At 64.4% G+C, this 55344-nt stretch carries 55 protein-coding genes, 4 tRNA genes and 2 pseudogenes (1 of these 61 only partly in view); 37 read left to right on the top strand and 24 right to left on the bottom strand.

Annotated elements, in window-relative coordinates; all coding sequences use genetic code 11:
* The 4 genes from AC1DGP_RS15675 to AC1DGP_RS15660 form a co-directional block, all read left to right on the top strand.
* Positions 1–242 carry the end of a hypothetical protein gene (locus AC1DGP_RS15675; RefSeq protein WP_476832283.1) on the top strand. 1084 nt of this gene lie to the left of the window's left edge, so only the last 242 of its 1326 coding nucleotides appear in the window; its start codon lies off the left edge, out of view; the stop codon is at positions 240–242.
* A 236-nt stretch (positions 243–478) separates the two neighbouring features.
* On the top strand, positions 479–2092 hold the full coding sequence (locus AC1DGP_RS15670; protein ID WP_441506169.1) for an AMP-binding protein: 1614 nt from the start codon (positions 479–481) through the stop codon (positions 2090–2092).
* A 36-nt stretch (positions 2093–2128) separates the two neighbouring features.
* Positions 2129–2785, top strand: coding sequence for a DUF1190 domain-containing protein (locus AC1DGP_RS15665; RefSeq protein ID WP_476832282.1), 657 nt, complete (start codon positions 2129–2131; stop codon positions 2783–2785).
* A 43-nt stretch (positions 2786–2828) separates the two neighbouring features.
* Positions 2829–2914 (top strand) — tRNA-Leu (locus tag AC1DGP_RS15660).
* Positions 2915–2937: 23 nt separating this feature from the next.
* Here AC1DGP_RS15660 and AC1DGP_RS15655 read toward each other — a convergent pair.
* Positions 2938–3549, bottom strand: a complete 612-nt coding sequence (locus tag AC1DGP_RS15655) for a DUF938 domain-containing protein (RefSeq protein WP_441506167.1) — start codon at positions 3547–3549, stop codon at positions 2938–2940.
* 239 nt (positions 3550–3788) lie between these two features.
* Between AC1DGP_RS15655 and AC1DGP_RS15650 the strand changes: the two genes are divergently transcribed.
* Positions 3789–5051 carry a hemolysin family protein gene (locus AC1DGP_RS15650; protein WP_441491564.1) on the top strand — a complete coding sequence of 421 codons (1263 nt, stop codon included), beginning with the start codon at positions 3789–3791 and terminating at the stop codon, positions 5049–5051.
* A 270-nt stretch (positions 5052–5321) separates the two neighbouring features.
* A pseudogene (locus AC1DGP_RS15645) lies at positions 5322–5760 on the top strand (chromate resistance protein ChrB domain-containing protein); the annotation flags it as partial.
* 300 nt (positions 5761–6060) lie between these two features.
* Here the strand turns inward: AC1DGP_RS15645 and AC1DGP_RS15640 are convergent.
* From AC1DGP_RS15640 to AC1DGP_RS15625, 4 genes are all read right to left on the bottom strand, one after another.
* Positions 6061–6378, bottom strand: a complete 318-nt coding sequence (locus AC1DGP_RS15640; RefSeq protein WP_441506166.1) for a hypothetical protein — start codon at positions 6376–6378, stop codon at positions 6061–6063.
* Between the two features lie 63 nt (positions 6379–6441).
* Complete coding sequence (locus AC1DGP_RS15635) at positions 6442–7629, bottom strand: FAD-dependent monooxygenase (RefSeq protein WP_476832281.1); 1188 nt, start codon at positions 7627–7629, stop codon at positions 6442–6444.
* Positions 7630–7714: 85 nt separating this feature from the next.
* Positions 7715–7966 carry a zinc-finger domain-containing protein gene (locus AC1DGP_RS15630; protein WP_069880056.1) on the bottom strand — a complete coding sequence of 84 codons (252 nt, stop codon included), beginning with the start codon at positions 7964–7966 and terminating at the stop codon, positions 7715–7717.
* Between the two features lie 73 nt (positions 7967–8039).
* A complete protein-coding gene (locus AC1DGP_RS15625) occupies positions 8040–9005 on the bottom strand; it encodes a heparan-alpha-glucosaminide N-acetyltransferase (RefSeq protein WP_476832280.1) in 966 nt (321 codons plus the stop codon).
* Positions 9006–9097: 92 nt separating this feature from the next.
* Between AC1DGP_RS15625 and AC1DGP_RS15620 the strand changes: the two genes are divergently transcribed.
* Complete coding sequence (locus AC1DGP_RS15620) at positions 9098–9865, top strand: alpha/beta fold hydrolase (RefSeq protein WP_069880057.1); 768 nt, start codon at positions 9098–9100, stop codon at positions 9863–9865.
* Positions 9866–10049: 184 nt separating this feature from the next.
* Positions 10050–10898, top strand: coding sequence for a serine O-acetyltransferase (gene cysE, locus AC1DGP_RS15615; protein WP_441491411.1), 849 nt, complete (start codon positions 10050–10052; stop codon positions 10896–10898).
* On the opposite strand, the gene AC1DGP_RS15610 is transcribed toward cysE, so the two are convergent.
* Positions 10889–11791 (bottom strand): LysR family transcriptional regulator, encoded by a 903-nt coding sequence (locus AC1DGP_RS15610; protein WP_476832279.1) that lies wholly within the window; start codon positions 11789–11791, stop codon positions 10889–10891. The two genes, cysE and AC1DGP_RS15610, sit on opposite strands and share 10 nt — an antisense overlap.
* 127 nt (positions 11792–11918) lie before the next feature.
* Between AC1DGP_RS15610 and AC1DGP_RS15605 the strand changes: the two genes are divergently transcribed.
* A complete protein-coding gene (locus AC1DGP_RS15605; RefSeq protein ID WP_441491409.1) occupies positions 11919–13241 on the top strand; it encodes a serine hydroxymethyltransferase in 1323 nt (440 codons plus the stop codon).
* Positions 13242–13378: 137 nt separating this feature from the next.
* On the opposite strand, the gene AC1DGP_RS15600 is transcribed toward AC1DGP_RS15605, so the two are convergent.
* Positions 13379–14755 (bottom strand): serine hydrolase domain-containing protein, encoded by a 1377-nt coding sequence (locus AC1DGP_RS15600; RefSeq protein ID WP_476832278.1) that lies wholly within the window; start codon positions 14753–14755, stop codon positions 13379–13381.
* Positions 14756–14959: 204 nt separating this feature from the next.
* Between AC1DGP_RS15600 and AC1DGP_RS15595 the strand changes: the two genes are divergently transcribed.
* The gene (locus AC1DGP_RS15595) at positions 14960–15172 is read left to right on the top strand and encodes a DUF3126 family protein (protein WP_441491407.1); all 213 of its coding nucleotides are present in this window, start codon (positions 14960–14962) and stop codon (positions 15170–15172) included.
* Between the two features lie 14 nt (positions 15173–15186).
* Here the strand turns inward: AC1DGP_RS15595 and AC1DGP_RS15590 are convergent, their stop codons facing one another.
* Positions 15187–15900: a hypothetical protein gene (locus tag AC1DGP_RS15590; RefSeq protein WP_441491406.1), complete on the bottom strand. Its 714-nt coding sequence runs from the start codon at positions 15898–15900 to the stop codon at positions 15187–15189.
* A gap of 184 nt (positions 15901–16084) precedes the next feature.
* On the opposite strand from AC1DGP_RS15590, the gene AC1DGP_RS15585 reads away from it, so the two are divergent.
* Both AC1DGP_RS15585 and AC1DGP_RS15580 read left to right on the top strand, forming a co-directional pair.
* Positions 16085–16414 (top strand): DUF6949 family protein, encoded by a 330-nt coding sequence (locus tag AC1DGP_RS15585; RefSeq protein WP_069882633.1) that lies wholly within the window; start codon positions 16085–16087, stop codon positions 16412–16414.
* Positions 16415–16472: 58 nt separating this feature from the next.
* A complete protein-coding gene (locus AC1DGP_RS15580) occupies positions 16473–17003 on the top strand; it encodes a gamma carbonic anhydrase family protein (RefSeq protein WP_441491405.1) in 531 nt (176 codons plus the stop codon).
* A gap of 264 nt (positions 17004–17267) precedes the next feature.
* On the opposite strand, the gene AC1DGP_RS15575 is transcribed toward AC1DGP_RS15580, so the two are convergent.
* The 3 genes from AC1DGP_RS15575 to AC1DGP_RS15565 all read right to left on the bottom strand — a co-directional run bounded on the left by AC1DGP_RS15575 (position 17268) and on the right by AC1DGP_RS15565 (position 19631).
* Entirely contained in the window at positions 17268–17891 is a 624-nt protein-coding gene (locus AC1DGP_RS15575) for a transglutaminase-like cysteine peptidase (protein WP_069880063.1), read from the bottom strand.
* A gap of 502 nt (positions 17892–18393) precedes the next feature.
* The gene (locus tag AC1DGP_RS15570) at positions 18394–19008 is read right to left on the bottom strand and encodes a PilZ domain-containing protein (RefSeq protein WP_441491404.1); all 615 of its coding nucleotides are present in this window, start codon (positions 19006–19008) and stop codon (positions 18394–18396) included.
* 59 nt (positions 19009–19067) lie between these two features.
* Positions 19068–19631 (bottom strand): PAS domain-containing protein, encoded by a 564-nt coding sequence (locus AC1DGP_RS15565; protein ID WP_441491403.1) that lies wholly within the window; start codon positions 19629–19631, stop codon positions 19068–19070.
* Between the two features lie 439 nt (positions 19632–20070).
* On the opposite strand from AC1DGP_RS15565, the gene AC1DGP_RS15560 reads away from it, so the two are divergent.
* Both AC1DGP_RS15560 and AC1DGP_RS15555 read left to right on the top strand, forming a co-directional pair.
* Entirely contained in the window at positions 20071–20892 is an 822-nt protein-coding gene (locus AC1DGP_RS15560; RefSeq protein WP_476832277.1) for a rhomboid family intramembrane serine protease, read from the top strand.
* A 196-nt stretch (positions 20893–21088) separates the two neighbouring features.
* Positions 21089–21520, top strand: coding sequence for a CBS domain-containing protein (locus AC1DGP_RS15555; RefSeq protein WP_441491401.1), 432 nt, complete (start codon positions 21089–21091; stop codon positions 21518–21520).
* Positions 21521–21553: 33 nt separating this feature from the next.
* Here AC1DGP_RS15555 and AC1DGP_RS15550 read toward each other — a convergent pair whose 3' ends face one another.
* The 3 genes from AC1DGP_RS15550 to folE all read right to left on the bottom strand — a co-directional run bounded on the left by AC1DGP_RS15550 (position 21554) and on the right by folE (position 23872).
* Positions 21554–22588, bottom strand: a complete 1035-nt coding sequence (locus AC1DGP_RS15550; RefSeq protein ID WP_476832276.1) for a patatin-like phospholipase family protein — start codon at positions 22586–22588, stop codon at positions 21554–21556.
* Between the two features lie 141 nt (positions 22589–22729).
* Positions 22730–23140: a phosphoribosyl-AMP cyclohydrolase gene (hisI, locus tag AC1DGP_RS15545; RefSeq protein ID WP_476832275.1), complete on the bottom strand. Its 411-nt coding sequence runs from the start codon at positions 23138–23140 to the stop codon at positions 22730–22732.
* Positions 23141–23230: 90 nt separating this feature from the next.
* Positions 23231–23872, bottom strand: coding sequence for a GTP cyclohydrolase I FolE (folE, locus tag AC1DGP_RS15540; protein ID WP_441491398.1), 642 nt, complete (start codon positions 23870–23872; stop codon positions 23231–23233).
* Positions 23873–24075: 203 nt separating this feature from the next.
* Here folE and AC1DGP_RS15535 point away from each other — a divergent pair, with 203 nt between their 5' ends.
* Positions 24076–24546, top strand: coding sequence for an iron-sulfur cluster assembly scaffold protein (locus AC1DGP_RS15535; protein ID WP_476832274.1), 471 nt, complete (start codon positions 24076–24078; stop codon positions 24544–24546).
* Here the strand turns inward: AC1DGP_RS15535 and AC1DGP_RS15530 are convergent.
* Positions 24539–25288 carry a phosphatase PAP2 family protein gene (locus tag AC1DGP_RS15530; RefSeq protein ID WP_476832273.1) on the bottom strand — a complete coding sequence of 250 codons (750 nt, stop codon included), beginning with the start codon at positions 25286–25288 and terminating at the stop codon, positions 24539–24541. The two genes, AC1DGP_RS15535 and AC1DGP_RS15530, sit on opposite strands and share 8 nt — an antisense overlap.
* 44 nt (positions 25289–25332) lie before the next feature.
* Here AC1DGP_RS15530 and yidD point away from each other — a divergent pair, with 44 nt between their 5' ends.
* From yidD to AC1DGP_RS15500, 6 genes are all read left to right on the top strand, one after another.
* Positions 25333–25671 (top strand): membrane protein insertion efficiency factor YidD, encoded by a 339-nt coding sequence (gene yidD / locus AC1DGP_RS15525; protein WP_476768603.1) that lies wholly within the window; start codon positions 25333–25335, stop codon positions 25669–25671.
* Between the two features lie 189 nt (positions 25672–25860).
* Positions 25861–27861 carry a threonine--tRNA ligase gene (gene thrS / locus AC1DGP_RS15520; RefSeq protein WP_441506158.1) on the top strand — a complete coding sequence of 667 codons (2001 nt, stop codon included), beginning with the start codon at positions 25861–25863 and terminating at the stop codon, positions 27859–27861.
* A gap of 58 nt (positions 27862–27919) precedes the next feature.
* Positions 27920–29206, top strand: a complete 1287-nt coding sequence (locus tag AC1DGP_RS15515) for a DUF2157 domain-containing protein (protein WP_476832272.1) — start codon at positions 27920–27922, stop codon at positions 29204–29206.
* Positions 29206–29826 (top strand): GDYXXLXY domain-containing protein, encoded by a 621-nt coding sequence (locus AC1DGP_RS15510; protein ID WP_476832271.1) that lies wholly within the window; start codon positions 29206–29208, stop codon positions 29824–29826. The genes AC1DGP_RS15515 and AC1DGP_RS15510 overlap by 1 nt, the downstream gene beginning before the upstream one ends.
* Before the next feature lie 340 nt (positions 29827–30166).
* A complete protein-coding gene (locus tag AC1DGP_RS15505; RefSeq protein WP_441491392.1) occupies positions 30167–31372 on the top strand; it encodes an OpgC family protein in 1206 nt (401 codons plus the stop codon).
* Complete coding sequence (locus tag AC1DGP_RS15500) at positions 31294–32139, top strand: SGNH/GDSL hydrolase family protein (protein WP_441506155.1); 846 nt, start codon at positions 31294–31296, stop codon at positions 32137–32139. Before AC1DGP_RS15505 ends, AC1DGP_RS15500 begins: the two co-directional genes overlap by 79 nt.
* Before the next feature lie 36 nt (positions 32140–32175).
* On the opposite strand, the gene AC1DGP_RS15495 is transcribed toward AC1DGP_RS15500, so the two are convergent.
* The gene (locus AC1DGP_RS15495) at positions 32176–33072 is read right to left on the bottom strand and encodes a hypothetical protein (RefSeq protein WP_476832270.1); all 897 of its coding nucleotides are present in this window, start codon (positions 33070–33072) and stop codon (positions 32176–32178) included.
* A 195-nt stretch (positions 33073–33267) separates the two neighbouring features.
* On the opposite strand from AC1DGP_RS15495, the gene AC1DGP_RS15490 reads away from it, so the two are divergent.
* Genes AC1DGP_RS15490 through AC1DGP_RS15480 form a run of 3 tightly spaced genes read left to right on the top strand, consistent with a single transcriptional unit; the run spans position 33268 to position 34639 of the window.
* Positions 33268–33837 (top strand): nitroreductase family protein, encoded by a 570-nt coding sequence (locus tag AC1DGP_RS15490; protein ID WP_441506154.1) that lies wholly within the window; start codon positions 33268–33270, stop codon positions 33835–33837.
* 4 nt (positions 33838–33841) lie between these two features.
* Complete coding sequence (locus tag AC1DGP_RS15485) at positions 33842–34447, top strand: flavin reductase family protein (protein WP_441506153.1); 606 nt, start codon at positions 33842–33844, stop codon at positions 34445–34447.
* A 45-nt stretch (positions 34448–34492) separates the two neighbouring features.
* Positions 34493–34639 carry a hypothetical protein gene (locus tag AC1DGP_RS15480; RefSeq protein ID WP_441491387.1) on the top strand — a complete coding sequence of 49 codons (147 nt, stop codon included), beginning with the start codon at positions 34493–34495 and terminating at the stop codon, positions 34637–34639.
* A gap of 42 nt (positions 34640–34681) precedes the next feature.
* Here AC1DGP_RS15480 and AC1DGP_RS15475 read toward each other — a convergent pair whose 3' ends face one another.
* On the bottom strand, positions 34682–35560 hold the full coding sequence (locus AC1DGP_RS15475) for an HpcH/HpaI aldolase/citrate lyase family protein (protein WP_441506152.1): 879 nt from the start codon (positions 35558–35560) through the stop codon (positions 34682–34684).
* Positions 35561–35564: 4 nt separating this feature from the next.
* Positions 35565–36062, bottom strand: coding sequence for a MaoC family dehydratase (locus AC1DGP_RS15470; RefSeq protein WP_441491385.1), 498 nt, complete (start codon positions 36060–36062; stop codon positions 35565–35567).
* A 137-nt stretch (positions 36063–36199) separates the two neighbouring features.
* Between AC1DGP_RS15470 and AC1DGP_RS15465 the strand changes: the two genes are divergently transcribed.
* Both AC1DGP_RS15465 and AC1DGP_RS15460 read left to right on the top strand, forming a co-directional pair.
* Entirely contained in the window at positions 36200–37267 is a 1068-nt protein-coding gene (locus AC1DGP_RS15465) for a lytic transglycosylase domain-containing protein (RefSeq protein ID WP_441506151.1), read from the top strand.
* A complete protein-coding gene (locus AC1DGP_RS15460; RefSeq protein ID WP_476832269.1) occupies positions 37264–38478 on the top strand; it encodes a DUF2336 domain-containing protein in 1215 nt (404 codons plus the stop codon). The genes AC1DGP_RS15465 and AC1DGP_RS15460 overlap by 4 nt, the downstream gene beginning before the upstream one ends.
* Positions 38479–38496: 18 nt before the next feature.
* Here the strand turns inward: AC1DGP_RS15460 and AC1DGP_RS15455 are convergent, their stop codons facing one another.
* The 5 genes from AC1DGP_RS15455 to AC1DGP_RS15435 all read right to left on the bottom strand — a co-directional run bounded on the left by AC1DGP_RS15455 (position 38497) and on the right by AC1DGP_RS15435 (position 42912).
* Positions 38497–39270: an NAD kinase gene (locus tag AC1DGP_RS15455; protein WP_441491382.1), complete on the bottom strand. Its 774-nt coding sequence runs from the start codon at positions 39268–39270 to the stop codon at positions 38497–38499.
* Positions 39271–39406: 136 nt separating this feature from the next.
* Complete coding sequence (locus tag AC1DGP_RS15450) at positions 39407–40276, bottom strand: MBL fold metallo-hydrolase (protein ID WP_441491381.1); 870 nt, start codon at positions 40274–40276, stop codon at positions 39407–39409.
* 202 nt (positions 40277–40478) lie between these two features.
* A complete protein-coding gene (locus tag AC1DGP_RS15445) occupies positions 40479–40955 on the bottom strand; it encodes a hypothetical protein (protein WP_476832268.1) in 477 nt (158 codons plus the stop codon).
* Between the two features lie 86 nt (positions 40956–41041).
* Positions 41042–41116: transfer RNA gene (locus AC1DGP_RS15440), tRNA-Thr, on the bottom strand.
* Between the two features lie 119 nt (positions 41117–41235).
* Positions 41236–42912 (bottom strand): MFS transporter, encoded by a 1677-nt coding sequence (locus AC1DGP_RS15435; protein WP_441491379.1) that lies wholly within the window; start codon positions 42910–42912, stop codon positions 41236–41238.
* 323 nt (positions 42913–43235) lie between these two features.
* Between AC1DGP_RS15435 and AC1DGP_RS15430 the strand changes: the two genes are divergently transcribed.
* Positions 43236–43721, top strand: a complete 486-nt coding sequence (locus AC1DGP_RS15430) for a hypothetical protein (protein WP_476832267.1) — start codon at positions 43236–43238, stop codon at positions 43719–43721.
* A 3-nt stretch (positions 43722–43724) separates the two neighbouring features.
* Here AC1DGP_RS15430 and rlmB read toward each other — a convergent pair whose 3' ends face one another.
* Positions 43725–44528 carry a 23S rRNA (guanosine(2251)-2'-O)-methyltransferase RlmB gene (rlmB, locus tag AC1DGP_RS15425; protein WP_441491377.1) on the bottom strand — a complete coding sequence of 268 codons (804 nt, stop codon included), beginning with the start codon at positions 44526–44528 and terminating at the stop codon, positions 43725–43727.
* Between the two features lie 130 nt (positions 44529–44658).
* On the opposite strand from rlmB, the gene AC1DGP_RS15420 reads away from it, so the two are divergent.
* The 10 genes and pseudogenes from AC1DGP_RS15420 to AC1DGP_RS15375 form a co-directional block, all read left to right on the top strand.
* A complete protein-coding gene (locus tag AC1DGP_RS15420) occupies positions 44659–45219 on the top strand; it encodes an AAA family ATPase (RefSeq protein ID WP_441506146.1) in 561 nt (186 codons plus the stop codon).
* 186 nt (positions 45220–45405) lie between these two features.
* A tRNA-Tyr gene (locus tag AC1DGP_RS15415) sits at positions 45406–45490 on the top strand.
* A gap of 50 nt (positions 45491–45540) precedes the next feature.
* Positions 45541–45614: transfer RNA gene (locus AC1DGP_RS15410), tRNA-Gly, on the top strand.
* A gap of 82 nt (positions 45615–45696) precedes the next feature.
* A pseudogene (locus tag AC1DGP_RS15405) lies at positions 45697–46186 on the top strand (DDE-type integrase/transposase/recombinase); the annotation flags it as partial.
* 174 nt (positions 46187–46360) lie between these two features.
* Positions 46361–47866: a hypothetical protein gene (locus AC1DGP_RS15400; protein ID WP_476832266.1), complete on the top strand. Its 1506-nt coding sequence runs from the start codon at positions 46361–46363 to the stop codon at positions 47864–47866.
* Positions 47867–48466: 600 nt separating this feature from the next.
* Positions 48467–50179 carry a type I secretion system permease/ATPase gene (locus AC1DGP_RS15395; protein ID WP_441506144.1) on the top strand — a complete coding sequence of 571 codons (1713 nt, stop codon included), beginning with the start codon at positions 48467–48469 and terminating at the stop codon, positions 50177–50179.
* 119 nt (positions 50180–50298) lie between these two features.
* A complete protein-coding gene (locus tag AC1DGP_RS15390) occupies positions 50299–51735 on the top strand; it encodes an HlyD family type I secretion periplasmic adaptor subunit (RefSeq protein ID WP_441506143.1) in 1437 nt (478 codons plus the stop codon).
* 922 nt (positions 51736–52657) lie between these two features.
* Complete coding sequence (gene pncB / locus AC1DGP_RS15385; protein WP_441506142.1) at positions 52658–53950, top strand: nicotinate phosphoribosyltransferase; 1293 nt, start codon at positions 52658–52660, stop codon at positions 53948–53950.
* 126 nt (positions 53951–54076) lie between these two features.
* Positions 54077–54730, top strand: coding sequence for a hypothetical protein (locus AC1DGP_RS15380; RefSeq protein WP_476832265.1), 654 nt, complete (start codon positions 54077–54079; stop codon positions 54728–54730).
* A 291-nt stretch (positions 54731–55021) separates the two neighbouring features.
* On the top strand, positions 55022–55344 hold a 323-nt coding region (locus AC1DGP_RS15375), incomplete at its 3' end, for a GTP-binding protein (RefSeq protein ID WP_476832264.1).

The raw sequence follows: 55344 nt of genomic DNA, 5'->3' as shown, positions 1-55344 counted from the left end.
TTGCAGGCCTGTCGCGCAAGCAGATTACGATGATGATGGTCTTCGGCACGGTCTCGGCGACATCCTGGTATGTGCCGCTGATCCTGGGCGCCATGCCGCATTTCAACTTCATCGTGCCCGCTCCGCGGCTGCTCGTGGCCTATGCGCTGATCCTGCTCATCGCCATCGCTGCGACCCATGGCATGGTTGACACCATCCGGCGCCGCGGTCGCCTGGAGCCCCAACTGCAGCCCGCATTCTGACGCCAGCATGACGGCCTGCGCGCATGATCGGTGCGCAGGCCACAGTCGAAGGGCGGTTGCCTGGTCGCGAATGACCAAGCAACCGCCCTTCTGCGTTCGACGGGGCTGTGTCACCAATGGCGCCGATGCCGTTGCCACGGATCGGGCTGGATGCGATTGCAGCTTGAGCGGAGAGCAGGGGCTCAACCGTCGCATTCGCGTTGAAACCGGACGGTATCCCGCTACGGTGAACCTCCATGGGAAACGCCAGCCGGGAGCAGAGCCAGGATATGGCCGCCACCGAATTGAACGCGTCGGATTTCGACGCCAAGGACGCGCGCATCACGCTGTTTCGGGGGCTGCTTCAGGCGGTTGCGCGGCGTGGCAAGGGCCGCGTCGCGCTCGAGGATCCGGAGCGTCAGCCGGTGACCTTCGGCCGGCTCGTTCTGGGAGCGCTGGTTCTGGGGCGAAAGCTCGCTTCAGGCACGGAGTTGGGGGAACGCGTCGGACTGATGCTGCCCAATGTCCAGGGCATGGCGGTGACGCTGTTCGGGCTTTCGGCCTTTGGCCGCGTGCCGGCACTGCTGAACTTCACGGCAGGGGTGAAGAACCTGCGGGCGGCGGCCGAACTGGCCGGCTTGAAGACGATCGTCACCTCGCGTCGCTTCGTCAACCAGGCCAAGCTCGACGATGAGATCGCGGCACTCGGCGAGGGCAGGCGGGTCGTCTATCTTGAGGATATCCGCCGGGATTTGACCAGTTTCGACAAGATGCTTGCCGCGATGCAGAGCCTGGCACCGGCATTTGCCCTGCGGGCCTATGAAGGGCGGCCGGATGATCCAGCTGTGGTGCTGTTCACCTCCGGCACCGAGGGCAAGCCGAAGGGCGTGGTGCTGAGTCACGCCAACCTCGTCTCGAATACCCGCCAGATCTTTGCGCTTGCGGCCGGCTTCCTCTCCGAGCGCGATATTGTCATGAACGCGTTGCCCGCCTTCCATTCCTTCGGCCTGACCGCAGGGCTGCTGATGCCGCTGCTCCACGGCATGAAGGTCGTGCTCTATCCGAGCCCGCTCCATTACAAGCAGGTGCCGAAACTGATCGGCGAGATGGGCTGCACCTTCCTGTTCTCGACCGACACATTCCTCCAGGGCTATGCGCGCGCTGCCGATCCCGACGATCTGAAGAGCGTGCGCTATGTCGTGGCCGGAGCCGAGCGCGTGAAGCCGGAGACACGCGCGATGTGGCAGCCCTACGGCACCACGATCCTCGAAGGCTACGGCTGCACCGAATGCTCGCCGGTGCTCGCCTGCAACACTCCCGTCGCGACCCGCGAGGGCAGCGTCGGAAAACTCCTGCCCGGTATCGAGGCGCGGCTCGATCCGGTCGAGGGCATTCATGAAGGTGGGCGGCTGAATGTCCGCGGCCCGAATGTGATGCTGGGCTATCTCAGCGCGGACGAGCCCGGGCGTATCGTGCCGCCCGAAGGCGGTTGGCACGATACCGGCGATATCGTGGTGATCGAGGACGGCTTCGTCAGCATCCGCGGCAGGGCCAAGCGATTCGCCAAGCTCGGCGGCGAGATGGTCTCGCTGGCTGCGGTGGAAACAATGGTGGCGGCCCTCTGGCCTGGGTTCAATCATGTCGTTGTCGCGCTACCGGATGCGCGCAAGGGCGAGCAACTCGTGCTGGTCACCGAAAAGCCTGATGCCGACAAGGCTGCGTTGCAGGTAGCGGCGAAGCAGCAGGGCTTTCCCGAACTGTGGACGCCGCGCGCCATTTTGGTCGCGCGCGCGATTCCGGTGCTGGGCAACGGCAAGATCGACTATGGTGCGACGCGCGAGCTTGCGTCGACGATGCGGGCGCTGCTGTGACGCCATAATTCTACGGTTATTGCCCGAGTCATGATCATGACGGCCGCCTGTTCCCTCGCCGCAATAATGCGCGTCGCAGCGCTCCTGCCGGCTCTTTCCTTCGCGGGCCCCGCCGATCTCGCGGCGCAGGCGCCGAGCCAGACCTACGAGCGGCGCGACGAATGCATCGAGGCGGGACGGCTCACTGCTGCGCAATGTGATTTCGCCTATCGCAATGCCCGGGCCGAATTCGAGGAGAAGGCGCCACGCTATGCGTCGCGCGCCCTGTGCGAGCGCAGCCACAAGCGCTGTGGTGCGCAGGTTTCCTCGACGGGTGGCTGGGACTCCTTTGGCCGTGGGGGCGCGACTTATGTGCCGCGCTTCACCGGTGTCCGCGTCACGGGAGAGGGAACCGCGAGCCGCGCCCTGCCCGTGGTCGAGGGCGCGACGAAGATCGCCTTCGCCGGCCGCTCGATCACGACACTCGAGGACAAGATTGGTGGGCGGCGCGGCGTCATCGGCCAGGCCAGCTCGATTGGGAGAGGCGGGCGCGGCCACGATCCGCAGGAGAGCGGCCCCTATGTAAAGCGCGGCGATCGCGACGACACCGTGCGCGTGCCGATGGAGCAGAAGCGCATCGGCTCCGATGTTGCGCCGGGGCTCTATGTCGATCCCGATGGAGTCGAGTGGTACAAGCCCGCTCGCCGTCATTGAGGCGCTTGCGCCCGCCGTCTGCTGTCGCTAGGGCTGCGTCCACGCGGACGTGGCGAAACTGGTAGACGCACGAGACTTAAAATCTTGCGCCCTAAAGGCTTGCGGGTTCGAGTCCCGCCGTCCGCACCAAGCTTGCCTTGCGATTGCGCGGATCAGCCGCGCGGCCCGTGCCGAAACACCAGGCTCAGATTGTTCGCCGGCATCTCGGTTACGTCCGGCTCACCAAACCCTGCCTGTTTCGCCAGTGCAACGACGTTGCCGAGTTCGCGCAAGCCCCATTCCGCGTTGCGGGCGCGCAGGCTTTCATCGAAGGCGAGGTTGCTCGGTTCGAGGGTGCGGCCAGGCCGGCGATAGGGCCCGTAGAGATAGAGTGGAGCGCCTTCCGGCAGCAGCTTGCCGGCCTGCATCATCAGCCCACGCGTCGCGGCCCAGGGCGAGATATGGATCATGTTGATGCAGATGATGGCATCGGCGGCGGAGACCGGCCATTCGGCCGCTGCGGCATCGAGCTGAACGGGCGGACGAATATTGGCGAGCCGGCTTTCCCTGATCCAGGCCGCAGTACTGATGAGCGCATCCTGATCAGGGTCCGAGGGCTGGAAGGTCAGTGCGGGCAGGGCGGCGGCGAAATGGCTGACATGCTCGCCCGAGCCGCTGGCGATCTCCAGGACCAGGCCGGTGGCTGGAAGGGTCGAGCGCAGGATAGCGAGGATCGGCTCACGATTGCGCAGTGTCGCGGGGGCGAAGAGACGTGGATCAGTCATGGCTCGAGGCGTGCTCCGGAAGTATCGACGCTGTCATCGAAGGCCAGGTAGAGCATTCATCTCACCTGTCCCCCTTACAGTTAAGGCACGGAGCTTCTTCGCGCCCGCCAAAATTTCGCTATCACAAACTTCAAGCTTACCCATCGCCAAGTCGTCGCGATGCGCTATAAGAAGCCCGAAAGCAGGTCGATATTGAGCGCGGCCCTGCATGCTGCGGGCGGGTTTTGTTAACCGAGATCCTGATTGTCGTCGCGTTGACCGTCATTAACGGTCTTCTCGCCATGTCCGAACTCGCAGTGGTCTCCTCCCGTCCGGCGCGGCTCAAGGTTCTCAGCGATCAAGGCAGCAAGGGTGCAGCGACGGCGATACGCCTCGCGGAGCATCCCGGCCGGTTCCTTTCGACGGTGCAGATCGGCATCACGCTGGTCGGTGTCCTGTCCGGTGCCTTCTCCGGTGCGACGCTGGGTGCGCGTCTGTCGGAATGGTTGATAGGGCAAGGGTTCTCCAATCGTGTCGCCGATGGTCTTGGCGTCGGGACGGTCGTCGTTGCCATTACCTATCTCTCGCTGATCGTCGGCGAACTGGTGCCGAAGCAGATCGCGTTGCGCGACCCCGAGCGGGTGGCGGCGCGCGTTGCGCCGATGATGTCCCTGCTGTCGCGCATCGGTGCGCCGTTGGTTTTCCTGCTCGACCTCTCCGGCAAGACCGTGCTGGCGCTGCTCGGCCAGAAGGGCGAGTCGGAAGAAAGGGTGACCGAGGAAGAGGTCCGCACCATCATTGCCGAGGCCGAAACAGCCGGCGTGCTGGAGCGCGACGAACGCGAGATGATCTCGGGTGTGATGCGCCTTGCCGATCGCTCCGCCCGTGCGCTGATGACGCCGCGCCGCGAGGTCGAGGTCATCGATCTCTCCGATACAGCTGAGGAGATCCGCGCGCAGGTTCGTGCCTCCAAACGCTCCCGGCTCCCGGTTCAGGACGGCGAGTCGGACGCGATCGTCGGCGTCATTGTGGTCAAGGATATGGTCGATTTCCTGTCCGCCGGCAGCACCGAGGATCTGCGCGCCCTGGTGCAGGAAGCACCCGTGGTGATGGACACCGCCAACGCCCTGCTGGTGCTGCGGGAGATCAAGTCCTCGCGCGTCCACATGGCGCTGGTCTTCGACGAGTACGGCCATTTCGAAGGCATCATCACACCCGGCGACGTGCTGGAGGCGATCACCGGCGTCTTCCAGGAGGAGGACGAGGACGAGCCGCCGATCGTCACGCGTGCCGACGGCTCCTATCTCGTTGCAGGCTGGATGCAGGTGGACGAGTTCTCGCACGAACTCGGCATCCACATTCCGCGCGATGCCGATTTCCAGACGGTCGCCGGCTTCATCCTGGCCGAACTCAACCATCTGCCCAATGTCGGAGAGTTCTTCGAGAAGGGGCATTGGCGCTTCGAGGTGGTCGATCTCGACGGGCGCCGCATCGACAAGGTGCTGGTGAGCCGGCTGGATTGAGCACGCCCTTTGCCCTTGCACCGGCATGTCCGGTGCAAGGGCAGCCAGCTCGAAATCGCAATTGATCCTGCCGGAGTAGCCGTGGTCTGATCCCGGCCTAGGGGTTTCTCGCGACGACCCCGTGAGGCGTCAGCCCAAGGATCGCGTCTGTTTTCCTCATTCGGGGATGGACGCTCGCGTCTTCCAGCACACAGATCGCCACATCCCCCTTGTACCGGCTCATCGGTCTGCCCGATGCCCAGGCGATCGTCTGCGTGACGCGCTCACGTCCCAAAGGCCGACCGCATCGCGTGCCCCCCGGGCTGATTCGTCGCTTCGTCGCTCCGAAAGCGGTGATCCTGTTCGTGGCCCCTTCGGGGCGTGGCGGTGGCCGATCGCTTCCAAGCCGTTCCCTTCGATATCGACGGCGTATTCTGGAGTGATCGCGGCGAGCGTTGCAGCTTTGACATCATGCTGGAGGAGTTTGGCCTCGCCTCGGCGGTGCTGGGTCGTCTCGCCACGATCGTGCGCGCCGCCGATACGGCGCGGCTCGACCTGGTGCAGGAATCCGCCGGTTTCCTGGCTGCCTCGCTGGGGCTATCGCGCATGTTCAATGACGATCTGGCACAACGCGATGCCGGTATGCTGCTCTATCACGCCTTTCTATCGCTGGTGCCGGGATGCAACCGAAGAAACCCATAACTGGCCGTCCCCGACGAGTAGGACCTGAGCGGCGGCCATGACGATCGCAGCGACGGACAAGGCGGCGCCAGCAGTGGCGGGCATGCCGACGCTCGGTGAAGCAACGAGGGTGTGGGCCTGGCCGCGATGATTGCAATGCTGCGCTTCAAGGTCGGGATGATCCCGACGCTTGCCGCCTGCGCGGCTGCGGGCCTCCTGCTGTAGAGGCTATCCTTCTGGGGGGCCAGAGCATCGCGCCGAAGAGTGGAAACCACGTTTCGGAGACATCCGATGCTACGCAAAGCGATCGTTCGCCGCCATGCATCCGGTCGGACGCATGGCGATCGTGTCAGCGCCGCGGCTGCTCGCCAGGCTCGATGATGCGGTACTCGGCATCGATGACCTCGACGCGCGCAGCACCCGGACGGACCGGAGCGAACGGATCGCGCTGGTCGAACCCGGCAGCCTTCAGCTTGCTCTTCAGGCGCCAGGCCGCGATCGCGCCGGCAGCAAGCACGACGGGAATGAGGATCAGGGCGAGGCTCGCTGCGAGGAGGAACAGCGTCACACCAAGAACGAGGCTTGCTGCCACGGTCAGCCAGGAGGCCCAGCGCGGCATGCGAGTCCTCTGGCCGGCGAGCTGCTCGTAGAGATTGACGCGGATCATGTGGTCTCCATCCGATGGTTCCACATGAGAGATAGGAAGTGAATGCGGCGAAGGCGAGATGCCCTAGGCTTGCAATCGCCAATCGTAGAGCCAATCGAGACGATGGCGCATGCCATCGGGCCCAAGGCGGCGCATTGCGAAGTTGCGCGCGATAGTCCAGGGCCATTCCAAATGATAGGCCCGACCGTTGCTGCGGCTCGTGGCCTGGACGCGCCGGGCACGGTCCTGCCGGGCTGTCGCATAGGCCGCGAGCGCCGCCGGTAGCGCTGCGGCGCCGCCCTGCTGGAGATGAACCGTCAGTTCCTGCGTCAGGACGCCGGCATCCTCGATCGCCAGCGCGGCACCCTGCGCCATGAAGGGCAGGACCGGATGGGCGGCATCGCCGAGCAAGGCGATGCGCCCCAGTGCCATCGCTGCGGGCGGCCGGTCGAAGAGCGACCAGACCAGCCAGCGGGGCGCCGCTGTCGCAAGCTTGTGCAGCACGGGCTCGGCCTTGGTGAGATGAGCGGCGAGTTGCCCGGGCTCACCGTCGCGGGACCAACCCTCACGGGCCTCCTTCGCTTCGCGAATGACGACGAGATTGGTCTCGCGACCACCGGAGACAGGGTAATGCACGGCATGGCGGCCCGGGCCGAGATGCAGGGTCACGACGCCGGGCGCGGCGCGGCCGCCGGCGTTGGGTACCAGGGTCCGCCAGGCCTCATAGCCGGTGAAGACCGGCGGAGCGTTATCACCGATGAGTTCGCGGCTGCGCGACCAGAGCCCGTCGGCGCCGACCAGCGCCAGTGCCGAAATGGTCTCCAACTGGCCGGCTTCGGTCGCGAGCGTCGCGGTGATGCCGTCCGCGTTCTGGGCGATGTCGCGCAGGCCGCGGCCGACGATGAGCCGGATGCCGCGCAGGGAACGGGCGGCGTCGAGCAGCAGAGTGTGCAGGTCGGTTCGGCGTATGGTGCGGAAGGGTGTTCCGGAGCCGGCGGCGGTCATCGGCATTTCTGCCAGCGGAGAGCCATCCTGCCAGCGTCGCACAACGAGGCGTTCGGCAACCACAGAGGCGCGCTTGACGGCGAGGCCGAGATCGAGAGCTTCGAGAACATGCCCGGCATTTGGCGAAAGCTGGATGCCGGCACCGGTTTCCCCGAAGCCGGTGCGCTTTTCCGCGACCGTCACGGAGAAGCCGCGCCGCGCGAGTGCAATGGCGGCTGTAAGTCCGCCGATGCCGGAGCCGGCGATCAGGATATGGGGAGCGGACACGGCTGTCTTCGGCAATCGGATGCGCCAGAAACCGGAACGACCGGTCGCGATCGGAAGCGGCGGGCGTCTTGAACGCCGGCGCCCGTCACGCTGCCTTGGCTGCCTCGTGATGGGCGCATTCCGGCGGCGTGCAGGCGCCTGCCGACAGCGAGGGCTCGTATTTGAACAAGGTCGAGCAATAAGGGCAGATGATCTCGCCGTCTGAGCCCATGTCGAGGAAAACATGCGGGTGATCGAAGGGCGGCTTGGCCCCGATGCACATGAATTCCTTCGCGCCGACATGAATGACGGCAACGCCGGGCTGGTTATGGAAATGCGGGATGCCCGTATCGGCCATGGATCATGCTCTTGCGTTGATTTGCCCCACCTCTAACCCGTCACGCCGGCCCGCGCCAGTGTGCGCAAGCGCCTCAGGGCGCCCGGAAGCAGGCACCTGCAATCGATCCGGTGCGCGCGCTTTCCTCCCGGGTGAGCGTGTTTGACAGGACTTTTTGCCAGAGTCCGTCGCGCTTGAGGCCATCGATCGCGCAATTGCAGGCCTTCTCGCACACTTGCAGCGAGGTTTCGGCGCTGACACAGCTGCGCAGGCAGGAGATCAGAAACGGGCGCGCTTCCTGCTCGGGGCCGACGGCCAGCCGCATGACGATGAGCAGCACTCCGATGAAGATCGGCTGGTGCAGCAGGTAGACGCTGAGGCTGTGCCGCCCGCCCCAGGCGATGACGCGGGCCGGCAGCGAGCGCGCCTGCCAGTGGCTCCAGCTTCCCTGCCTGGCGAGCGCCATCTTTCCGAGAGCCATGCCTGCCAGCACGCATCCGAACCAGGGCACGATCGGTACGAAATCGGCGGTTGCCCCGGAGACATGAGCGAAGCCGAGCCAGAGCAGCCAGGGTTGATCGAGCATTTGCGGCGCAAGAAGCAGTGGCAGCGCGAATAACAGGGCGCTGAACAGGAGCAGGACAGCGGCCGGCAGTCGCAGGAAGGGCAGGGCGAGCACGCTGGAGAGCGCGATATTGTGGAGGATGCCGAAGTAGATGAAGCTCTCCGGCATGGCGAACCAGGTCGCGATCGTGACCAGCGCCGCGGCGCCTACGACCATGGCCAGCCGGCGGAAATAGGCGGACAGGTTCACGCCCCTGCGCGTCGCCAGCACCAGGCTGAAGCCGACGATGGTCAGGAAGGACCCTGCGATCAGGCGCGCGAAGGCGCTCCAGCCGGGATGGGCGGGGACATCGGTTGCAATCAGGTCAAAATGGGAAAGATCATAGGCGAAGTGGTAGACGAACATCGCCAGCAGAGCGAGGCCGCGGGCAAGATCGACAAGGTCGATCCGGCGGCGTGGAAGCGACGATGTCGGGGCCGTCTCAGCGTGGCTCATATCAGCCTTCATAGGCAAGCGGCGGAAACACAGCTACACAAAGTCGCTCCTGCATGGCAGGTGAAGACCCCCCGCAGCTTCCGCGACGTGCCATGCAGAAATTCTCCTCGGACGGCGTCAATCTCGCCTTCATCGACCTCGCCCCGACCAATGACGCGCCGCGCGGCGAGAGCATCATCCTGGTCCATGGCTTTGCCTCCAGCCACATGGTCAACTGGGTCAATACGCAGTGGACGAAGACATTGACCCATGCGGGTTACCGTGTCGTTGCGCTCGACAATCGCGGCCACGGCCAGAGCGACAAACCGCATGAGCCGGAGGCCTATTCCTCGCACATCATGGCGGAGGATGTGCGCCGCCTGATGGATCACCTCGAGATCGCGCGGGCGGACGTGATGGGTTATTCGATGGGCGCGCGCATCTCGGCCCATCTCGCGCTTGCCCATCCGCAGCGCCTGCGTTCGCTGCTGCTCGGCGGGCTCGGCATTCATCTTGTCGAGGGCGTCGGCCTGCCGCTCGGCATTGCGGATGCGATGGAGGCTCCCTCGCTCGATGTCCTGAGCGACCCGATGCAGCGGATGTTCCGTGCCTTTGCGGACGCCAACAAGAGCGATCTCAAGGCACTCGCAGCCTGCATTCGCGGGTCGCGGCAGACGCTCACGCCAGACGAGGTCGGCCGCATCGCGATGCCGACCCTGGTCAGCGTCGGAACCAAGGACGATGTCGCGGGCTCCGGGCAGGAACTCGCGGCTCTCATTCCGAATGCGGAGGCTTTCGCGATCGAGGGGCGCGATCACAACCTCGCAGTTGGGGACAAGACCCACAAGCAGGCCGTGCTCGATTTCCTCAGATGGCTCTGAGCCGACGATTTCATCGCCCCGCGATGACATGCCGGCGGATGCAACGGTTTGGGGCGGATATCCCAGGTTTGATGCCGGTTTCCCTGCGGTCCAGGTAGGGCAAGGCAGCGTTCTTGTTTGGCATTGCAGCATGGCGCCGTGCTAGAGTGCGGTTCTGAAACACACCGTATTCCGGAGAACGATCATGCCGTCAGGGCGCTCCGTCGTAGAATCGCGCCACCCGGTCACCGGGCTCGACAGGGTCGATCCGGTTTGGACTCGGCTGCGGCGCGAGGCCGAACAGGCGCTCGGCATCGAGCCAGCGCTGGGCAGCCTGATTCTGTCGTCGATTCTCAACCAGCCGAGTTTCGAGGCGGTGGTCGGCCATCGCGTGGCGGCGCGGCTCGCGCATCCCGCTCTCGGGGCGGATCTGATCGAGCAGGCCTTTGCCGAGGCCATCGCTGCCGACCCCGAGATCGCCCAGGGCATGCGCGCCGATGTTCTTGCGGTGCTCGACCGTGACCCGGCCTGCAAGCGGCTGATCGAGCCCGTGCTGTTCTTCAAGGGCTTCCACGCCCTGCAGGGCCACCGGCTGGCGCATTGGCTGCTCAACCAGGGGCGTCGCGATTTCGCGCTTTATCTGCAGAGCCGTTCCTCCGAAGTATTCCAGACCGACATCAATCCCGCGGCGCGCATCGGCAAGGGCATTTTCCTCGACCATGCAACGGGCCTCGTGGTCGGCGAAACGACTGTGATCGAGGATGACGTCTCGATGCTGCAGGACGTGACGCTGGGCGGCACCGGCAAGGAGAGCGGCGACCGCCATCCGAAGATCCGCAAGGGGGTCCTGATCGGCGCCGGCGCCAAGATCCTCGGCAATATCGAAGTCGGCAAATGCGCCCGTGTCGCAGCCGGTTCAGTCGTGCTGACTGCGGTGCCGCGCAACACCACCGTTGCCGGCGTACCCGCAAAGGTAGTCGGGGAAGCGGGCTGCGCCGAGCCGTCGCGCTCCATGGATCAGATTCTCGCCGGCGACTGCGGCGCTCACATCTGAGCACCAATCCGCCCTGACGCCTGCAGCCAATCCGCGACCTCCTGGCGGCGGGGGTGACCTTGTGCCGGCAACAGCAGGGTCATCCGGTCCGGTGTCGTCAACGCAGGTCGAAGCGGCGCGACCAGCCGACCATCGGCAAGATAGGGCTGGAGCAGGCTGAGCCGGCCCATCAGCACGCCAGCACCCGACAGCGCAGCATCGAGCGCGACGCTGTAGAGCGAGAATGACGGGCCACGCGCCGGATCGACGCTCTCACCGGCGTCGATGGAGGCCAGCCAGCGCGCCCAGTCGCCGCGCCAGACCGCGTCGTGCAGCAGGGTCTCATCAGCGAGGCCGGCAACGGTCTGGAGCCGGGATGCGACGGCGGGAGAGCAGACCGGTGTGATCGCATCAGGGTCGAGCACGAGCGCCGATGGAGCGGCCTTGCCATCCCCAAGATAGAAGATTGCGATGTCGCAAAGCTCGTGCCTTGTGTTCGGTGGTTGCTCCATGGCCGAGACCGAGACCTGCAATCCGGGGAACGCTTGCTGAAGCCCGGCAAGACGCGGTGAGAGCCATAGCTGGGCGATGCAGGGCAGGGCGGCGATGGTGAGCGTGCGGCTCTCATGCCCTCCGCCCAGTTCCAGCATCGACGATGCCAGCAGATCAAAGCCGCGGCTGAGGCGCGGCAGCGCCGCACGGGCAGCCGGCGTCAAGGCGACACCTTGTGGCAACCGCCGGAACAGCTGGACCCCGAGCGCTGCCTCCAGCTGTCGGATCTGCTGCGTCACCGCGCCAGCCGTCACTCCGAGTTCCTCTGCTGCCTTGGCAAAACTTTCGCAGCGCGCGGCGGCCTCGAAGGCACGTAGCGCGTTGAGTGGGGGCAGACGGGGGCGTGGTGGCGTCACGGGCATGGCGACCTGTCGGAGCCTTAGATTTTCTCTGTCTTGCGGCGACGATAACTCGTTTGCGCCACCTGCGGCAAACGGCTCCAATCACGGCGTACCGCGCGTTGCGGTTCGACCGGATGGAGAAACGGACATGGCGGCGTTGGGCAGGCGCGACTGGGTGCCAGCGGCAAGCGAGGACTACGTGCTCACGGTCGCCGAGACCGTCGCCCTGCAGGATCTCGATGCGACCGAGCGGTCGATCCAGGCGTTGACGACGGAGAACCGCGCGATCCACGAGCGCGATTGCGTCAATCTCAACCCCGCAACCAATATCATGAACCCGAAAGCGGAGGCGGCGCTCTCGGCCGGCCTGGGCGCGCGGCCTTCGCTCGGTTACCCCGGCGACAAATATGAGATGGGGCTCGAGGCGATCGAGAAGATCGAGATCATTGCCGCGGAGCTCGCGGCACAGGTCTTTGGTGCCCGCTACGCAGAAATCCGGGTGCCGTCGGGTGCCATCGCCAATCTCTATGCCTTCATGGCGGTGGCGAAGGCGGGGGACTGCATCATCGCTCCACCGGGCGATATCGGCGGGCATGTCACTCATCATGGCGCTGGCGCGGCCGGGCTTTACGGCGTCATCACCCATCCCGCGCCGGTCGACGCGCTGAACTACACGGTCGATCTCGGCAGGCTGCGTGAGGACGCATTGCGTCTCCGCCCGAAGCTGATCAGCATCGGCGGCAGCCTCAACCTGTTCGCGCATCCGATCCGCGAGATCCGCGCCATCGCGGACGAGGTCGGAGCGATCGTGCTGTTCGATGCCGCCCATATGTCCGGCATGATCGCCGGCCATGCTTGGCAGCAACCACTGCAGGAGGGAGCGCATCTGATGACGATGAGCACCTACAAGAGCCTGGGCGGTCCGCCTTCGGGCCTGATCGTCACCAATGACGCCGACCTTGCCAGGAAGCTCGATGCCATCGCCTATCCCGGTCTGACCGCCAATTTCGACGCGGCAAAATCGGCATCTCTCGCCATTACGCTGCTCGACTGGAAGGCGCATGGCCGCGCCTATGCGCAGATGATGGCGCAGACCGCGAAGGCGCTGGCCGATGCCCTTGTCGAACGGCAGGTCCCGGTCTTCGCGCGCGATCGCGGCATCACGACATCGCATCAGTTCGCCATCGAGGCGGCCCCCTACGGCGGCGGGCAGGCGGCCGCGAAACGGCTGCGCGAGGTCAACATCCTGAGTTGCGGGATCGGCCTGCCGATCGCGCCCGTCGCAGGCGATGTCAACGGCCTGCGGCTCGGGACGCCCGAGATCGTGCGCTTCGGCATGACAGCTGCCGACATGCCGGAGCTCGCCGGCTATATCGCTGAAGGTCTGAGCGGAGCTCGGCCCGCCGAGGCCGTTGCACGGGATGTCACGGCCTTGCGCAGCCGCTTCACGAAGCTGCACTTCATGCGCTGACGAGTGGCGGCCGGCGGGCAGGTGCGTACCGGCGCCGAAACCTCATGCGCCGGCCCGAAGCGTCGAACGCGGTTTCGGACCGATGCAAACACGGAGGATCAGCTCATCGGACCGGATACGAGACCCGGGGCGATGAGCTAGCCGCTGCGCTTCGCATAGCGATCAAGCATCTCGGCGCGCAGCGCAGCCTCGGAGACGAGATGCGCGCCGCCGAGCCAGATCGACTCGATTGCGCCGGTGCTGTCGCGGACCAGGCGTGCTGTCTCACCCGGGCTGTTGAAGCCCGACGCCTTGCTCAGGCGACCCTGGTCAGGAGCCTCGACCGCGATCTCTCCCGCGTCGAGAAAGGGCGTGAAGAGGGCCGGGCTGGCGCAGAGCACCTTGTTGCCGACGGGGACGAGATCGCCGCAGGCCCAGATGCTCCACCAGCGCCCAACCCAGCCTTCGGTCTCGGGTGAGGGGCCACCTTCATCGGAAAATGTCCGGACGATGTGGAGGATGCCGTCGAGCCATTGATGGGCCAACCCGTCAATGGCATTGGTCAGGACCGAGATCGTCAGGTCCTGCTTCGGCAGGACGACGGTACGGGTGATGAAGCCCTGGAAACCACCGGAATGGCCGAACCATTTCCAGTCGCCATGTCCGCCGGAAATCGTGCCAAGGCCGTAATGGCGGCCAAGACTGGCTTCGTCGTCGGGCCAGAGACGGCGGCTCATCTCGCGGCGACTGAGCGCAGACAGGATGCTGCGCTCTGCCTGCGGTGAAAGCTGCGCGAAGTAACGCGCGACGTCTGCGGCAGTAGCCACGAAGCCGGCGGCGGAGGTCATGGCGTGTCCGGGGTTGTCTCCGGGAATGACCACCCTGCGCCCAAGAGGCATTCTGGGGCTATGACCCTTGGCCATGGGGCGGTCTGCCCAGAGCCCGATATCAGGGCGGGTTTCGCTGAGTTGCGCAGGTGCGACGACCTCGGCGGCAATCCAGTCACGATAGGCCTGGCCCGTCACGGCTTCGATGACGAGGCCGAGAAGGCCGAAGCCATGGTTCGAGTATTTGAAGCGCTGCGAGGGCGGAAAGGGCTGCGCAACCGAGAGATCGGCGAGCAGCTCGTCCTTGCTGAGATAGGGCCTGCGGTCGAAGAACTGGCCGTTGTCGGCGCCATCTCGGGTCAGGCCGGCGCTGTTCGAGAGCAGTTGCGCCAGGGTCACGGCGGCGACGTCAGGATGCAGGCCGGTGACAAAGCTGCCGACCTTGTCATCGAGCCTGATGCGGCCCGCCTCGACCAGTCGCAGGATCCCGGCTGCCGTGAACGTCTTGGAATGCGAGGCGATGCGAAAGCCGTGGCGCGGCGTCAACGCTTCTCCGGTCTCGATGTCGGCGCTGCCGAAGGCAGCCTCCAGGACGATCTTCTGGCCGCTCGCGATGGCCACGGCGCAGCCCGGCTGATCGTGATGGCGGCGCTGGAATTCGAGCCAGCTCGAGACATAATTCAGGGCAGCGGGCAGCCAGGGCGTCATCGGGCAATCCATCATTGGCGATGTGGGGGATGGAACATGGCACGATCACCGCGAGGGCGGCAGATATGCAGGAGCAAGCGCTGCCATGCGAGCGTGACGCAGCGCGAGGCCCGGATCTCAGGTTGAACGCGGGCGTGACAGCGTTTCGCTTGCCCTCGCAGCCCGGCCATGGCATCCGTCCCGCCACTCTGAAAGGACCAACCAGTGGACAAGACAGAACTCGCCAAGCTCGAAGCCTATCTTCGGCGCACCTTCGCCAATCATGGCATCAGCGTGCGGGCGCGCATGAAGAAGACCGATTCCGCCGAGGTTTATCTGGGTGAAGAGTTCATCGGCATCATCCATGTCGACGACGAGGATGGCGACCGCTCGTTCAACTTCACCATGGCGATCCTCGACGTCGATCTCGAAGGCTGAGGGCCATCAGCGGCTCAGCGCATCATCCCATCGATGGTGCGCCTGACGCCGCCGACCATCAGCTCCCAGTCGGCGATGACGGCGCGCGGGAAGCGGATGTTCACGTCAAGTCCGCGATGCCGGAAGGTGACGCGGCAGAGTTCGTCGAGAGGGGCGGGGCCGGTGTTCACCGGGCAGCGCGCTGCAAAGCCTCGCCCATCCGGGACCGAAACGTAGAGCTCGTCGCCCTCATAGGGTGAGCCCTTGCGGAACCCGCGTACGACAAGCCCGCCCGGATTGGACCAGACCGTCGGAGTCAGGAAGCGGGCATAGACCGAGAGCTGTGTCGCCGGCTCGTTGACCTTGTCGGGCGGGCTCAACGTGACCAGTAGCTTGCGTCGGCTTTGGGCGGTCACGGGACCGAAACTCGGCCAGTCGAGACGCAGCCGGGTCATGCCGACCACCCGCTCGCTGTCTTCCTGTTCGGAGCCGGCCAGATCCTGGGGAACCAGAAGCGAGACCTGGCCGACGCGCGCCGGCTGGTGCTGGGTCACAGGAGCTGCCGCCAGGCGATGGCCGTAGAGAGCGTATCCGGTTGCTGCGGCGGCAACCAGCAGGATCGCGCCGGCCGCCTTCCAGAGCGCGCCGTCAGCGCGAGGCAGGGGCGGCGGCGGCCGATTCAGGCGTGCGCGGACCACGGTCGTGAGGCCGGCGGCGCGTTGGGGCGAATGGTGCGCGTATGCGGTCAAGATCCAAGCACCTCGATAACAGGTGCCAGTGACTGAATCAGACGCGCCTTAATGCTCCGTAAACCATGCGGATTGCGCGAGGATTGCCGCGCGGCGCAAGGGTTAACCATCGCTAACGAGATTTCTTCACACTTCGTAAACCATGCGGCACAGTGCAGGTGCGTTCTCGCCCGGAGCCGTGACGTTGCGTATCGAACCCGCTGCCGTCGAGGCACTCCAGTCCCTGTTCATCGGCTTTGCCTTTGCCGGGCTGATGGCGAGCGCCTTCGAGCTGTTCACCGAGAAGCGTGCTGATTTTCAACTGCTGCAGACGGGAGGGTTGGCCGCGGTCGCGAGCGTGCCGGTCGTCGTCTTCAGCGCGCCGTTTCTCATCCTTCGCAATACCGTGAGGGGCCGCCGCAGCGATGGCCGGCCCTTTGCCTTCGTCATGCTGGCGAGCATGGCGGCGTCTCTCTGGAGCGTCGCCTCGGGGCGCGTGGTGCTCGACCTGCTGCATTACGTCGGCGGCGCTTGACGGGGCGGCCGGCCGACCTGCAATCCTCGCGGCAGGTTTGCAGAAGGATGATCCGCCCATGCCGCTCTATTCGCTCGACGGGACTGCCCCCGAATGCCCCGCCGCAGGCCAGTGGTGGCTTGCGCCCGATGCGCATGTGATCGGCAGGGTGAAGCTCGCAGCCGGCGTCGGAATCTGGTTCGGCGCAGTGCTGCGTGGCGACAATGAATGGATCGAAATCGGCGAAGGCAGCAATATCCAGGAGGGCTGCGTCCTGCACACCGATATGGGCTCGCCGCTGCGCGTCGGAGCCGGCTGCACCATCGGCCACCGGGCGATCCTGCATGGCTGCATCATCGGAGAGAACAGCCTGATCGGGATGGGCGCGACGGTACTGAACGGCGCGAAAATCGGCCGCAACAGCCTGGTCGGCGCCAATGCTCTCGTGACCGAGGGCAAGGAGTTTCCGGAGAACTCGCTGATCGTCGGGTCTCCCGCCCGCGCCATCCGCACGCTCGACGAGGCGGCGATTGCCGGCATTGCAGGCTCGGCCCGTGCCTATGTCGCGCGCTGGAAGCAGTTTGCCGTCGGGCTCAAGCAGATCGGCTGAAGCAGCGGCCCGAAGGGCGGATTGCGGTTTTCAGGAAGGCCGGCGCACACGCAGAAGTTCAGATCCTCGGTCCGGGTACGATATCTGGTCCGATCATCCAACCGCACCGGCCAGGGCCGGAAACGAGACGGGCCGACGCCTCGGGGGGAAGCGTCGGCCCTATGGCGAAACCCGGCCTGGGGACGGGGTGGGGTGGGGACGTGACCGAGCCTCGCCGTCCATGTGGCCGCGGCAGCCTGGTGCTGCGGCCAATCTTGTTCGTCTTCAGCGAGCCGAAGCGACAGTCGGCGTCGAGAGTCCGCCGAGCGAGGTCCAACCCGTCTGATACTGCGACTCGCGCTTGACGTAGACGTAGCCGGTCTGGCTCCACGGCAGGATCGCGTTGCGCTTGTTGTCGAGCACATAATCACCGCGATCCGTACGGATCATCAGCACGGCGTGGCCGGCATTTTCCTCGTCGATCACGACGGTCATCAACATGGCGCGACGGGGCACACCGGCTTCGGCAAGACGCTTGCGCTTGAGCAGGGCGTAATCCTCGCAGTCGCCCTTGCCGTCGGTCGGGATGTCCCAGCGATCGACGACGCCCCAGTGGTCCTGGTCCGTGATCGCTTCGATCTCCCGATTTGTCTTGTTGTTGAGAGCAATAATCGTCTTCCAGAGCTTTGGCGTCATCTCGACACGCTCGGGCTCCTGAGTATTGACCGCGCATTCGACCGGATTGCGCTTGCAGAAATCCGTCCAGGCATAAGGCGCCCGGGCATCGCCCGAAGCTGCAATCGGCATGGCGGCGGCCGGTAGAGCCGCAACCTGTTGGGCCTGAACCGATGAAATTCCAGCAACTGCGATCAGCGCAGCCAGAACTGTACCCCGATGAATAGAAAGCATGTCGTCCCCTTTCCTGTCCCTGGGGCAGACGATGCGTGAGGCAGATGGACGTCGCTTGAAATGGAAACAAGCAATTTTATGTAATCAGGCGCTACGTATTCGGATCATCTGACAGTATAAATCAACGCCAAATGCCGAAGTAAGAAATGTGAGCGCTGCGTTCTCGATTCGTTAACTGTGGCAGGTCTGAATGTTGTGGGCAGGTTTCATTAACGCTGTGGGGAAACGCGACGAGGCGCGCCCCCGACTGAGGGCAGCGAGCTGTCCCTCATGTCACACTCCGCTCAGGCGAGGCGTACGGCCGGAATCCGTAGACGAGCCCATGTGGGGGGCGCTCCGGCATGGCGCTTGGATTTCAGCGCGTCGCCCCGACGCCGCACGTTGAGACATCGACGGGCTGACACCCCGGCCTAGGTCCCGAAACAGCCAGACCACGCTGACGCCCGGGCGTCATGCATGAGACGATGTCTTGAAAGAGAGAGGGGGCGATGGGCCGCCCGGATCAGAGCTCGAGATTCTCGTCGAGCACATCGGCAGAGAGTGGGAAGCGGAACTCCGCCGCGTAGCCGCCATCGAACCGGCGGACGACCTTGGCTGCCGTGCCGCCGATCTTGACCGGCGTGTTGATCGGTAGTTGCTGCTCGGTTGAAAAGGCGACGCCCGACAACGAGATGTCGATCACCCGCACGACGTGCTCCGAACCGTCATCGAGCGTCAGCATCGAGCGGGGATTGCGCGGAATGATGCGCTCGTGACGCCGATCCTCCGGCAGTCCCAGTTCATCGCGATTGGCCAGCCATGTCAGCTGGGCGGTGAATTTCTCGCGCTTGCGGCTGGTCGCGGTGATGGTCATCGCGAAGCCTTCCAGCGTGGTGCGGACGGCAATGCCCTCAATACGGCCGAGATGTTCGAGATAGACGATGACCCGCTCGCCGGGATGGGCCTTGGCGGGGGCGACGAGATGCAGGCCGCCCGGGGAGATGTCGACCGTCTGGCAAGGGTATTCCATGCGGTTCGGAAGCATGTAGCGTCCGAGCAGCACGACCTTCATACGCTGATGCCGCCTGCGCTCGACAGGGCGGATGGCCGGACGGGAGGTGTGCTGCGCACTAAGCATCGGATCAGCCTGATTTGGGCCGACCCTAGCGGCGGGAGGGTTAACGATACGTTAGATCTTCAGTTTCTGCCGCCCGGAAGGACCAGGAATTTTGGCGGCATGACGCGTGCAACGGGTTCAGGCGCACGCTGGCTATGGGCCGACGGCCACAGCATCCGGAGCGAGATCATGCGCATGGAGGCCAAGGTGTCGAGCCCAAGCCATTCCGGCGTCAGGGCGGGCGAGAGCGCCCCGAGAACGCGTGCATGGGTCCGACCGCGATAGCGCAGCGGCAGCAACAGCAGTTCGAGATAGACCGGAGAGCCGTTCATGGTCTCGGCCGAGAGGCCAGCGACGGCGCCGGCGGATTCATCCATCACGGTTTGCACGAGGCGGCGCATTTCGCCCTGGGCTTCCACGTCCGGCCAGAGTGCGGCAAAGGCGCGTCCGCGCAGTTCGCTGCCGAAGAGCGCACAGAGCCGCGTGCCGGCCAGCCGAAAGACGGGCCCGATCGGCTCATTCTCGAGAACGAACGTGTCGGCGAGGGCATGACGCAGCGCACCTGGCTCGATCTCGCCCCGTTCCGGCGCGGAACGCTCGCCGCGCAGCACGTCCCAGTAATCGAACACAAGGCGGGTGCTCATGTTTTTCATTCTGACATCCTGTCCTGTCTGCGTACGCCGCAAGTCCGAATACGTGTCGTAAGGACACATATTCGTCAGAGCGCGGGACGTTTCGGTCCCTGCCGAATCGCGAGACGCAGTGGGCATGCCGTCTTGCCATGGGGGGCGGACAGGGCGACGGGCGCAGGCTCGTTAGGGTTAACGAAATCTTAGCATTGTGGATAACCCGTTAAAATGCTTATCAAATGCAAGCCAATTCAAGGGCCGGCCGCGAGGTGGGCCCTGGGGTCATTCGGGGTGAATGGGGGGCGTGACCGTGCTGCCGATGCTTCGCGCAGCGGCAGGGCCACAGCCGAGAAGGGGGAGGGCCGGTGGCTCTCCCCTTTTTCATTCGGCCCGCGCAAAAGGAAGCATCGGCCGGCTTGCGTCGCAGGTGCAGCTTCGGCAAGGGTTGCGTAGCATGTCCCAGATTCCTGCCGGCCCGTCGGCCCCGCCAGAGCGCGAACCGATCCTGAACCTGCCATCCGCCGTCGTCTGGCTGATCGCCGCACTCGCGCTGATCCAGGCCGGGCGCTCCGTGCTGTCGGAATATGACGACTTCGTCCTGATGTCCTGGCTCGCTTTCGTGCCGGCACGGCTGAGCCTCTGGCTCGACCCCAGCCGTGCGCAGGACATGCTCGCCGAGTTGACGCAAAGGATGGCCGGGCAGGATCTGGCGGACCGGTTGCAGCTTGTGCGGTTGCTGATTGCCGATGGCGGCCCACGCCTCTGGACCTTGCTCACCTATGGTCTGCTGCACGGCTCCTGGGTGCATCTGCTATCAAATGTCGTCTGGCTTGCGGCCTTCGGCAGTCCGGTGGCGCGTCGCCTCGGAACCGGGCGCTTTCTCAATCTGATGGCGCTTTCGACGATCGGCGGCGCTCTGCTGCACTGGTGGTCACGCGATCTCGATGTGCTGCCTTTGGTTGGCGCCTCGGCGGCCGTTTCAGGGGCGACTGCCGCCGCGATCCGCTTCGTCTTCGCACCTGGCTTGCGCTTTGGTGGGTTGGCGGATGACGCCGTGGTGCGCTCGATTCCTGCGGAACCTTTCGGGCATCTCTGGCGCAATCCACGCGCCCTGATCTTCATCGTGATCTGGTTCGCCACGAATTTCCTGTTCGGCGCCGGGCTGGTTCCGATCCTGGGCGAGGACACCAGCATTGCCTGGGAGGCGCATATCGGCGGCTTTCTCGTCGGACTGCTGCTGTTCCCGCCGCTCGATCGCGGCGCGGTACGGCGCTGAGGGGGCCCGAAGCCGCCAATCTGCCCGCGGCTTCGCGCCATTCGCCTTGCCGTCGCCCCGGTCTTCGCCCACACTCCCGGTTCTGCGAAGGGCTTGCGACGGCCTCTTTGGCGACTTGACCCGTCATCGGCCGGGCAACGCTCCCGTTGATTTCGCGCGCCAGGGCGATGGTGCGCCAAACAGGAGGAACGCGTTCATGAACGTCGCGCAGATTCTCGGTAACAAGGGGCACGATGTCATCTCGGTGCAGCCGCATCGTACGCTCGCCGAGGCAATCCGCACGCTTGGCGAGAAGCGTATCGGCGCAGTCGTGGTCGCTGGCGCCGACGGCAGCTTGCTCGGAATCCTGTCCGAAAGAGACATCATCCGCGCTCTTGCCGAAACTGGGACGGCCGCATTGGAGAGCCCGGTCTCGCGGATCATGACGGCCAAGGTCGTTACCTGCCGCCATGAGACCAGCGTTGATGAGTTGATGGAGCTGATGACGGTGGGCCGCTTCCGCCATGTTCCGGTGCTTGAGAACGGGCGGGTCACGGGGATCGTCTCGATCGGGGACGTCGTGAAGCACCGTGTCGCCGAGATCGAGGCCGAGAGCCGGGCCATGCGGGATTACATCGCGATGGCCTGAGGCCGGTCTGCCCTGCAGAGCGAGCAGCCCGGATCAGTCGGCCGCGATGTGATTGCTCGCGACCATGGCCGCGATCTCGTCGAGCGCGCGCCGTGCGGCGACGCGGCCGAGTTCCATGGCCTCTTCGGCCCGATGGAAATCGAACAGGCCGACCTTGGCGAGCTTGGGCCCGATCATGACGTCGGGCGGATCGCCGGCCAGCCGCGAGCGCGAGATGCGATCCTGGGTGATGTTGAAGGCATCGACCATCACGCCGGCGAGCCCGGGCTGATCGTTGCTGGCGCGGCCCAGGAAGCCGCGCATGCGCCGTGCCGCACCGCTGATGCCGTCCAGCCAGCGCGAAGTCGGGCGAATGTCGAGCTCGGGCAGGGGTTCGGGGTCCGGATCCGAGCTGTGGTTCTGGATGGTGGTGCCGCGTCCCGAGAGGTCGCTGTTGAGGTTGACGCAGATCACGACATCGGCGCCAAGCGCGCGTGCGGCGGTGACTGGCACAGGGTTGACCAGGGCGCCGTCCATCAACCAGCGCCCGCCGAGCTTCACCGGATCGAAGACGCCGGGCAGCGCGTAGGAGGCACGCAGGGCCTCGACGAGTGGGCCATGGGTCAGCCAGATTTCGTGGCCCGTGCCGAGTTCTGTCGCCACTGCGACGAAGCGCTGCGGCAGGGCCTCGATGCGGATGCCGACAAGGTCGCGTTCAAGCAGGCGCTTCAGGCGACCCCCGGAGATGAGGCCCGCGCCACCGATGTGGAAGTCCATCAGTCCGACGACACGGCGCTTGGTCAGGCCCATCGCGAATTCGGTCAGCGCCGGCAGCTTTCCCGCGGAAAAGCAGCCGCCGACCACGGCGCCGATCGATGTTCCGGCAATGACATCGGGCGCGAAGCCCGCTTCCGTCAGGACCTCGATTACGCCGATATGGGCCCAGCCGCGCGCAGCTCCACCACCGAGAGCAAGGCCGATCCTTGGTCTGCTGCTGCGCCGCAGCAGCGGTTCGATACTAAGGTCATTCATAGAGGCCACGCCGCCGCCCATTCCAAAGGCCCGTCGAGCAATACCATCCCATAACATGATCCCGACCCTCCGCGGGTGGATCATCGTCTCGCGAGAAAGTGAGGAGAACCTGAATCACACGCGCGACGGTTGCGCCTAACAAGCGGATTTGACAGAAAAATGTTAGATTGGTGAAAGGATTGCCAACGCGGCCCTGCATCACGTGGCGAGCAAGGTGAGAGGTTCGACTGCGGCATCGCGCAGCGGCTTCACCCGGTAAAAGCACGAGTGCCGGCCCGTGTGGCAGCACCCGCCATCGCCCGCGACCTTCACCTTCAGCCAAATGGCATCCTGGTCGCAGTCGACGCGCATCTCGAGGATGGTCTGGACCTGTCCGGAGGTGGCGCCCTTGTGCCAGAGCTCCTTGCGCGAGCGCGACCAGTACCAGGCTTCCCCCGTCGCGATGCTGCGTTGAAGGGCTTCGGCGTTCATATGGGCGACCATCAGGAGTTCGCCCGTCTCGGCGTCGGTCGTCACGCAGGTGACGAGGCCGCTGGTGTCGAAGCGCGGCGCCAGCGTCGTGCCTTCCTCGAGCGCATGCTTGTCGGACAAAACGGGGAAGCTGAACATTGGCGGCTCCGCAGCAGGACAGGGCGCATCTCGCGAGGCGCCCCTTATCATGGTGGCGGTGGTTATCGCCAATGCCGCGTCGCGCCAATCTTACAGGCCAGGTGACTTGACCATGGTGAAGAAGCGGACCTGTTCGGCAGGGTCCTTGAACACGCCGGTATATTGCGTGGTCAGCGTCGATGAACCTTGCTTCAGCACGCCCCGCATCGACATGCACATGTGCTCGGCCTCCACCAGAACGGCGACGCCGCGCGGTTCGAGCGCCTTGTCGATGATCCGGGCAATCTGCGCCGTCATGGCCTCCTGGGTCTGGAGGCGCCGAGCGTAGACATCGACGATGCGCGCCAGCTTCGACAGGCCGACAACGCCCTTCGCGGGGTAGTAGCCGATATGCGCCTTGCCGACGAAAGGCACCATGTGGTGCTCGCAATGCGAATGGAACGGGATGTCGCGGACGAGGACCATGTCCTGATAGTTGTCGACCTCCTCGAAGACCCGGTCGAGGATCTCGTCGGGATTTTCGGAGTAGCCCCTGTAGAATTCCTTGTAGGCCTTGGCGACGCGCTGCGGCGTTTCAAGCAGGCCTTCGCGGGAGGGGTCGTCGCCCGCCCACAGAAGGAGGGTACGCACAGCCTCCTCGGCCTGCTCCTGGGTCGGACGCCTGTCTGGAAACTTGTCAGCGGAGGGGCTGAGAGCCCTCTCGACGGACAAGGACTTAACCACAGGGATCATGTGGTGCCTCCCGTTACGGTTCGTGTCCCAAGGCCTAGCGATGCAGATTCGGCGGGTCGCCGTGACATCGCGTCGCCTCGTAAGAATTGCGACAAGTTCTGCTCCTGCGGCATCATCGGGCGCCACCCATCTCCCGCACGCAGGCGTTCCACCCTATATTGGAACCGCGCGCCGGTCATTCCAGAGCCGGCGAGGACCAAGTCATGCTGAGCGACGTCTACAACAAACGCATCCTGGAACTGGCAGGAAACATCCCGCTGCTCGAGCGATTGCCGACGCCGGACGCGACTGCGACCGCGCATTCCAGGCTGTGCGGCTCCACCGTCACCGTCGATCTGACGATGGACGGCGATGTCGTCACCGGCTTCGGGCATGACGTCAAAGCCTGCGCGCTTGGGCAGGCGTCCTCCTCGATCATGGCGCGCCAGGTCATCGGGTCCACGGCCGGCGAACTTCGCGCGGTTCGCGAGCAGGCGCGTGCGATCCTGAAGGAGAATGCCGAGCCGCCCGCCGGCAAGTGGAGCGATCTCGCCGTTCTGGTGCCGGTGCGCGACTATAAGGCACGCCATGCCTCGACCATGCTGACCTTCGATGCCGTGGTCGACGCGATCGGTCAGATCGAGGCGGCGCGCGAGACCGCGGCGCCGGCAGCCAAGGTTGCGGCGCTCAGGTGAGCCCCAGCGACTTTCGGATTTCGGGACGTGTTTCGTCGAAGCGCTGCCTGAAGGCTCGGTCCGCCAGAAGCGCATCGGCAACGTGTCGGCCGACCTTCTCGCCCGCCACGAGGTCGCTGGCATAATGGAAGCCGCAAACCAGCCGGCTCTCGCCATAGCTTGTGACGCGCTCCGCGAACTTGTCCTTCAGCTCCGGGGCAGCATCGCTGAGCAGTGCGGCATAGAGTGCGGCAGTCGCGGCATGGCCGGCGGGGAAGGAGGTCCCTTCCGGCCTGCCGCCGGGGCAGGGCTTGACCCTGACCTTGTTCCACATCGCAAAGGGCCGCGTCCGCGACGTCAGGCGGCGCACGCTGAGGAGCACGATGCCGAGTTCGATATTCGCTTCGCGAAAAAGCAGGCGAACCTCGCGGTGCTCGGAGAGGTGGGCGTCGATTCCCATGCCTTCGAGAAAGCGATTGAGCGTCTGATATTGATCCGCGATCGCGGCTTTCTCGCGCTCCGGCGTCCGATTCAGCGTGATCTGAAGAACCTCTTCGAACTCCTTCCTGTGCTCGGGCGAGTTCATTGCCGGGGGCAGGCCGATGATCTTGGCGACATCGATCTTGCCGGGCTCAAGCCAGAGGAGGCTGTTCCGCTGCTGGGCAGGCGCTGATGTCAGCGACAAAAGCAAGGCAGCGGGAACCAGAATGGAGGTCGCGCCGGTGCGGAAACGGGAGGCCGATCGCGGAGCGGAGCAAAGCATGAGCGAATCTCAAAATGAAACAGGTAATGACGAAGAATGATGAAATGACATCGGTGCGCGTGTTGTCACGTCTTTTTGCGCGTGCACCACGTTCTGGCGCGCATTGGTTGATCCGCGGTTACCAGCTGAGCATCTCGATGCTGATTGGACGCCAATGCCGGCATTGGCCGAGCTGCTCGAGTTACACGGATGAGGCGATCCAGCGCTTCGGGCTCTGGCGCGGTGGCTGGATCGGTGCCGCGCGGATCTGCCGCTGTACGCCGCTCGGCACCAGCGGCATCGATCTCGTCTGCGAGGAATTGCCGCCGAACTCCGCCTGGTACCAGCCCTGGTCCTATGGTCGCTGGCGCGGCGTGAATGCCCCGCCTCCGCTCGACGAGTGATCCTGCTACATCGATTGCCTGCGGCTGCCGGCTGGTATAGGCGAGGCGGGCGAAATCGGCTCGATCCCACTCGGCGCTTCGCAAAGCGTGAAGCCCTTGAACCGGATGCGGGTCTTCACGCGTTTCCCCGAACAGTATCCGGCCTTGGCTTACGGGGTTCGTTTCCCCGAGTGAGCAGGAGCGCGATCGATGACGATCTCCCTGACCTTTCCTGATGGCGCCACGCGCGAGTTTCCTTCCGGCATCACCGGAAAGGAGATTGCCGGCGGCATTTCCCCCTCTCTGCTGAAGCGCACCGTCGCCATGGCGCTCGACGGCACCGTCGTCGATCTCGGCGATGCAATCGACCGCGATGCGAAGATCGAGTTCCTCAACCGCGAGGATCCGCGCGCGCTCGAGTTGATCCGCCATGATTGCGCCCACGTGCTCGCCGAAGCCGTGCAGGAACTCTATCCCGGCACGCAGGTCACCATCGGCCCGGTGATCGAGAACGGCTTCTTCTACGATTTTTTCCGGAACGAGCCGTTCTCTCCAGAGGATTTCGCGCCGATCGAGAAGAAGATGCGCGAGATCATCGCGCGCGACAAAGCCTTCACCAAGGAAGAGTGGAGCCGCGACAGGGCCAAGCAATTCTTCCGCGACAAGGGTGAGGCCTTCAAGGTCGAGCTCGTCGATGCGATCCCGGAAGACCAGACCCTGAAGATGTACGCTCAGGGTGACTGGATCGACCTCTGCCGCGGGCCGCACATGACCTCGGTCGGCAAGGTCGGCAACGCCTTCAAACTGATGAAGGTGGCTGGCGCCTATTGGCGCGGTGACAGCAACAATCCGATGCTGACGCGGATCTACGGCACCGCCTTCGCCAAGCAGGAGGAGCTCGACGCGCATCTCAAGCAGATCGAGGAGGCGGAGAAGCGCGACCACCGCAAGCTCGGCCGGGAAATGGACCTGTTCCATTTCCAGGAGGAAGGGCCGGGCGTCGTCTTCTGGCACTCGAAGGGCTGGCGCCTGTTCCAGGAGATCATCGCCTATATGCGCCGGCGGCTCGCCGCCGATTACGAGGAGGTCAATGCGCCGCAGATCCTCGACAAGTCGCTCTGGGAAACCTCAGGCCACTGGGGCTGGTATCAGGACAACATGTTCGCGGTGAAATCGGCCGGCGCGCTCGAGCATCCGAATGATCCGGAGAAGGACCAGCGCATGTTCGCGCTGAAGCCGATGAACTGCCCCGGCCATGTCCAGATCTTCAAGCATGGGCTCAAGAGCTATCGCGACCTGCCGATCCGGCTCGCCGAGTTCGGCGCGGTCCATCGCTATGAGCCCTCTGGCGCGCTGCATGGGCTGATGCGTGTGCGCGGCTTCACGCAGGACGACGCGCACATCTTCTGCGCTGAAAACGACCTGGCGGCGGAGTGTCTGAAGATCAATGACCTGATCCTCTCGGTCTATGCCGATTTCGGCTTTACCGACGATCTCGTCATCAAGCTTTCGACCCGTCCGGAGAAGCGCGTCGGTACCGATGCGATGTGGGACCACGCCGAAGACGTGATGACGAAGGTGCTGGATCTGATCGCCCGGCAATCCGGCAACCGGATCAAGACGGAGATCAACCCGGGTGAGGGCGCCTTCTACGGCCCCAAGTTCGAGTATGTCCTTCGCGATGCGATCGGGCGCGACTGGCAGTGCGGCACGACACAGGTCGACTTCAACCTGCCGGAGCGCTTCGGCGCCTTCTATATCGGCTCCGATGGCGAGAAGAAGACGCCGAGCATGGTGCACCGCGCGATCTGCGGTTCGCTGGAGCGCTTCACCGGCATCCTGATCGAACATCATGCCGGCCATTTTCCGCTCTGGCTCGCGCCGGAACAGATCCTGGTCTGTCCGATCACCTCCGAGGCGGATGCCTATGCCGAGCAGGTCACGATTGCCTGTATGAACCAGGGTCTCAGGGCACGTGCCGATCTTCGCAACGAGAAGATCAGCTACAAGGTGCGGGAGCACTCGCTTGCCAAGGTCCCGGTGATTCTGGCCGTCGGCAAGCGCGAGGCCGAGGAGCGCACGGTGACCGTGCGCCGTCTCGGCAGCCAGCAGCAGACGGTGATGAGCCTGGACGAGGCACTCGTGGCCTTCACGACCGAGGCGATGCCTCCGGATCTGGTTCGCCGCAGGGCCGAGATGGCAGCATCCTGAAGACGCTCGTTCATGCGGGGCTCGCCAAATCCGGGCTCCGCATGCCAGAGTGCCGGGGATGCTGACGGGATCTTATCGCAAGCGGCTCGAAGCCGATTTGAGTCGCTGGGTCGCTGAGGGGCTTGTCAGCTCCGACAGTGCGACCGCAATTCGTGGCTCGCTGCGGCGCGACGGGGGCTTTCGGCTTCCGGGGCTGCTCGGAATGCTGGGCGGGTTGCTCATCGCGGCAAGCGTTGCAGCCTTCGTCGCGGCGAACTGGGAGGAGATTCCGCGGCTGACGAAGCTGGCAATGATCCTGGCCAGTATCGTGGTCGCTCTCGGGATTTCAGCCAGCCTCGAGATCCGAGGTTCCAAGCTTGGTGCTGATGCCGCCTCGACCTGCGGTGTCCTCTGTTTTGCCGCCGGTGTCGCTCTGGTCGGCCAGATGTATCATTTGCCGACGGATTGGCCGGGGGGGGCGCTCCTGATCGCGCTCGGCGCATTGGCCGTCGCGTTTCTGCAGCGCTCGGACGGTGCTCTGATCGTTGCGTTCATCGCTCTGGCAAGCTGGAGCTGGGGGCGCTGGCAGGATAGCGGCGGCTCGCTCCAGTTCTATTTCCTGCTCGGCTATCTGCCGGCGCTGTGGTTGGCATTGGGGCGCCGGGCCCGGCTCGTGCATCATGTCGCCGTCCTCTCGCTCGCGTGCTGGCTGGCGCTCGTGCCCGGTGACTGGCTGCGTGGCTCCTTCGACTACTGGCTCCTGGCCTATGGGCTCGCGCTCTCGACCTCCTATATCGTGCTCGGTGCGGTGGCGCTGGATCGCGGCGGGCCGACTCTTCTGAGCGCCTGCCTGCCCTGGGGGCTGCTCGGGCTGATGGTGGTGCTCAATGTTGAGCTGATCCGCATCCTCGATTCCAGCTGGTCGCGGGGCGGGCACGCGAGCTGGCCGGTCTATCTCGCCTATGCCGTCGTTGTCCCTGGCGTGTGCGCCTTCGTTGCGTTGGCGCGCGAGCGGCGTTTTGCTGTTCCTCTGGGCATCGCTCTCCTGTTTGCACTTTTGGTGCCGACGATCTTCTGGATGGGTGGTGCGATGCGCCTGTCCGGCAAGGTCGTGGTGGCGAGCCTCGTCCTTGCGAGCGCCGTGGGGTTGATTGCCGCCGGAGCGATCGGCGGAGTCCGGCGTCTGGTCGTTGCCGGTGCGGCATTGTTCGGTGTCGCCATCCTGATCATGCTTTGGCAGACCATCGGCAGCCTGCTCGACCAGTCGCTGTTCTTCCTGATCGCAGGCGCGGTGCTGCTGCTGCTTGCCAGTGGTGCGCGACGGCTCTTCGCGCGCCTTGCCCGGCCGGTGGGGGAGGTGGCGTGATGGGCGCGCTCGTCGCCGACCGGATCGTTGCCCGCGTGCCGGCGACCTTGCGGGCCCTCGTCTCGATGATCGTGCTCTGCGGCGCGATCGGGATGCTTGTCGAAGGCCGAGCCCGCATCCTGCGTTCCGGCAGCGAGGTGAGGTTGAGGACGGCGCCAATCGATCCGCGTGACCTGTTTCGAGGTGATTACGTCATCTTGAATTACGATATCAGCACGCTCGATCTTGCCGGCCTCCAGGGGGACCGCGACTTCAGCCGCGGCGATCCCATCCATGTGCAGCTCACCCCTGGCACCGATGGCTTCGCCCGGCCGGTCGGAGCCTACAAGATCAGGCCGCCGACAAGCGGGTCGGATGTGGTGATCGAGGGCCATGTGCTCACCACTGGCATGTGCCCGCGAGCGGAGAACGGGACCGTTGATTGCTCACGAACCCGCAACGGAATGCGTGTCGCCTATGGGCTCGAGAGCTACTTCGTGCCGCAAGGGACCGGGCTCGCGATCGAGCGCACGGAACGCAGCAGGCTGGAAGTCGTTGCGGCCGTCGCACCCTCGGGCAGTTCTGCGATCAAGCGGCTGCTGATCGACGGCAGACTGGTCCACGCCGAGCCACCCTTCTAGGGCTGGCTCGCGTCGGCATTGCCTTGGGGCAATGCGAGGCCGCGTTCGAATATCAATAGAATCAAGGCGTTCACGGCGAAGCCCCGCTCGGTCGCGGAGTCGTGATTGATCGATCCGCCGGCTTTCCAGCAGGCACGCGACGGCTGCCATCTTCCGCGCATATTCCGGAGACACATAGATGTGATCCCGCTTCCCCATGGCGGCCGCATCGATAGCGTTATATGAACGTGAGATGAACGGAATCAGCAGAATCCGTTCATGCTTGGCCCGGCCTTGGCGGTCCGGGTGGTTGGCCTGAAACACCGATGGCCGTGTTCCTCGCGTTCCGGAGAAGCTGCTGGTGTCGCATTTCCCGTCCTTCGGGCACTACCTTCTTCGCGGCGCGGGTGCGCTGGCTGCGAGACCGGTGGGACGCGACATGCGGATCGATGCCGTCCGCGGGCTCGCCCTGCTGGTCATCTTCATCAATCACATGCCGGGAAACGTCGTTGCTGCCGTGATGCCGCATAATTTCGGCTTCTCGGATGCGGCCGACATCTTTGTTCTCCTGGCTGGCGTCTCGGCCACGCTCGCCTATGGCTCGGTCATCGAGCGCCGTGGTCTCGGCATGGGAGCGCTCCGTATCGGCGGCCGTATCTGGACGCTCTACATCGCCCATATCGCAGTTTTCGTGATCGTCTGCGGGGTTGTGGCGCGGGCTGTAACGACCACCCAGAACCCGCTCTATATCGAGGCGATCAATATCCAGCCCTTCTTCAACGACACGCTCTCGGCACTGGTGGATGCGCTGACGCTGACCTACCAGCCGAATTATCTCGACATCCTGCCGCTCTATATCGTGCTGCTGGCCGCCTTTCCGCTGATCTATCGGGCCGTGCGCTTCAATCCTGCGCTGGCGCTCCTGGGTTCGGTGTTGATCTGGCAGGTCGCGGTCACTTTCGAGGTGAATCTGCCGAATACGGGTACGCCGGGCTGGTTCTTCAATCCCTTCGCCTGGCAGCTCGTCTTCACGCTCGGCGTGGTGGTCGGCCGCGGTGTGCAGATGGGCGTCGTCATGCCGAGGTCAGCCATCATCGATGCCCTCGCATTTGCTGTTGTCGGGCTCGCCCTGATCATCAAGGTTTCAGCGGGAAATCCGTTTGGCATTACCGCCTTGAACGAATGGATCGAGAACCTGCAGATCGGCAGTGACAAGACCAATCTGGCCTGGACCCGCCTGCTGCATCTGGCGGCTCTCACCTGGCTCTTCGTGCGTTTCGTGCCGGCGCAGTCGGCGCTGGTTTGCGGAGTGGTTGGGCGGCGACTTGCAGTATTGGGCCGGCATTCCCTTGAGATCTTTTGCACCGGTATCGTCCTCGCGATTATCGGACAGATCATTCTGGCGGAAACCTATTTCGCCTTGAGCATTCAGTTGCTGGTTTGTCTCGGTGGCATTACGATACTGACAGTGCTAGGAAATTTCCTGTCGTGGTATCAGTCCAACGCGCTCCGTGGTTCCGCAGAGAAGCCGGCTTCCGGGCTGCACAGTTCTGCGCCGCAATCCTGACGACCGCACTTGTCACCAGTTCCGTTCAGGCCGGGCCCCTGACGCTTGCCGGTCGGGCCGATCTGCGCTGCCGTTCGGGAGCAGCCCAGTTTCCCTTCCAACCGATGCTGCCGGCCGCCAAGCGGGTTCTTCGGGACACAGGCAAGCTCACCATCGTTGCGCTCGGTTCGTCGGCCACCGCCGGAGCCGGGGCAAGCGAGATCAGCCACAGTTACCCCGCGGTTCTCGAGGCCGAGCTCAAGCGCCGGCTGCCCGAGGCCGAGGTCAAGGTCGTCAACAAGGGTGTTGGCGGCCAGTCGGCCTATGACATGCTGCAGCGGATAGACACTGAGGTCCTGGAAGAGAAGCCGGCGCTGGTGATCTGGCAGACGGCGGTCAACGACGCCGTCCGCGACATCGGCGAGGAGAAGCTGGCGAAAATCCTGCGGAAGGGAATTCGCAAGCTCCGCGATGCCGATGTCGACACCGTCCTGATCGATCTGCCTTGGCTGCCGCGCGAAGAGCGCTATCCGAAATATGACGACTACCGGGCTGTCCTGGCAAAGGTCGCGGAGGAGCAGGGTGCTGCGGTGTTCCCGCGCTACGGCATCATGAAGAGCTGGGCGAGATCAAAGCAGTTCACGGCCGAGGAACTCGTTGGCATGGACGGGCTCCATATGGTCGATGCGGGCTATCGCTGCCTCGCCGTCAGAATCGCGGACGGGATTGCCGCCGAGCTGACAGGGGCCAAGCTCGGCCTCGCGGAAGCTCCCAGCGCCAGCAACTGAGCATTGCGGCTGCGGTCCTCCCGGCGGAGGACGGGTTCACTTCGTGGCGATGACCTCGATATCGCGATCGAGTCCGCTCTCGACCTTGAAGTCCTTCGAGAAGATCTGGCCTTCCTGACGTGCAATCAGCACGTAGTCGCCTTCGGCCAGGATCACTTGCGGGAAGGCACCGATGGCTTCGCGAATGACGTCGCCGCCGGGTGTAAGCACGCTGAAGGCGGTGCCGGCGAAGGCCTCGCCGCCGGGAGACGCGACGAGCTTCAGCGTTACCCGCGCGGCCCGGTGGTGCAGGGTGGCGTCGGTGACCTTCCCCGATTCCACGGTCACATCCGCGCGCTGGATCGCGTTGGAATCGCCGTAAGTCGAGACCACGTGATAGGTGCCTTCAGGCAAGCGGATCAGCTCGCCTGCCTTGGCATTGCCGACGAGGCGACCTTCCGAGTTCCCCTGCAACGGCACGAAGATCGAGAATGAAAGCTGCGCCGCCTGGATCGGTGTCTCGCCGATCGAGCCTGCGAGGGTGAGGCCGCCGGCGCTGATCGGAATCTGTTCGCGCGTTCCTTGCGGGCCGAGCACCACCCGCTTGGTGCCGCTGGCGAAGCCATAGGCCGCGTGCAGCACATAGGAGCCAGGCTCGAGGGAGAACACCGGTTCCGCATCATTCGAGCGGGCGACGATGCGTGGCGGCGAGCCGTCGACGGACTCGACGAGGACGCGCCAGACGAGGCCGGAGCGGATCGGCTTGCGGTCATTAGCGAATTGCGCGCTGGCGCTGAGATTGGCCGAGCCGACCGTCGCGGTGCTTCCCGGCGCCGGCGGGGGGGAGATCTCCGGGATACTCGGTGGCGAGGGTGACAGCGGAACGATCTGTGCGATCGCAGCCGTTAGGGAGAGGAGCAGCGCGAGGGCAGCCGATGACAGGCGCGCGAGCATTCGCGCGCACGGCGCGCTGGTCGGGGCCCGTCTCTGGAAACGATCCAATTCAAACATGCTCATGGTCCTTGACGCCCTTGCGCCCGCGTCTGAGCAGGCTTGCTTGTCCTCTTCATGGCAAACCACTAGTTCAGATGCCAATAGCGCTGGCGGCCCCATAGGCTCTGCCGGCCGTTTCTCTCGCCCGGAAGTCTCATGACCGATACGCTCGCCCTGCTCAAGCTGCGCCGTTCGGTGCCGCCGCAATTCCTGTCTGCTCCCGGCCCCAGCGCCGACCAACTCCGCGACCTGTTGACCATTGGCACGCGTGTGCCCGATCACGGCAAGCTTGCGCCGTGGCGCTTCGTTCTGTTCGAGGGCGCTGCCCGCGAGACGGCCGCCGATGTGGTCGCAAAGGTGTTTCGCGCCAGGAATCCTGATGCCGACGACGAGAAGGTGGCGTTCGAGCGGAAGCGCCTGACCCATGCGCCGCTGATCATCGGCGTGGTCTCGCGTGCGCGGCCTCATGTCAAAATTCCGGAATGGGAGCAGGAGCTTTCCGCCGGGGCCGTCTGCATGAACATCCTCGTGGCTGCTCACGCGATGGGTTTCGGTGCTTCCTGGCTGACCAACTGGTTTTCGTTCGACCGCGACGTGCTCTCTGCGTTCGGCCTCGCTGATGATGAGCGCATGGCAGGCTTCATCCATATCGGCACGCCCGAAACCGTCCCCGCCGACCGGGACCGGCCGGTGCTCGCCGACATCGTCAGCAATTACGGGGCCTGAGCCGATGATCTACTCGACCGCGCTCCAGGACCACGGCCTGCCGCACGACCCGTTCAAGGCGATCGTGACGCCGCGTCCGATCGGCTGGATCACGGCGCTGAGTGCCAAGGGCGAGATCAATCTCTCGCCCTACAGTTTTTTCAACGCCGTCTCGTCGCGGCCGCACATCGTGATGTTCTCCTCCGAGGACAAGAAGGACGCGGTTTCCTTCATCGAGGAGACGGGCGAGTTCACCTGCTCGCTGGTCACCAAGGCACTGGCGCAGCAGATGAACCTGACATCGGCGCCGCTGCCGCGCGGGGCGAGCGAATACGAGCATTCCGGGCTCGCAATGGCCGAGTCAAGATTCGTCAAGGCTCCGCGTGTCGCCGGCAGCCCGGCCGCGCTCGAGTGCAAGCTGCTCTCCATCCAGCAGCTCAAGGATCTCGACGACAAGCCGGTGCCGCGCTGGATGGTGCTGGGTCAGGTCGTCGGGATCTTCATGGATGACGCCTATGTCCGGGACGGACGTTTCGACACGGCGGCGGCCCATCCGATCGCCCGCTGCGGCTATGCGGACTATGCCGAGGTCGACCACCTGTTCTCGATCATCCGCCCGACCGGCGGCTGAGCAGGGCCCGTGCCGCGGCCGCCGGACGAGGATGACGACTGGCGAATGACCGTCAATCTGCTTGCGATCATCGCCACGCTTCTGCTGCTTGGCGCCGGAATCTGGCTGCTCTTCGGACTCGATCGCGCGCGGAAGGCGCAGGATTGCCTGTCCTCGACACAGCGCAACTGCCGCCAGATCCGCGTTCCCTGATCGAACCTGGGAAACCGATTCTTCAGAATCGGTTTCCCAGGCTCATCGACCCAGCTTCTCAGCCCGCCCCTTCAGGCGCTGTGCCCTGACAAGATGGGGGCGATCGAGCATCTCGCCGTTGAGCCCGATCACGCCCACACCTGGATTGGCCGCGAACAGGGCGATGATGGCCTCGGCCTTGGCGACCTCCTCGGGCGCTGGAGCGAAGACCTCGTTGATGACCGGGACCTGCGCGGGATGGATCGCCATCTTGCCGGTGAAGCCGTCCCGGCGAGCCGCGATGCATTCGGCGCGAAAGCCATCGGCATCACGGAAGTTTGTGAAGACGGTGTCGATCGCATCGACCTGCGAGGATGCGGCGGCGAAGAGCGTGAGCGATCGGGCAAGGCGGTAGGGATCGGCATAGGAGCCGTCGCTCAGCCGGTTGGTCTCGGCGCCGAGATCAGCGGACAGGTCTTCCGCTCCCCAGGTCAGAGCCGCGAGMCGATGGGTCGCGCCGGCATAGCTGCCGAGGCCGAAGATGCCCTTTCCGGTCTCGGTGGCGATCGGAATGATCCGCGTCGCGCCGTCCGGGAGTTCGCATTCGGCCTCCCGAACAGCGATCCTGGCGGCGAGATGCGAGACATCGGTGCCGCCCTCGGATTTCGGCAGCATGATCGCATCGGGGGCACCCGGCATGATCATGTCGAGGTCGGCATCGCTGAGCCCGGTCGTGAGCGCATTGATGCGCACGATCAGGAGGGGCCGCTTCGCCTGCTGGCGAGCCGCCTTGAGGAAATCCAGGCTGATGGTGCGGGCCTGGGCCTTACCGTCGAGTGCGACGGAATCCTCCAGGTCCAGGATCAGCGCATCGGCGCCGCTCTCCAGGCCCTTCTGGAGCTTCTTCGGGCTGTCGCCCGGTACGAAAAGGAGCGAACGCATCCGGTCAGACCGCGATCGTCGTGGGTTCGGGGTGTTTGCGCATGAAGGCCTGGCGGCGACATTGGGCGACCAGGGTGCCGTCCTGCTTAAAGGCGCGATGGTGGAACTCGACGATCCCGGCATCGGGGCGCGAGCGGGACTCACGCTTGCCGACGATTTCGGTGACACAGTTCACGGTGTCGCCCTCGAAGAGCGGGGCAGGGAAGGTTACGTCGGTCATGCCGAGATTGCCGATGGTGGTGCCGACCGTGGTGTCGTTGACGGAGATGCCGATCATCAGCCCCAGCGTGAACAGGGAGTTCATCAGCGGCTTGCCCCACTCCGTCTCGGTCGCGCAGAAATGCGCATCGATATGAAGAGGTTGCGGATTCAAGGTCATGTTCGAGAAGAGCATGTTGTCCATCTGGGTCACGGTGCGCGTAAGCCCGTGCTCGATGACCGCGCCGACCTGGAAATCCTCGAAATAGATCCCGCCGCGCTTGTGCCGTTTCACCTCGGTCATGAACGCTCCTCCAATGCCGCATTCCGGCGCTTCAAGCCGGCTCGGTGATTCCGCGTGTTTAACGGTTCGCTTACCATAATCGGGGCAGTCTCCACAGGAGCTCCGGCACCTTGCGCTCGGGCTGCCCGAGAGTCTGCATGTTCCTGTTCACTACGCCTACGACGCGCGAGACTGCACCGGCCAATCCGGTCGTCAATGCCATTCGCGACGGCGCCGAACGGAGCGGTGCCGGTTTCGATTACCTGCTGAAGACGGCGCAGCGCGAATCGGCGCTTGATCCCGATGCGAAGGCCAAGACCTCGAGCGCCACCGGGCTGTTCCAGTTCATCGAGCAGACCTGGCTTTCCATGGTGAAGCAGGAGGGGCCGAAGCAGGGGCTTTCCAATTACGCCAATGCGATCAGCGCCGACGAGACCGGTCGGCTCAGCGTGCCGGACGCCGCGACGCGAGAAAAGATCCTGCAACTGCGCAATGATCCGCAGGTGGCTGCCGTCATGGCCGGGGCACTGACCCAGAAGAACCGCGACCAGCTTGCCTCGACGCTCGGTCGCCAGCCGAATGCCGGCGAACTCTACATGGCGCATGTGCTCGGCTCGCGTGGCGCGAGCGACCTCATTCGCGCCGCCGGCAACGATCCGACGCGGGTCGCAGCCAAGGACTTTCCCGAGGCCGCTTCGGCCAATCGCAACATCTTCTTCGACAAGGCCGGCCGCGCCCGCACGGCCCAGGAGGTCTACGGCGTGCTGGCGGCGAGCCATGCMAACACGCAGCTTGCCGCAGCAACCACGACCGGGAGCGTCAACTCCGCGGCCGGCACTGACCAGCCGGTGCCGATTGCTGCCGCATTGGCGCCTGGCCGGGCCAAGGGGCTGATCGGGCTGTTCTCGACCGAGGGCTCGCGCCAGCCGGTCTCCAAGGCGGTGGCCAATCTCTGGACGACGCCGCGTAGCGATGCTTCGCGTCTGGCGGCGCTCGATCCGGCCGACCGCTATTTCCCGCGGCAGGGCGCAAGCGACGCCGCTCCGTCTCCTCCGTCCGCCTCACCGGTGCCCGCGAACCCACCGACTGCTACAACTGCTCCCTTGCCGCCATCGCGCCCGCTCGACCTGACCCAGGCTGGGAACACCGTACCCAAGTCCGCGGCGAAGCCGCGTCGTGCCCCGCTCGATCTTTCCGCCTTCATGGTCGAGCGGAGCGGCACATGATCGTTCGCCGTTTCCTGCTCTGGGCCCGGACCGCCAATGCCGAAGCCCGTGCCTCCGGCGCAGCCGCGCTTGCGGGTGCCTATTTGCACTCCGGTATGTCCGACGAGGATCGCCGCGAGGCCGAAACGGCGCTGATCGCCCTGATCGACGATCCGTCGCCCCTGGTTCGCCGCGCCATCGCCGAGGAGGTCGCGACCTCGCCGCGTGCGCCGCGTGCGCTGATCCTCAACCTCATCGCCGAGCAAAGCGACGTGAATGCACTGGTTCTGGCGCATTCACCGGTGCTGTCCGAGGCGGACCTGGTCGATGCGGCTGCCGTCGGGGATGCTCTGGCGCAACGCGCGATTGCACAGCGGCCGTGCCTGCCGACCAGTGTTGCGGCAGCACTCGCCGAAGTCGGCTGCGAGGAAGCGCTGCTGGCCCTGGCAGGCAATCGCAGCGCATGGATGCCGAGTTTCTCGCTTGAGCGCATGTTCGAGCGCGCGGGCGGCTCCGGTGCCTTGCGCGAGGCGCTGCTTGCCCGAAACGATCTGCCCGCAGGACTACGCCAGGCCATTGCAGGGCGGATGTCGGATGCGTTGGCGAGCTTCGTCTCCGGCTGCGGCTGGCTGACGCCGGAGCGCAGCGCAAGGCTGGCGCGCGAGTCGACCGAGCGGGTTGCCGTCGCTCTCGCAGCAGGCGGCGAAGACAGCGATGCGCCTGCGATCGTCGAGTGCCTGCGCGAGAACGGCCGGCTGACGCCGGGGTTGATGCTGCGCTCGCTCCTCAGTGCAGAGCCGGCCCTGGCGGAGGCGGCGTTCTCGTCCCTTTCCGGTCTGCCGCTCGCTCGCGTGTCGGCGATCCTCCGGGACCGGAGTGGCGCGAGCTTGCGGGGGCTGTATCGGAAGGCCGGCATGCCGGGCTCGTTGCTGCCGGCCTTTGCGGCAGCAATCGCCGCATTGAACATGTCCGGCTTCGAACGGGTGAGCGGTACGCAGGGCATCGACCGCGCCATCATGGCCAGCGTCATGAGCTGCTGCGAGAGCCTTGAAGGCAGTGAGGCCGATTCGCTGAACGGTCTGCTGCGGCGGCTCGATGCCGAGGCGGCGCGCGAGGAAGCGCGGCTGATGGCGGATTCGTTTGCAGATGATGCGGCGCTCGCCCTGCTGGTCGAGGCCGATCCGTCCCTGCTCGTCGAACTCGACGAGGCGGATATTCGAAACGCTGCCTGAGGCGTCGTCGCCGGCTGGTCAGTAGCCGAATTGCTCGCGCAGGATGCGTTCATCCAGGCTGTGGCCGGGATCGTGCAGCATGACGAGGTCGATGCTGCGGTCGATCGCGATCGCGACCGAGACGACATTGTCGATCTGGATATGGTCGGCCATCGCACTGACGGGGCGTTTTGGCGCTTCCAGGACCTCGATCATCACCTGCGCCTGGTCGGGAAGCAGGGCGCCGCGCCAGCGCCGCGGGCGAAAGGCGGCGATCGGAGTCAAGGCCAGCAAAGGCGCATCGAGCGGCAGGATCGGGCCATTGGCCGAGAGATTGTAGGCTGTCGAGCCCGCAGGCGTCGCGAGCAGGATACCGTCGGAAATCAGTTCCTCCAGCCGCACCTGGCCATCGACGGACAGGCGCAGCTTCGCCGCCTGGTAGGAGCGCCGGAGCAGGGACACTTCATTGATCGCCTTGGCACGGTATTCCCGGCCATTCTCGTCGATCGCGAGCATCGAAAGCGGGTGGACGATGCTGCGATGGGCGGCTTCCAATCGCTTGGTCAGGCCTCGCTCGCGGAACTCGTTCATCAGGAAGCCGACCGAGCCGCGATTCATGCCGTAGATCGGCTTTCCTGTGCCGATGAAGCGATGCAGCGTCTGCAGCATCAGCCCGTCGCCACCAAGCGCCACAATGACATCGGCGCTGTCGCAATCGGCATTGCCATAGCGCGCGACGAGCTTCTCCAGCGCGGCTTCGGCCTCTGGCGTCTCACTGGCGACGAAGGAGATGGCTGCGAAGCGCGCGGTCATCAGGGGGTCCGGATCAGCCAGGCTCAGGGGCAGGGAGCGGTTGGCATAGCACGGCGGTGACGGAAGGGGCGAGCCAGGGCAGGCATAAAAAGAGCCGGGGTCGCCCCCGGCTCGATGCGCGACGATGCCGCATGCCTCAGATGGACGTGGTCCATTGCACGGGCACGAGCTCGAAGCCGTTGCCCGATTTCGCGATGTAGCCGGTGGCCGGGAATGGCGCATGGTAGAACGCGACCTGCATCTTGTCGGCAGAGACCATGTCGAGCAGCCTGCGACGCGTGGCGGCAGCCTGCGGGCCATCCATATCGAACACCGCGGACCAGTCGGGATTGCGGGCGAAGAGGGCTGGGTGGTTGGTCGTGTCCGACATCACCATCATCCTTGCCGTGCCGGAGCTGAGCGCGAAGGTGGTGTGGCCGGGCGTATGGCCAGGCGCCGCGATGGCGGTGATGCCCGGCAGGATCTCCTTGCCGGCCTCAAACTGCTTCACATCCTTGGAGACAGGGCCGAAGACGCGGCGCACGCCGCCAAATGCCCCCTTCATGGCCTCGGGCGCGGCGTTCATCTTGGCGTCGTCCATCCAGAAGGCCCATTCCGCCGCCGGGACCATGACCTCGGCATTGGGGAAAACGGCCGTGCCGTCCTTCAGGCGGAAGCCGTTGATATGATCGCCATGGAAATGGCTGAAGACGACCGTCGAAACATCCTTGGGATCGAAACCGGCGGCACGGAAATTGGCGAGCCAGGTTCCGGAGGTCGGCGCGCCCGAATCGCCATTGCCGGTATCGATCAGGATGAGCTTTCCGCCGCTCTGGATGGCGAGCGTCGTAAAGGTGATGTTCAAGGCATCGGCTGGCAGGAAGGCCTGCGCCATCGCCGCCTTGACCTCCGCGAGTTCGGCATTGCGGACGAAGCCCTCGAGCGGACGACGGGCGAAGCCGTCATTGATCGCGGTGAGGACCATGTCCCCGATCTTGTAGCGATAGTATCCGGGGGCCTGATTCACGGGGGCTCCTTGCGCTTGAGCCGGTGTGAACCCGGCGGGTAAATCCAACGTGGTGGCAACAGCGAGTGCGCCGGCACCGGCAATCACGGTGCGGCGCGACGGACTAAAAGGCGGCATTGCAGTCTCCCTAGGCGCGTCTTCGGCCTGGGCAGCAGCCTAGCGTCCGGTTCGGGGGCTTCAACCGCGCGGGATTGTTGCGGGGTCAACTTTCCGTGAGCGGTGCGTTTATGGTGCGCTGGCCGTCTGCGGGGATGCGTTGGTCGTGCGAAGGGGCGCTGGCAGCCAGCAGTCCGTCATAACGTGCGAGGGCCCGCAGCATGGCCGCGCAAAGGGCCAATGAGCCGAGCATGGCGTTGCCCGAACATTCCGCGACCAGGGCCTGGAAGGCAGCGCTATCCTCCTCGGCCAGGCATTGCAGGCTCCAGCTCCACTCCGGAGCCTTCTGGCGCAGGAGGTTGATCGCGACGTCGATATTAGCGCTGACCAGGCCGAGCGCCTTCCAGAGCGAACCCTGCTGATAGATGCCGCCCATGGGCGTGCGGCGGCCGACGAGATGGCTCGGCTTGCGCCGTACGGTGAAGCCCAGCGCCTCATAGATATCGGCATCGAGCGCGCGACCGGGCTTTTCGGCCGTCTCGCAACGCTCGGCCAGCGCGAGCAAGTGTTCCCGTCTGTCCATGGCCGTTCGCCCAGCCCGGAGGCTCTCACACCATCGCTTGCACGTTCGTGCCGCTAACCGGTCGCGCGAAGCGAGCCAGAGATGTGTGGTGCCGGATGAGGGGATTGAACCCCCGACCTTCGGTTTACAAAACCGCTGCTCTACCGCTGAGCTAATCCGGCCCGGTCAGCCAGATGCGGTTACCAGCCGCGCGCGGCGAGGGCAAGATCGGTTACCGCTTGCCCAAAGAAAAGCCCCGCCTCCAGGGAGGCGGGGCTCGTACCTGTCGGTGATGGGCCGATCAGTTGTTGTCGTAGGTGAGAATGTCGCGATCCTTGGTCTCGGGCACGAAGAGCATGCCGATGACGAAGGTCATCATCGCGATCACGATCGGGTACCAGAGGCCGTAGAAGATGTCGCCGGTGCCAGCCACCATGGCGAAGGAGGTCGCCGGCAGCAGGCCACCGAACCAGCCGTTGCCGATATGGTAGGGCAGCGACATGCCGGTGTAGCGGATACGGGTCGGGAAGAGCTCGACCAGGGCGGCGGCGATCGGGCCGTAGACCATCGTCACATAGATGACGAGGATCGTCAGGATGCCGATGATGGTCAGCGACTGGGCGTTGAACAGCGCGTTCATGAAGCCGGTCTTGACGATCCGGGCGTCGCCCGCCGCGGGATAGCCGGCGGCGACCGCTTCCTTGGCGATGTTGGCGGCGAAGCCGGCATCGATCGCGACATCCTTGCCGTTGACCGTGACCTTGGCCGCGGTGCCGGCCGGGGCCGGGACCTGGGTGTACTGGATCGCCTGCGAGGCGAGCGTGCGGCGGGCGACATCGCAAGGCTGGGTGAAGGTGCGCACGCCGACCGGGTCGAAGACCGAGCCGCAGCTGGCAGGATCGGCGACGACCTGAACCTTGACGTTCTCATGGGCTGCGGCGAGGCCGGGATTGGCTGCCTTGGTGAGCGCGCCGAAGAGCGGGAAATAGGTCAGCGCCGCGATCAGGCAGCCGGCCAGGATGACGGGCTTGCGGCCGATCCTGTCCGAAAGCGAGCCGAACAGGATGAAGCCGCCGGTGCCGAGGATCAGCGACCAGGCGATCAGCACGTTGGCCGAATAGAGATCGACCTTCAGGATGCTCTGGATGAAGAACAGGGCGTAGAACTGACCGGTGTACCAGACGACGGCCTGGCCGGCGGTGAGGCCGAACAGCGCCAGCAGCGCGATCTTCGCATTCTTCCACTGGCCAAAGGCCTCGGAAAGCGGTGCTTTCGAGCCGCTGCCCTCTTCCTTCATCTTCTTGAAGGCCGGCGATTCCTGCATCTGCAGGCGGATCCAGACCGAGATCGCCAGCAGGAAGATCGAGGCCAGGAATGGAATGCGCCAGCCCCAGGCAGTAAATTCGGCCTCACCCATGGTGGTGCGGATGCCGAGAATGACGATCAGCGAAAGCAGCAGGCCGAGCGTCGCCGTGGTCTGAATCCAGGAGGTGTAGAAGCCGCGACGGCCCGGAGGCGCATGCTCGGCGACATAGACCGCTGCGCCGCCATATTCACCGCCGAGCGCCAGGCCCTGCAGCATGCGCAACGCGATCAGGATCACCGGTGCGATCCAGCCGATCGAGTTGTAGCTCGGCAGCAGGCCGACCAGGAAGGTCGAGGCGCCCATGATCACGATCGTGACGAGGAAGGTGTATTTGCGGCCGATAAGATCACCCAGGCGGCCGAAGAACAGCGCACCGAAGGGGCGGACGAGGAAGCCGGCGGCGAAGGCGAGCAACGCGAAGATGGCGCGCGTATTCGGATCGAAGGCCGAGAAGAAATGCGCGCCGATCATCACGGCGAGCGAACCGTAGAGATAGAAGTCGTACCATTCAAAGACGGTGCCGAGCGACGAAGCGAGAATGACGCGCTTCTCTTCCTTCGTCATGGGGCGTCGCGTCGCCGCAGCCCCCGATGTCTGTGCTGCCATGCTCATGGCGTTCTCCCCTGAATAATGCCCGGCATCGGGACTATCCCCCGGGCCGCCCGTTTCCCTGTGGCTCGATTTCTTGCGACACGATGCCACTGCCTGCCGGGTGAAGTTTCGCTTGCACCAATCCGGCAATTGCACAGGAATGCGCTGACGCGAAATGTTGTGCAATCAAGCACTTGGTCTTGCATCGTTCGACGTAAGACTTAAGGCGTAGAGGTCTTTCCCTCGTTCCCGCACGCGGCGGATTTTCCCGGATTGGCAGTGCGGCGCTGACTGTCCTATAGTCAGCGCGAGGCCGACATGATGCGGGGAAGGGGAGCGCGCTGATGCCGCGCATCCATGCAACGTTGCCGCTGCTGGCATTCCTGGTTTTCCTGAGCCCGGTCAGCGAGGTTGTGGCAGCTGGGTCAGGCAGGGCTTTCGCGCCGGCCGGGCCGCCGTCCTTTGCGCCGCGAATGGCTCCTGGCTTTCGGCATTTGGCGCGCCAGAATGGACCGATATTCCGGCATGATCGTGCCCGACGTTTCCTGGGCAACCCGGGGTTCATCGGCGGCCCCTGGTATTCCCCCTCCGATTTCGGCCGCGACACCGTGATCCTGCAGGAGCGCGAGGCAGAGCGGACTATCGATCGCTCGCGCGATTATACGCCGGTGATGGTGGGGATTCCGCAGCCCCCGACGCCCGAGCCGGTGATCTACCGGCTGGAAGGTTCACGGCAGCGGCCGATTGTGCGCATCATCCGTGTCGGCGAGCAGGGGAGCTATGCCCGCGACGCGGACGGCGCCCGCATCCGCAATGTGCCCCGGCGCTGAGTGTCAGCGCCGCCGGCTTGCCGCATAGAGCGCGATCGCGGTGGCGTTTGAGACGTTGAGGCTGGTGATCGCACCCGGCACTTCCAGCCTTGCGAGATGGTCGCAGAGATCGCGGCTGCGCTGACGCAGGCCTTTCCCTTCCGCACCCATCACCATGACGAGTGGCCGCTGCAGGGCGATTTCGTCGAAGGCAGTCGCCCCTTCCGAATCAAAGCCGATTCGCTGGAAGCCGCGCTTGCCAAGCTGATCCAACGCATCGCCGAGATTGCGCACGGCGATCAGCGGAACATGCTCGAGCGCGCCGGATGCCGATTTTGCCAGCACGCCGGTTGCTGCCGGAGAATGGCGAATCGTGACGATCACCGCGGCAGCGCCGAACGCGGCGGCCGATCGCAGGATCGCTCCGACATTGTGCGGGTCGGTGATCTGGTCGAGCGCGAGCACGATCGCATCGTCGGGAAGGCTGTCCAGATCAGGCGAGGGCAGGGGATCGCAGACCAGATAGAGGCCCTGATGCACGGCATCTGGAGTGAGCAGGCGGTCGATCTCGGACGGGCGGACCAGCTCGGGTTCGAGCGGCAGCGTGCCGACCTCCTCGCTCAGCCGCTTCAGGGCGTTCTCCGTGGCGAGGAGGCGTCGAAAGCGTCGATTGGGATTGCGAAGTGCCTCGATGACCGGATGGACGCCGTAGAGCACGGCCTCGTCGATATCGCCGGGCCGGTGTGGCGGGGGGCCGGCATCGCGGTCGCGGCGTGCGAAGGGCTTGCCGCCGGGCCTGGCCGGCTTGGGGCGGAACGGCGCGGGCATGGGGACCTCCGAAGCGTGACGGCCCATGCCCTGCCACGGCGGGCGGCGCTTTGCCAGCCCGGACGACGGATTTTCGGTGTCGAGCAGCAGCGGACGCTGTCGCAGGCAAGAGGGATTGAGAGGGAACGGGATGGCTAGGACCGAGGATATCCAGCGCTTCGTCGTGATTACCGGTGGGCCCGGTTCCGGCAAGACGACGTTGATCGAGGCGCTCTCAAAGCGAGGATTTGCGACGTCTCCGGAAGCCGGCCGCGCCATCATTCGCGATCAGGTGGCGATCGAGGGACAGGCATTGCCCTGGGCCGATCGCGAGCTCTTCGCCGAGCTGATGCTGAGTTGGGAGCTGCGTTCCCATCAGGCTGCGAGGGAGCAGGCCGGGCTGGTCATTTTTGATCGAGGGGTTCCCGATATCGCGGGTTATCTGAGGCTCTCGGGACTTGGTGTTCCCGCGCATGTGGACAACGCGGCAAGACGGTTCCGCTACCGAAGCGAGGTCTTCGTCGCGCCGCCCTGGCGCGAGATCTTTGGGCAGGACGAGGAGCGCAAGCAGGATTTCGCCGAGGCTGAGCGAACCTACGAGGCGATGGTCGCGGCCTATGACGATTATGGCTACCGGCTGTGCGAGGTACCGCGGTTGAGCGTGGAGGCGCGCGCGGATTTCATCGAGGCTTGGATTACAGTTGGTTTCTGAGGCTCTGGCCATGCCGGCCCCGGAAAGGGGCTGGGGACGGATACAAGGAAACGTGGGTGAACCGGCTTTTTGCCGTTGACACGCCGGAGCCCGGTCACCATAAGTCCGCCCGCACCTGTTGCCCGTCACGAAAGTGAAACAGGCGCTTGGACAACGTTGCTTCACGGCGCGCGTCCACGACACGGCGGGGGAATGTCCCGAGCGGCAAAGGGGGCGGACTGTAAATCCGCTGGCTATGCCTTCGCAGGTTCGAGTCCTGCTTCCCCCACCACCGTGTCCTGTCTATGTTGATGTCGCCGTTCAGGCGGTGTCGCACCCGGCGCGGGTGTAGCTCAATGGTAGAGCAGCAGCCTTCCAAGCTGAATACGAGGGTTCGATTCCCTTCACCCGCTCCAACACTCTCGCCTCAGAATGGCGAAGAGCCGGCTCGGTGCATCCAGACAGGTCGGATAAGTGTAGCTCCTGCCTGAACACGGCGAGGTGCTCCATCGCCGGCCGAACACCTCGAAGCCGGCGCCGGGATACAAGATCTTCCCCCACCTTCTGCGCAAGCAGCCGGTTACGCGGCCTAATCAGTTCTGGGAAATGGATGTCTCCTACATCCCCATGGCGCGCGGCTTCGTCTACCTGAGGGCTGTCGTCGATTGGTTCAGACGCCGGGTTCTGGCCGGGCGTTGTCGATCACCATGGATGTCGCGTTCTGCATCGAGACGGTCGAAGAAGCGATGGCTCGCCATGGCAAGCCTGACATCGCCAACACGCATCAGGTCCGCGGTTCACCAGCCGGAAGTTCACCGCTCTGCTTATCGGCGCCAGCGTCAAGATCAGCATGGACGGCAGAGACGCCTGGCGCGCCAACGTCTTCGTCTAACGCCTCCGGCGATCAATGAAAGTTGAAGAGGTCCATCTGCGCGCCCATGGCGGCGTGTCCGAGGCTCGCGCCTCGATCAGGTGGTATCTGACCTGGCTCGCCACAAGTTCGTCGGCCAATCGCCTTTGCTTCTGCGCAGATTAGCCTCGATCTCGGCTGATTGACGCCATGAAGGTAAACAATCTTCCGGCCGCCTCGTACCGTTTTGGTACACGACGCTCCCCCACCCGTGGCTATCGCTCACGGCACCCAGAGAGAGGGAAGACCGCCTTGGCTCGCTTCGCGCATGATACGCATCAACGACACGACAACCATCACCAGCACGGTGATCACAATCCGCCCCAACCGCCCGAGACGCCCACTCCCCCCACCTCATCTGCTCCGGAATTTTCGGATCTCGGCGCCACGTTCAACGACGCGACCCGCGCGCTCGTTGGCGGCCTATGGCAAAACGCAGTCGAGGAAGGCGGCCAAGGCCATGGCAGCGTGGTGCGATATGTGGACGACCTCAAAGCGGTGGAGAGCGGTCTCCAGTCCGAGATAAAGGCAGGTCAATTTTCCGGCGACACGCTCACGCATATCCAGACGGTCTTGTCCGATATCACGACCGCGCTTTCGGCCGCGACAGCATCCGTGAATGGCGGCGGATCATTCGGCAGCGTCGCAAATGCCGAGGCTGCTCTGCGTGCAAGCCATCTCGAAATCCTCGATACCGTCAATAACGATCACACGCTTTCGACCTTGGCCACGCAGAATGGCGCGACCGGATTTCTCGCGGCGCCGGAGACGCTACCCGACGGCGTGACTGCGGCGACTGCGCCTCATGCCACCCTGGCCGAGATCGGTGCCATCTTCAACGATGCGGCCAATCGCATTCTCGGCGGTGTCAATTCGGACAACAAGGCGATCATCACCAGTGACATGAACGCCGTCGTCAGCGGCCTCAAGCATTTGATCGACGCGCAGCCCGCGCAGTTCGAGGGTCTCACCGGCATTCATGCCGACACCGTCATGAGGCAGGCGCAACTCGAAATCACCTATATCAACCAGGCTGGCATCGACCCGGACGCCGGCCGGGGCAGCAACGACAATATCCTGGACATGATCGATATCATCCAGGGGGATGCAAATCTGGCTGGTATGGCCAGCCAGGGAGGCGTATCGGGCTTTTCCCAATTTCCTGACGCTCTCAATCCAACCCCGAGATATCAGGACAATGCCGCTCAAACGGCTTTCTGGGCAAACTTCATCGCGCAAGGCAACTCGCTGGGCCAGCGGGCAGAACAACTCGTCGGATCGGGCGATACGCATGCGATCAATGCCCTGATCAGCGAGTTTCAAACCTTCGAAAAGAACGCAACCAAGTTCGATCTGGCGCAGGGTGGGATCTTCGGGGCACGCTTCGACAATGAATTGACACCGAGCAGCACGCTCGGGGCCGAAGTCGATGCGATGATCAAAGGTCTCAAGACCGGCGATGCTGCCCTGGTCACGGCAGCTGCCGAGGTCATCCACGACAATGCCGCAGACGTGGGTGGCAACAACATTCCGATAACCGGCGGCCATTTCAACCCGGATGGCCTGACCGTGGCCCAGGTGCTGTCGACGGCGGTCACTGCGCCCGCGACCGCAGCCGCTGATCCGAAACCAACGCCGACACCTCCGGGTACGGTCGCTGACGCTGCCCCGCCTTCGTCACACGATCACGCGACAGCCGACATCCATCATTCACCGATTGTCGATACGGCACATCATCTCCATCACATGTGGGGATGACGTCGCGCGGGCAGGCTTCCAACTCCTGGTTCATCCATGGTGTTGGAAGCCGACTCGGCCGAGCGGCCGCAGACGGGAGGACGTCATTGTTGGCGCCCGAAAGCAGCGCTGCCCCCGCCATTGCGTGATCTGATTGGCGCGGACGTCGAACTGCCGCGCCAACTCCGGAAGCGTCCCGTCGCCTTTCAGCGCCGGCAACGACACCTTTGCCTTGAAAGCCGGTCTGTGGTTCCGACATGTCCGGCGCTTCGTGGCCTCTCCTGCTCACGGCCAACCTGCCGCGTTCAGGCAAACTCGACTTAGCCGACCTGCCTTGGATTGCCCGAGCCGGCTCTGTGTCTCGCTCATGGCGGTCGCTTCATCGCGCCGCGCGGCTTGACGGGAACCGGCGCATTCTTGCCGGAAAATGGGGCGGTATCGCCCGTCAAGCACATGTGATCGCCGACACGTATCGGCCGGACAAAAAGGCGCAGAAGAGGCATGAGTCTCGCTCAAAGCTACGGACCAGAGATATTTCAATCCGGCACGATATCTGAGGGGCGCTCGATACCGGCATCTGACGATCCGGTCGCACGCGGGTTGCGCGACAGTGCGCGTCGCATGACCGGAATCGCCGTGTTCAGCGGCGTGATCAATCTGCTGATGCTGTCTGGCTCACTCTATATGCTGCAGGTCTATGATCGGGTGATCCCGAGCCGCAACATCGCGACCTTGCTTGGTCTTTCGCTCGTGGTTCTGCTGGCCTATCTCATTCAAGGCTATGCCGACGCGCTGCGCTCGCGCATGCTCTCCCGCGTCGGAACGCTGTTCGATGTCGGCCTGCAGGAAGCGATCCACACCGCGCTCGCCACGCTCCCTCTGCGCGGCGTGAAGCCCATCCTGATGCAGCAGCCGCTCCGCGATCTGGATCAGATTCGGGCGTTCATGTCGGGCATGGGGCCGACGGCGTTCCTGGACATGCCGTGGATCCCGATCTTCATCATCGCCTTGTTTCTGTTCCATCCGGCGATTGGCGTCACGGCCGTGCTTGGGACCGTTGCCATCATTGCGATGACAGTGTTGACCGAGCGCGTGTCGCGTGGGGCAGCCAGGGCCGCCATGGACAGCAGCGCGCAGCGCCAGGTCCTGGCGGATGCGACCCGGCAAAATGCCGAAGTGATCCGGGCGCTTGGAATGCAGGACCGATTCACGGCGCGTTGGTCGCAGGCCAATGAACGCTGTCTGCGCGAAAATGGCCGGGCCAGCGACGTCTATGCCAATCTCGGATCAGCTGCGAAGGTTCTCCGCTACGTGCTGCAATCCGGGATGTTGGGCATCGGCGCCTATCTCGTCGTGACCGACAAGGCGTCGGGGGGCATCATGATTGCCTCGTCGATCATGATGGGGCGGGCGCTTGCGCCCATCGAGGTGGCGCTTGGCACCTGGAAACAACTTGTCGCTGCGCGTCAGAGCATTGCCCGCTTGCGCGAAATCCTCAAGGTGACCGCTGCTCCTCCCGCGCCACCGGTGATGCTCCCGCGCCCTTACCGCGAACTCCTGGTTCAGGACCTCGCCGTTACCGCACCAGGCACGGATAAAGCGATCGTCTCGCATATTTCATTTTCGCTCACGGCGGGCATGGGATTGGCGCTTCTCGGCGCGAGCGCATCGGGAAAAACCTCGCTGTCGAAGGCCCTGGTCGGAATTTGGCCGGTCAGCAATGGCGTGGTGCGGCTTGACGGCGCAGCGATCGATCAGTGGCGCAATGAGGACCTGGGGCGTCATGTCGGCTATCTCCCGCAGGATGTGGCCTTGTTCGACGGCACCGTCGCAGAAAATATCTGCCGATTTGAAGATCAGGCGACGTCCGAGGCCATTTTGAAGGCCGCGCAGATAGCGGGCGTGCACGACATCATCTTGCGTTTGCCGGAGGGATATTCAACGCGTATCGGCGAAGGCGGCATGTCGCTCTCGGCGGGGCAGCGCCAGAGGATTGGATTGGCGCGCGCGGTCTACGGTGATCCGTTCCTCGTCGTGCTCGATGAGCCCAATGCCAATCTTGATGCGGAGGGGGAAGGCGCATTAGCGCGCGCCATTCAGATCCTGCGTCGCGACAAATCCATTGTCATCGTCATCTCGCATCGTCCCAGCGCTCTCTCCGAACTGAACATGGCGATGGTCCTCCACGAGGGCAAGACGGTTGCATTCGGCCCCCGCGACGAGATCTTTGCGCGCGTTCACACAGAGAAGACCGTGGCAACGCGCCGACCTGCGACAGTGTCAAGCGCGAACCAGATTGGCCAGACACAGGTTGCCGAGGTCGTTCCCTCGTGAACCGCAGTGGCCCCACGCAGCCTCCGGCGCATCTCAGCCCGCCCATCGCACCTGTCGACCCGACGCCGTTGGCGCCCGTGCCAGCCCATGTCGCGTCGGCCAATGGAGCTCAACGGCAAATGTTGCATATCGATACATCCCGATCGACTGTTCCCCCCAGGGGAAGCGACGCCGCGGCTACGCCGGCAAGTGACCGATTGATCGACAGGCGCCGCGCCGAGCTGACGGCTGGCACGGCGGATGCCCGGAATGATACTCTGGCGTCGCGGGTCGAACGCGCGTTCAACCGCGAGCTCAGGATTGGCCTTCGGGTTTTGATCGGTGGCGGAGTCTTGATCGGTGCGTGGAGTGCATTGATGCCGCTGGCCGGCGCGGTCGCCGTTCCCGGCAATCTGGTCGTTCAATCGAACGTCAAGGCGATCCAGCATCCGACCGGCGGAATTGTCGCGCAGATTCCGGTCCATAATGGCATGCGGGTGAACGCTGGCGATCTGCTGCTGCAACTGGATGCAACCCAGGCGCGGGCGAGTCTCCAGGTGGTGAGCAAGCAGCTTGATGAATTCCGGGTTCGGATTGCACGGCTGATGGCCGAGCGCGACGCTCACGCGCAGATCGAAACGCCGCCCGAGATGGCCGCGCGATCGGCAGAGACCGGTGTCAACGCGCTCCTGGCGTCGGAAGAGTCGCTGTTCAAGGCTCGTGCGAATGCGCGGCAAAGCCAGAAGGACTTGCTGCAAAGTCGTGTCGCGCAGCTTGGCGAAGAGATTTCAGGCCTCGATGCCCAGCTCAAATCCAAGGCAAGCCAGCTGGAATTGATCGGGGGCGAACTCTCTGGAATCAAGACGCTGTATGACAAGAAGCTTGTGCCGCTGACGCGATTTACGACCCTGCAGCGAGAATCCGCACGTATCGAGGGCGAGCGGGGGCAACTGATCTCGGCAATCGCCGAGACAAAGGCAAAAATCGGCGAGGCACAGCTTCAGATCGTAAGGATCGATCAGGACTTTCGGACCGATGTCGTGAAGGAACTCGGCGAGGCCAGGGGCAAGGAGGCCGAGCTCGTCGAGCGTGGCGTTTCCGCGCGAGACCTCCTCGACCGGATCGATATTCGTGCACCGACCTCGGGCGTGATTCACCAGCTTGCCGCGCACACGATCGGCGGTGTCGTCCGCGCTGGCGACACGGTCATGGAAGTCGTGCCGGATTCCGACGATCTGCAGGTCGAGGCGCGGCTCCAGCCCAACGACATCGACCAGGTGCGGTCGGGTCAGAAGGCGTTCATCCGCTTTTCCGCCTTCAACCAACGTGTGACACCGCAGCTGACGGGTGTCGTATCGTATGTTTCTGCCGATATCAGCCGCGACCAGCAGACCAATGCTCCGTTTTTCACGGTGAGGGTCGCCCTTCCTAACGATGAACGTCGCCGGTTGGCCGACTCGCCGCTCGTTTCGGGGATGCCGGCGGAGGTCTTCATGCAGACAGGGAGCCGCACAATGATGAGCTACCTGCTGAAGCCGATCTCCGATCAACTGCAACGTGCCTTTATCGAGCGCTGACACGGGGGGMGAGTTTTTCGGAAAGCTTCGCCTCGACTATGATCGGTTTGATGCTCTTCTCGACGAGAAGATAGAAGACAAGCAGAAGAACCTTCCGTTCGCCCTGCATCGTCATCGTTGACTGGTGTCTGCCCGGGGTCGACAGCCGAGCCGGACCATGTCCGGCCCGGATGGTCAGGTCCCGGCCTGTTCTCTATCGATAACAGGACACGATGACGTTTCGGCGCGCGGGCGGGTGCCGCAGCGTGGAATATCGAAAAAATGTGGAGTTATCGAACGATAGATCCCTCAACTTCGGCGGAGAAAACGTCTATCTAAGAAATTACTGTGCCTCGCATGGCTATCGAGATCGCACTGCCGGGTAACAGGACAAATTGGATCTGTTGGCGGCGAAGCTGTCGAATATAGCTCGCAACAGGAGACAGGACGATGGGAACGGTTCAACGGGCATGCCTGCTGATCGCCTGCGGGATTGTGTTGTCGGGCTGCCAGGTGACGCAAGAGAGGGCTGCGCAGCTTGCTCCTGTCTGCGCGATTCCGGTCAATCGGACAGTTCAATCCATGTACTGGCTTGAATGCCAGTCGGTCTATTCGTCCTCGGGCTATTATGCGAAGCGCTATTAGGAACTAGCCGAGGGGCGGACGCACGCCGCCCGCCATGTCTGGTGGTGCCCCTAGCCCTGACCCCGCACATTGCTGCCTGCGGCAGGTTCGCCTTCGACGAGACTTGCGTCAGCGCGAGGATGGCGCGGCCGCCCCGTTTTGGCTTCTGCGGGATCACCATTTGCGTGCAGAGCGTTTGCCTGCGGCCGGGCTTGCCCTGCACGCCGCTCGCCCCCGACGCGAATTCGGGTGGATGTTCAAGGCTCGCGATCTCGCCTAGTTCTTTTCGGCCCTTCAGCCGCACGGACACGCGCGCCGCATGACCCTGACCGATATCGCGACGAGAACCTACAACCACGGCTGGCGGCTCGACCCGATCATTCGCAGCCTGCTCGATACGGATTTCTACAAGCTGCTGATGCTGCAGATGATCCGGAGCTTTCATCCGGATGTGCAAGTCACCTTCTCGCTGATCAACCGGTCCCGCCATATCCGGCTTGCCGATCTTGTCGATGAGAACGAGCTCAGGGCGCAGCTCGATCATGCCCGCGGTTTGCGCTTCAGCAAGAAGGAATTGATCTGGCTCGCGGGCAACAGCTTCTACGGCAGGACGCAGATGTTCTCGCCGGATTTCCTGGCCTGGCTCGCCGAATTCCAGTTGCCGGAATACGAGCTCAGGCGGGTGGACGGCCAGTACGAACTGCATTTCAGCGGCCCCTGGACGCACAGCACGATGTGGGAGGTGCCGGCCCTGGCGATCATCAACGAGTTGCGTGCGCGCCGGGTGATGGTTGGTCAGAAGCGCTTCTCGCTCGATGTGCTCTATGCCCGCGCCAAAGCGAAGATGTGGGCGAAGGTCGAGCGTCTGCAGCAGTTGCCGGAACTGCGCCTCTCGGATTTCGGCACGCGGCGCCGCCATGGGCATCTCTGGCAGCGCTGGTGCGTGGAGGCGCTGAAGGAGGGGCTCGGCCCACGCTTCACGGGCACATCGAATGTGCTGCTCGCCATGGACAATGATCTCGAGGCGATCGGCACCAACGCGCATGAGCTGCCGATGGTGCTCGCGGCGCTGGCAGACAGCGATGAGACGATGCTGGGTGCGCCCTACCGTGTGCTCGAGGAATGGAGCAAGGTCTATGGTGGCAATCTGCTGATCGCATTGCCTGACGCCTTCGGAACCACCGATTTCCTGCGGCGTGCGCCCGACTGGGTTGCGGACTGGACTGGGTTCCGTCCCGATAGTGCCCCGCCGATAGCCGCCGGCGAGCAGATCATCGCCTGGTGGCGCGAGAAGGGGCGCGATCCGCGCGAAAAGTTGCTGGTTTTCTCGGATGGGCTCGACGTCGCCGCGATCGAACGGGTCTACCAGCATTTCGATGGAAAGGTGCGCATGGCCTTCGGCTGGGGCACCGATCTCACCAACGATCTCGTCGGATGCTCGCCGGACGGTTCGCGCGCGCTCGATCCGATGTCGCTGGTCTGCAAGGTGACGCGGGTGAACGGCCAACCGGCGGTGAAGCTCTCCGACAATCCCGACAAGGCTTCGGGCGAGCCAGGCGAAGTCGGCCGCTATCGGCGGGTGTTCGGGGCGCACGCCGTATCTTCGCAATAGGGCGAGGCGAGTGCCGGCACGGGGGCGGTTTTCCTGCGTGCCCAATACCTTGGTTCAACTGGCGCGATGATTTCGGGATCGTTAACGCCCGCCAGTCGCATTTTGCGCAGGGGGCATTTCGACGCCGTGATTCGATTTCTGCTTGCAGCCGTTCTGGGCACGGCGCTTGCCGGCTGCGTTACGCCGGACCGAGGACTGACCTTCTCGGAGCTACGCGATCTCAGGATCGTCGACGTTATCGTCGAAACGCCAAAGCCCGTCGACGGCCAGACAGCCATAGTCTGGCCGAAGGCTGGAATGGCCTATGCCGGCACGCAGATGCCGGCATCGACCCGTCCCGTTTCCCTGGGGCGTGATCCTGCCGGAGCGGGCAATGGGCCGACGCAGGACGAGGCTGCGTGGGATGAGAAATTCATGGCTCTCAGCCGGAGCGCGGCTGCTCGGACGCAGATGTACAGCACGCTGGCGCAGATCACTCGCGACAGCTTCCGAAAGGGCTTTACCGAACAGCCTTCGGGCAAGCACGCGGCCAAGCTGGGGCAGGCGAATTTCAGCGCGGACGTGATCGTGCTCGATGGGGTGACGGGGCGGCCGCTGACGCAATACCCTAACCTGACTGGCGTCAGGGCTGCATCGACTGCGGTCGTGCCTGCCACGCCCGTGGGAATCCTCATCGGGTTTGCTGCGCTCGCCATTGCCGACCAGATCCGGGGTGATCCAGCGTATGAGGCGATCGACAGTGCCTCCGCGTCGTTTTCCGCCTGGCTCCTGCGCGAGTAGCCGTGGCGGGGGCGTGGTTCGTGAGGGGCATTTAGGGGCTCCGGCCTTGGCCGGCTTGCGGTTGCTCGCCAAGGCCACGGACGGGGAGCTTTCTCGCGAACAGATTCCAGTGCCGGCTCACTGAGGGCGGCGGTCTCGTGACGATGCCCTGTGCGCAGGACGCATGCGGTTGGGGTGACGCGGTGCGCGGCTGGCGTCATCTCGCCCGCCACAGCTTGCATCGACGCGCAAAACCCCCTAATGCGACCCCGTTTTCCGGCCGGGGATGGCCGTCGTCGAGGAAAAGGTGTCATGGCCAAAGAGAAGTTTGCGCGGACGAAGCCGCACTGCAACATCGGAACGATTGGTCACGTTGACCATGGCAAGACGTCTTTGACGGCTGCGATCACGAAGGTTCTGGCCGAGTCTGGCGGTGCGTCGTTCACGGCGTATGACCAGATCGACAAGGCGCCTGAGGAGAAGGCCCGCGGCATCACGATCTCGACGGCTCACGTCGAGTACGAGACTGCGAACCGTCACTATGCGCATGTCGACTGCCCCGGCCACGCCGACTACGTGAAGAACATGATCACGGGTGCGGCGCAGATGGACGGCGCGATCCTGGTCGTGTCGGC

Source organism: Allobosea sp. 05T433 (assembly GCF_056396065.1).
This window is presented reverse-complemented; position numbering and strand designations above follow the sequence as displayed.

Coding starts and splice junctions, on each gene's coding strand:
- AC1DGP_RS15565 (WP_441491403.1), bottom strand. CDS start 19,631: ATGAGCACCCGCCTTGTGTTCGATTACTGGGACGTGCTGCGCGGCGAG.
- AC1DGP_RS15430 (WP_476832267.1), top strand. CDS start 43,236: ATGCCGCGCATCCATGCAACGTTGCCGCTGCTGGCATTCCTGGTTTTC.
- AC1DGP_RS15560 (WP_476832277.1), top strand. CDS start 20,071: ATGTCCCAGATTCCTGCCGGCCCGTCGGCCCCGCCAGAGCGCGAACCG.
- AC1DGP_RS15555 (WP_441491401.1), top strand. CDS start 21,089: ATGAACGTCGCGCAGATTCTCGGTAACAAGGGGCACGATGTCATCTCG.
- AC1DGP_RS15580 (WP_441491405.1), top strand. CDS start 16,473: ATGCCGCTCTATTCGCTCGACGGGACTGCCCCCGAATGCCCCGCCGCA.
- hisI (WP_476832275.1), bottom strand. CDS start 23,140: ATGTTCAGCTTCCCCGTTTTGTCCGACAAGCATGCGCTCGAGGAAGGC.
- thrS (WP_441506158.1), top strand. CDS start 25,861: ATGACGATCTCCCTGACCTTTCCTGATGGCGCCACGCGCGAGTTTCCT.
- AC1DGP_RS15535 (WP_476832274.1), top strand. CDS start 24,076: ATGCTGAGCGACGTCTACAACAAACGCATCCTGGAACTGGCAGGAAAC.
- AC1DGP_RS15490 (WP_441506154.1), top strand. CDS start 33,268: ATGACCGATACGCTCGCCCTGCTCAAGCTGCGCCGTTCGGTGCCGCCG.
- AC1DGP_RS15605 (WP_441491409.1), top strand. CDS start 11,919: ATGGCGGCGTTGGGCAGGCGCGACTGGGTGCCAGCGGCAAGCGAGGAC.
- AC1DGP_RS15515 (WP_476832272.1), top strand. CDS start 27,920: ATGCTGACGGGATCTTATCGCAAGCGGCTCGAAGCCGATTTGAGTCGC.
- AC1DGP_RS15640 (WP_441506166.1), bottom strand. CDS start 6,378: ATGATCCGCGTCAATCTCTACGAGCAGCTCGCCGGCCAGAGGACTCGC.
- AC1DGP_RS15420 (WP_441506146.1), top strand. CDS start 44,659: ATGGCTAGGACCGAGGATATCCAGCGCTTCGTCGTGATTACCGGTGGG.
- AC1DGP_RS15570 (WP_441491404.1), bottom strand. CDS start 19,008: ATGCTTAGTGCGCAGCACACCTCCCGTCCGGCCATCCGCCCTGTCGAG.
- AC1DGP_RS15575 (WP_069880063.1), bottom strand. CDS start 17,891: ATGCTTTCTATTCATCGGGGTACAGTTCTGGCTGCGCTGATCGCAGTT.
- folE (WP_441491398.1), bottom strand. CDS start 23,872: ATGATCCCTGTGGTTAAGTCCTTGTCCGTCGAGAGGGCTCTCAGCCCC.
- AC1DGP_RS15510 (WP_476832271.1), top strand. CDS start 29,206: ATGGGCGCGCTCGTCGCCGACCGGATCGTTGCCCGCGTGCCGGCGACC.
- AC1DGP_RS15460 (WP_476832269.1), top strand. CDS start 37,264: ATGATCGTTCGCCGTTTCCTGCTCTGGGCCCGGACCGCCAATGCCGAA.
- AC1DGP_RS15435 (WP_441491379.1), bottom strand. CDS start 42,912: ATGAGCATGGCAGCACAGACATCGGGGGCTGCGGCGACGCGACGCCCC.
- AC1DGP_RS15395 (WP_441506144.1), top strand. CDS start 48,467: ATGACCGGAATCGCCGTGTTCAGCGGCGTGATCAATCTGCTGATGCTG.
- AC1DGP_RS15445 (WP_476832268.1), bottom strand. CDS start 40,955: ATGGACAGACGGGAACACTTGCTCGCGCTGGCCGAGCGTTGCGAGACG.
- pncB (WP_441506142.1), top strand. CDS start 52,658: ATGACCCTGACCGATATCGCGACGAGAACCTACAACCACGGCTGGCGG.
- AC1DGP_RS15600 (WP_476832278.1), bottom strand. CDS start 14,755: ATGACGCCCTGGCTGCCCGCTGCCCTGAATTATGTCTCGAGCTGGCTC.
- AC1DGP_RS15610 (WP_476832279.1), bottom strand. CDS start 11,791: ATGCCCGTGACGCCACCACGCCCCCGTCTGCCCCCACTCAACGCGCTA.
- cysE (WP_441491411.1), top strand. CDS start 10,050: ATGCCGTCAGGGCGCTCCGTCGTAGAATCGCGCCACCCGGTCACCGGG.
- AC1DGP_RS15485 (WP_441506153.1), top strand. CDS start 33,842: ATGATCTACTCGACCGCGCTCCAGGACCACGGCCTGCCGCACGACCCG.
- yidD (WP_476768603.1), top strand. CDS start 25,333: ATGACATCGGTGCGCGTGTTGTCACGTCTTTTTGCGCGTGCACCACGT.
- AC1DGP_RS15495 (WP_476832270.1), bottom strand. CDS start 33,072: ATGCTCGCGCGCCTGTCATCGGCTGCCCTCGCGCTGCTCCTCTCCCTA.
- AC1DGP_RS15625 (WP_476832280.1), bottom strand. CDS start 9,005: ATGAGCCACGCTGAGACGGCCCCGACATCGTCGCTTCCACGCCGCCGG.
- AC1DGP_RS15655 (WP_441506167.1), bottom strand. CDS start 3,549: ATGACTGATCCACGTCTCTTCGCCCCCGCGACACTGCGCAATCGTGAG.
- AC1DGP_RS15480 (WP_441491387.1), top strand. CDS start 34,493: ATGACCGTCAATCTGCTTGCGATCATCGCCACGCTTCTGCTGCTTGGC.
- AC1DGP_RS15620 (WP_069880057.1), top strand. CDS start 9,098: ATGCAGAAATTCTCCTCGGACGGCGTCAATCTCGCCTTCATCGACCTC.
- AC1DGP_RS15470 (WP_441491385.1), bottom strand. CDS start 36,062: ATGACCGAGGTGAAACGGCACAAGCGCGGCGGGATCTATTTCGAGGAT.
- AC1DGP_RS15550 (WP_476832276.1), bottom strand. CDS start 22,588: ATGTTATGGGATGGTATTGCTCGACGGGCCTTTGGAATGGGCGGCGGC.
- rlmB (WP_441491377.1), bottom strand. CDS start 44,528: ATGCCCGCGCCGTTCCGCCCCAAGCCGGCCAGGCCCGGCGGCAAGCCC.
- AC1DGP_RS15530 (WP_476832273.1), bottom strand. CDS start 25,288: ATGCTTTGCTCCGCTCCGCGATCGGCCTCCCGTTTCCGCACCGGCGCG.
- AC1DGP_RS15455 (WP_441491382.1), bottom strand. CDS start 39,270: ATGACCGCGCGCTTCGCAGCCATCTCCTTCGTCGCCAGTGAGACGCCA.
- AC1DGP_RS15630 (WP_069880056.1), bottom strand. CDS start 7,966: ATGGCCGATACGGGCATCCCGCATTTCCATAACCAGCCCGGCGTTGCC.
- AC1DGP_RS15670 (WP_441506169.1), top strand. CDS start 479: ATGGGAAACGCCAGCCGGGAGCAGAGCCAGGATATGGCCGCCACCGAA.
- AC1DGP_RS15665 (WP_476832282.1), top strand. CDS start 2,129: ATGACGGCCGCCTGTTCCCTCGCCGCAATAATGCGCGTCGCAGCGCTC.
- AC1DGP_RS15390 (WP_441506143.1), top strand. CDS start 50,299: ATGTTGCATATCGATACATCCCGATCGACTGTTCCCCCCAGGGGAAGC.